54 protein-coding genes (1 of these 54 running past the window's edge) are annotated in these 56,450 nt (G+C 59.8%); 18 read left to right on the top strand and 36 right to left on the bottom strand.

Annotation, left to right across the window (positions count from 1 at the left end; translation table 11 throughout):
• Positions 1–270, bottom strand: partial view of a heavy metal translocating P-type ATPase gene (locus AC1RO5_RS28420; protein WP_493178980.1) — the 5' end (the start) only. 2,022 nt of this gene lie to the left of the window's left edge; 270 of the gene's 2,292 nt are visible here — the first part of the coding sequence; its start codon is at positions 268–270; the stop codon falls past the left edge of the window.
• An 84-nt stretch (positions 271–354) separates the two neighbouring features.
• Between AC1RO5_RS28420 and cadR the strand changes: the two genes are divergently transcribed.
• On the top strand, positions 355–804 hold the full coding sequence (cadR, locus tag AC1RO5_RS28415; protein ID WP_007897786.1) for a Cd(II)/Pb(II)-responsive transcriptional regulator: 450 nt from the start codon (positions 355–357) through the stop codon (positions 802–804).
• Between the two features lie 119 nt (positions 805–923).
• Here cadR and AC1RO5_RS28410 read toward each other — a convergent pair whose 3' ends face one another.
• The 3 genes from AC1RO5_RS28410 to AC1RO5_RS28400 form a co-directional block, all read right to left on the bottom strand.
• A complete protein-coding gene (locus AC1RO5_RS28410; protein WP_493178979.1) occupies positions 924–1,895 on the bottom strand; it encodes a thymidylate synthase in 972 nt (323 codons plus the stop codon).
• 64 nt (positions 1,896–1,959) lie between these two features.
• Entirely contained in the window at positions 1,960–2,772 is an 813-nt protein-coding gene (gene lgt, locus AC1RO5_RS28405) for a prolipoprotein diacylglyceryl transferase (protein WP_493178978.1), read from the bottom strand.
• Between the two features lie 83 nt (positions 2,773–2,855).
• Positions 2,856–3,638 (bottom strand): sulfite exporter TauE/SafE family protein, encoded by a 783-nt coding sequence (locus AC1RO5_RS28400; RefSeq protein WP_493178976.1) that lies wholly within the window; start codon positions 3,636–3,638, stop codon positions 2,856–2,858.
• A 134-nt stretch (positions 3,639–3,772) separates the two neighbouring features.
• Between AC1RO5_RS28400 and AC1RO5_RS28395 the strand changes: the two genes are divergently transcribed.
• Positions 3,773–4,519, top strand: a complete 747-nt coding sequence (locus tag AC1RO5_RS28395) for an NRDE family protein (RefSeq protein ID WP_493178974.1) — start codon at positions 3,773–3,775, stop codon at positions 4,517–4,519.
• 160 nt (positions 4,520–4,679) lie between these two features.
• Here the strand turns inward: AC1RO5_RS28395 and ptsP are convergent, their stop codons facing one another.
• Positions 4,680–6,959, bottom strand: coding sequence for a phosphoenolpyruvate--protein phosphotransferase (ptsP, locus tag AC1RO5_RS28390; RefSeq protein WP_018928656.1), 2,280 nt, complete (start codon positions 6,957–6,959; stop codon positions 4,680–4,682).
• A gap of 22 nt (positions 6,960–6,981) precedes the next feature.
• Positions 6,982–7,461, bottom strand: coding sequence for an RNA pyrophosphohydrolase (locus tag AC1RO5_RS28385; protein WP_007897732.1), 480 nt, complete (start codon positions 7,459–7,461; stop codon positions 6,982–6,984).
• Between the two features lie 143 nt (positions 7,462–7,604).
• Here AC1RO5_RS28385 and AC1RO5_RS28380 point away from each other — a divergent pair, with 143 nt between their 5' ends.
• The gene (locus tag AC1RO5_RS28380) at positions 7,605–8,261 is read left to right on the top strand and encodes a histidinol-phosphatase (RefSeq protein WP_493178972.1); all 657 of its coding nucleotides are present in this window, start codon (positions 7,605–7,607) and stop codon (positions 8,259–8,261) included.
• A gap of 118 nt (positions 8,262–8,379) precedes the next feature.
• Here the strand turns inward: AC1RO5_RS28380 and AC1RO5_RS28375 are convergent, their stop codons facing one another.
• Positions 8,380–8,808: a DUF2269 domain-containing protein gene (locus AC1RO5_RS28375; protein WP_493178971.1), complete on the bottom strand. Its 429-nt coding sequence runs from the start codon at positions 8,806–8,808 to the stop codon at positions 8,380–8,382.
• Between the two features lie 39 nt (positions 8,809–8,847).
• Positions 8,848–10,362 (bottom strand): threonine ammonia-lyase, biosynthetic, encoded by a 1,515-nt coding sequence (gene ilvA / locus AC1RO5_RS28370; protein WP_018928653.1) that lies wholly within the window; start codon positions 10,360–10,362, stop codon positions 8,848–8,850.
• Between the two features lie 328 nt (positions 10,363–10,690).
• Between ilvA and rpiA the strand changes: the two genes are divergently transcribed.
• Positions 10,691–11,362, top strand: coding sequence for a ribose-5-phosphate isomerase RpiA (gene rpiA / locus AC1RO5_RS28365; protein ID WP_493178969.1), 672 nt, complete (start codon positions 10,691–10,693; stop codon positions 11,360–11,362).
• Between the two features lie 124 nt (positions 11,363–11,486).
• Here the strand turns inward: rpiA and AC1RO5_RS28360 are convergent, their stop codons facing one another.
• The 4 genes from AC1RO5_RS28360 to AC1RO5_RS28345 all read right to left on the bottom strand — a co-directional run bounded on the left by AC1RO5_RS28360 (position 11,487) and on the right by AC1RO5_RS28345 (position 15,686).
• The gene (locus AC1RO5_RS28360; protein ID WP_493178967.1) at positions 11,487–12,398 is read right to left on the bottom strand and encodes an SdiA-regulated domain-containing protein; all 912 of its coding nucleotides are present in this window, start codon (positions 12,396–12,398) and stop codon (positions 11,487–11,489) included.
• Between the two features lie 87 nt (positions 12,399–12,485).
• Entirely contained in the window at positions 12,486–13,421 is a 936-nt protein-coding gene (locus AC1RO5_RS28355; protein ID WP_493178966.1) for an SdiA-regulated domain-containing protein, read from the bottom strand.
• A 181-nt stretch (positions 13,422–13,602) separates the two neighbouring features.
• On the bottom strand, positions 13,603–14,268 hold the full coding sequence (locus tag AC1RO5_RS28350) for a fumarylacetoacetate hydrolase family protein (RefSeq protein WP_019580569.1): 666 nt from the start codon (positions 14,266–14,268) through the stop codon (positions 13,603–13,605).
• A gap of 23 nt (positions 14,269–14,291) precedes the next feature.
• Positions 14,292–15,686: an FAD-binding oxidoreductase gene (locus AC1RO5_RS28345; protein WP_493178981.1), complete on the bottom strand. Its 1,395-nt coding sequence runs from the start codon at positions 15,684–15,686 to the stop codon at positions 14,292–14,294.
• Positions 15,687–15,890: 204 nt separating this feature from the next.
• On the opposite strand from AC1RO5_RS28345, the gene serA reads away from it, so the two are divergent.
• Positions 15,891–17,120, top strand: coding sequence for a phosphoglycerate dehydrogenase (gene serA, locus AC1RO5_RS28340; protein ID WP_007939276.1), 1,230 nt, complete (start codon positions 15,891–15,893; stop codon positions 17,118–17,120).
• Between the two features lie 78 nt (positions 17,121–17,198).
• On the opposite strand, the gene AC1RO5_RS28335 is transcribed toward serA, so the two are convergent.
• Positions 17,199–17,624: a DUF4399 domain-containing protein gene (locus AC1RO5_RS28335; protein ID WP_493178964.1), complete on the bottom strand. Its 426-nt coding sequence runs from the start codon at positions 17,622–17,624 to the stop codon at positions 17,199–17,201.
• Between the two features lie 135 nt (positions 17,625–17,759).
• Here AC1RO5_RS28335 and AC1RO5_RS28330 point away from each other — a divergent pair, with 135 nt between their 5' ends.
• On the top strand, positions 17,760–18,347 hold the full coding sequence (locus AC1RO5_RS28330; RefSeq protein ID WP_019650184.1) for a transporter substrate-binding domain-containing protein: 588 nt from the start codon (positions 17,760–17,762) through the stop codon (positions 18,345–18,347).
• Between the two features lie 30 nt (positions 18,348–18,377).
• Here AC1RO5_RS28330 and AC1RO5_RS28325 read toward each other — a convergent pair whose 3' ends face one another.
• Together AC1RO5_RS28325 and AC1RO5_RS28320 are read right to left on the bottom strand one after the other, a co-directional pair.
• Positions 18,378–18,863 carry a 2-thiouracil desulfurase family protein gene (locus AC1RO5_RS28325; protein WP_019650183.1) on the bottom strand — a complete coding sequence of 162 codons (486 nt, stop codon included), beginning with the start codon at positions 18,861–18,863 and terminating at the stop codon, positions 18,378–18,380.
• 2 nt (positions 18,864–18,865) lie between these two features.
• On the bottom strand, positions 18,866–19,498 hold the full coding sequence (locus AC1RO5_RS28320) for a 2OG-Fe(II) oxygenase (RefSeq protein ID WP_413695886.1): 633 nt from the start codon (positions 19,496–19,498) through the stop codon (positions 18,866–18,868).
• Between the two features lie 133 nt (positions 19,499–19,631).
• Here AC1RO5_RS28320 and AC1RO5_RS28315 point away from each other — a divergent pair, with 133 nt between their 5' ends.
• Positions 19,632–20,384, top strand: a complete 753-nt coding sequence (locus AC1RO5_RS28315; RefSeq protein ID WP_493178963.1) for a DUF2059 domain-containing protein — start codon at positions 19,632–19,634, stop codon at positions 20,382–20,384.
• A gap of 31 nt (positions 20,385–20,415) precedes the next feature.
• Here the strand turns inward: AC1RO5_RS28315 and bipL are convergent, their stop codons facing one another.
• A complete protein-coding gene (gene bipL / locus AC1RO5_RS28310) occupies positions 20,416–21,363 on the bottom strand; it encodes a phospholipase BipL (protein ID WP_493178961.1) in 948 nt (315 codons plus the stop codon).
• 97 nt (positions 21,364–21,460) lie between these two features.
• Here bipL and AC1RO5_RS28305 point away from each other — a divergent pair, with 97 nt between their 5' ends.
• Positions 21,461–22,039 carry a DUF6436 domain-containing protein gene (locus tag AC1RO5_RS28305; RefSeq protein ID WP_493178959.1) on the top strand — a complete coding sequence of 193 codons (579 nt, stop codon included), beginning with the start codon at positions 21,461–21,463 and terminating at the stop codon, positions 22,037–22,039.
• Positions 22,040–22,143: 104 nt separating this feature from the next.
• A complete protein-coding gene (locus AC1RO5_RS28300) occupies positions 22,144–24,546 on the top strand; it encodes a penicillin acylase family protein (RefSeq protein ID WP_493178958.1) in 2,403 nt (800 codons plus the stop codon).
• Positions 24,547–24,687: 141 nt separating this feature from the next.
• Here AC1RO5_RS28300 and AC1RO5_RS28295 read toward each other — a convergent pair whose 3' ends face one another.
• From AC1RO5_RS28295 to AC1RO5_RS28260, 8 genes are all read right to left on the bottom strand, one after another.
• Positions 24,688–25,578, bottom strand: coding sequence for an ABC transporter permease subunit (locus AC1RO5_RS28295; RefSeq protein WP_018928638.1), 891 nt, complete (start codon positions 25,576–25,578; stop codon positions 24,688–24,690).
• A complete protein-coding gene (locus AC1RO5_RS28290) occupies positions 25,575–26,495 on the bottom strand; it encodes an ABC transporter permease subunit (RefSeq protein WP_493178956.1) in 921 nt (306 codons plus the stop codon). The genes AC1RO5_RS28295 and AC1RO5_RS28290 overlap by 4 nt, the downstream gene beginning before the upstream one ends.
• A complete protein-coding gene (locus AC1RO5_RS28285) occupies positions 26,492–27,634 on the bottom strand; it encodes an ABC transporter ATP-binding protein (protein WP_018928636.1) in 1,143 nt (380 codons plus the stop codon). Before AC1RO5_RS28285 ends, AC1RO5_RS28290 begins: the two co-directional genes overlap by 4 nt.
• Positions 27,635–27,695: 61 nt before the next feature.
• A complete protein-coding gene (locus AC1RO5_RS28280) occupies positions 27,696–28,793 on the bottom strand; it encodes a polyamine ABC transporter substrate-binding protein (RefSeq protein WP_493178954.1) in 1,098 nt (365 codons plus the stop codon).
• Between the two features lie 238 nt (positions 28,794–29,031).
• Positions 29,032–30,126, bottom strand: a complete 1,095-nt coding sequence (locus tag AC1RO5_RS28275; protein WP_019580560.1) for a polyamine ABC transporter substrate-binding protein — start codon at positions 30,124–30,126, stop codon at positions 29,032–29,034.
• 182 nt (positions 30,127–30,308) lie between these two features.
• Complete coding sequence (locus AC1RO5_RS28270) at positions 30,309–31,673, bottom strand: aspartate aminotransferase family protein (RefSeq protein ID WP_493178952.1); 1,365 nt, start codon at positions 31,671–31,673, stop codon at positions 30,309–30,311.
• A 73-nt stretch (positions 31,674–31,746) separates the two neighbouring features.
• Positions 31,747–33,105, bottom strand: a complete 1,359-nt coding sequence (locus AC1RO5_RS28265) for a glutamine synthetase family protein (protein WP_493178951.1) — start codon at positions 33,103–33,105, stop codon at positions 31,747–31,749.
• A 38-nt stretch (positions 33,106–33,143) separates the two neighbouring features.
• Positions 33,144–33,920, bottom strand: a complete 777-nt coding sequence (locus AC1RO5_RS28260) for a gamma-glutamyl-gamma-aminobutyrate hydrolase family protein (RefSeq protein ID WP_064621023.1) — start codon at positions 33,918–33,920, stop codon at positions 33,144–33,146.
• 278 nt (positions 33,921–34,198) lie between these two features.
• Between AC1RO5_RS28260 and AC1RO5_RS28255 the strand changes: the two genes are divergently transcribed.
• Positions 34,199–35,575: a glutamine synthetase family protein gene (locus AC1RO5_RS28255; protein WP_007939256.1), complete on the top strand. Its 1,377-nt coding sequence runs from the start codon at positions 34,199–34,201 to the stop codon at positions 35,573–35,575.
• Positions 35,576–35,838: 263 nt separating this feature from the next.
• Positions 35,839–36,480, top strand: coding sequence for a TetR/AcrR family transcriptional regulator (locus AC1RO5_RS28250; protein WP_493178949.1), 642 nt, complete (start codon positions 35,839–35,841; stop codon positions 36,478–36,480).
• Between the two features lie 147 nt (positions 36,481–36,627).
• Here the strand turns inward: AC1RO5_RS28250 and AC1RO5_RS28245 are convergent, their stop codons facing one another.
• From AC1RO5_RS28245 to AC1RO5_RS28205, 9 genes are all read right to left on the bottom strand, one after another.
• Entirely contained in the window at positions 36,628–36,843 is a 216-nt protein-coding gene (locus AC1RO5_RS28245; RefSeq protein WP_003229256.1) for a TOBE domain-containing protein, read from the bottom strand.
• Between the two features lie 33 nt (positions 36,844–36,876).
• Complete coding sequence (gene ssuB, locus AC1RO5_RS28240) at positions 36,877–37,683, bottom strand: aliphatic sulfonates ABC transporter ATP-binding protein (protein WP_493178948.1); 807 nt, start codon at positions 37,681–37,683, stop codon at positions 36,877–36,879.
• The gene (gene ssuC / locus AC1RO5_RS28235) at positions 37,680–38,462 is read right to left on the bottom strand and encodes an aliphatic sulfonate ABC transporter permease SsuC (protein WP_493178947.1); all 783 of its coding nucleotides are present in this window, start codon (positions 38,460–38,462) and stop codon (positions 37,680–37,682) included. The genes ssuB and ssuC overlap by 4 nt, the downstream gene beginning before the upstream one ends.
• Positions 38,463–38,471: 9 nt before the next feature.
• Positions 38,472–39,620 carry an FMNH2-dependent alkanesulfonate monooxygenase gene (ssuD, locus tag AC1RO5_RS28230; protein WP_493178945.1) on the bottom strand — a complete coding sequence of 383 codons (1,149 nt, stop codon included), beginning with the start codon at positions 39,618–39,620 and terminating at the stop codon, positions 38,472–38,474.
• Positions 39,621–39,645: 25 nt separating this feature from the next.
• Positions 39,646–40,611, bottom strand: coding sequence for a sulfonate ABC transporter substrate-binding protein (locus AC1RO5_RS28225; protein WP_493178943.1), 966 nt, complete (start codon positions 40,609–40,611; stop codon positions 39,646–39,648).
• 101 nt (positions 40,612–40,712) lie between these two features.
• Entirely contained in the window at positions 40,713–41,306 is a 594-nt protein-coding gene (gene ssuE / locus AC1RO5_RS28220) for an NADPH-dependent FMN reductase (protein ID WP_493178942.1), read from the bottom strand.
• Between the two features lie 312 nt (positions 41,307–41,618).
• Entirely contained in the window at positions 41,619–42,257 is a 639-nt protein-coding gene (locus tag AC1RO5_RS28215) for a peroxiredoxin (RefSeq protein ID WP_007940388.1), read from the bottom strand.
• 292 nt (positions 42,258–42,549) lie between these two features.
• Complete coding sequence (locus tag AC1RO5_RS28210; RefSeq protein WP_493178940.1) at positions 42,550–43,887, bottom strand: OprD family porin; 1,338 nt, start codon at positions 43,885–43,887, stop codon at positions 42,550–42,552.
• A 399-nt stretch (positions 43,888–44,286) separates the two neighbouring features.
• The gene (locus tag AC1RO5_RS28205) at positions 44,287–45,621 is read right to left on the bottom strand and encodes an OprD family porin (protein ID WP_493178938.1); all 1,335 of its coding nucleotides are present in this window, start codon (positions 45,619–45,621) and stop codon (positions 44,287–44,289) included.
• A gap of 367 nt (positions 45,622–45,988) precedes the next feature.
• Between AC1RO5_RS28205 and tauA the strand changes: the two genes are divergently transcribed.
• Positions 45,989–46,975, top strand: a complete 987-nt coding sequence (gene tauA / locus AC1RO5_RS28200; RefSeq protein ID WP_493178937.1) for a taurine ABC transporter substrate-binding protein — start codon at positions 45,989–45,991, stop codon at positions 46,973–46,975.
• 184 nt (positions 46,976–47,159) lie between these two features.
• On the opposite strand, the gene argA is transcribed toward tauA, so the two are convergent.
• Positions 47,160–48,458 (bottom strand): amino-acid N-acetyltransferase, encoded by a 1,299-nt coding sequence (argA, locus tag AC1RO5_RS28195; protein WP_105340730.1) that lies wholly within the window; start codon positions 48,456–48,458, stop codon positions 47,160–47,162.
• 135 nt (positions 48,459–48,593) lie between these two features.
• Entirely contained in the window at positions 48,594–49,751 is a 1,158-nt protein-coding gene (argE, locus tag AC1RO5_RS28190; protein WP_493178936.1) for an acetylornithine deacetylase, read from the bottom strand.
• A 157-nt stretch (positions 49,752–49,908) separates the two neighbouring features.
• On the opposite strand from argE, the gene AC1RO5_RS28185 reads away from it, so the two are divergent.
• Positions 49,909–51,276: a CYTH domain-containing protein gene (locus AC1RO5_RS28185; protein ID WP_493178934.1), complete on the top strand. Its 1,368-nt coding sequence runs from the start codon at positions 49,909–49,911 to the stop codon at positions 51,274–51,276.
• 159 nt (positions 51,277–51,435) lie between these two features.
• On the opposite strand, the gene AC1RO5_RS28180 is transcribed toward AC1RO5_RS28185, so the two are convergent.
• On the bottom strand, positions 51,436–51,906 hold the full coding sequence (locus tag AC1RO5_RS28180; RefSeq protein ID WP_493178933.1) for an Lrp/AsnC family transcriptional regulator: 471 nt from the start codon (positions 51,904–51,906) through the stop codon (positions 51,436–51,438).
• Between the two features lie 126 nt (positions 51,907–52,032).
• Here AC1RO5_RS28180 and AC1RO5_RS28175 point away from each other — a divergent pair, with 126 nt between their 5' ends.
• From AC1RO5_RS28175 to AC1RO5_RS28155, 5 genes are all read left to right on the top strand, one after another.
• A complete protein-coding gene (locus tag AC1RO5_RS28175) occupies positions 52,033–52,371 on the top strand; it encodes an ACT-like domain-containing protein (protein ID WP_493178931.1) in 339 nt (112 codons plus the stop codon).
• Between the two features lie 103 nt (positions 52,372–52,474).
• Positions 52,475–54,259: a type IV pilus assembly ATPase TfpB gene (gene tfpB / locus AC1RO5_RS28170; RefSeq protein WP_493178929.1), complete on the top strand. Its 1,785-nt coding sequence runs from the start codon at positions 52,475–52,477 to the stop codon at positions 54,257–54,259.
• Positions 54,260–54,552: 293 nt separating this feature from the next.
• The gene (locus AC1RO5_RS28165) at positions 54,553–55,467 is read left to right on the top strand and encodes an SPFH domain-containing protein (RefSeq protein ID WP_007940374.1); all 915 of its coding nucleotides are present in this window, start codon (positions 54,553–54,555) and stop codon (positions 55,465–55,467) included.
• Between the two features lie 11 nt (positions 55,468–55,478).
• Positions 55,479–55,916: an NfeD family protein gene (locus AC1RO5_RS28160; protein WP_493178927.1), complete on the top strand. Its 438-nt coding sequence runs from the start codon at positions 55,479–55,481 to the stop codon at positions 55,914–55,916.
• Positions 55,917–55,984: 68 nt separating this feature from the next.
• Complete coding sequence (locus AC1RO5_RS28155) at positions 55,985–56,305, top strand: DUF2388 domain-containing protein (protein WP_018927594.1); 321 nt, start codon at positions 55,985–55,987, stop codon at positions 56,303–56,305.
• Positions 56,306–56,450: the final 145 nt, after the last annotated feature.

Raw genomic sequence — 56,450 nt, 5'->3', positions numbered from 1 at the left:
CTTGCCGAGCTTGTTCTGGATCAGCGTCTGCTCGGTCGGGCAGTCCATGGCCTCGATGCGGAAGCTGCTCAGCCGCGCGCCGGCGGTCGGTGTCTCGCTCAACTTGATCAGCGATGGCGCCGCAGCTTTGGAGGAACAGCAGGAATCGCCGTGGCCGCCATGATCATGGCTACCATGGACATGCTGGGGCACAGGCTGCAGCTTGTGGCTGTGATCGTGATCGTGATCGTGATCAGCCTCGGGTTTGTGGGTGTGAAGAGAATCGCTCATTGGTCGCGTCCATGAAGGTGCCTGTTGCCAAGTAAAGACCCTGTAGCCACTATAGGGTCAAGCACCCTTTTGGAGATTGACGCGATGAAAATAGGAGAACTGGCGAAACTCACCGACTGCGCCGTGGAAACCATCCGCTACTACGAGCGCGAAAACCTGCTGCCGGAACCGGCCCGCAGCGACGGCAATTACCGCGTCTACACCCAGGCCCACGCCGAGCGCCTGACCTTCATCCGCAACTGCCGCACCCTCGACATGACCCTCGAGGAAATCCGCAGCCTGCTGGCCCTGCGCGACAGCCCGCAGGATCAATGCGAAAACGTCAACGCGTTGATCGACGAACATATCCACCATGTGAAGGCACGAATCGACGGTTTGCTGGCGTTGCAGACACAACTGCTCGACCTGCGCCAACGCTGCAGCGAAGGGCCGGATATCGATCAGTGCGGGATTTTGCAGCGATTGGAGGTGAGTGGCGGGGTTGTGGCGACGGAGGTGGAGCATTCCCATGTTGGCCGCAGTCACGGGCATTAGCAGCCCATGATCGTTCCCACGCTCTGCGTGGGAATGCAGCCATGGACGCTCCGCGTCCACTGTGACGCAGAGCGTCACGGGAGTCATTCCCACGCAGAGCGTGGGAACGATCAGGTGGGCTAGACCGCCATCGGCGCGGTCATCGGCGCGTGGTGCTCGTAACCTTCGAGCGAGAAATCACTCGGCTCGATCAGCTCCAGCCATTCCGGCTGGTACACGCCGGTCTTGGCGAATTCCGGCACACGGTCGGATATCTTCAGCTTCGGCATGGCGAACGGCTCGCGCTTGAGCTGTTCGTTGAGCATGTCCAAATGGTTTTCGTAGACGTGGGCGTCACCGATGAAATAGGTGAACCAGCGCGGCGTGTAACCGGTCAGGCGACCGATCAGGCTCAGCAGCGCGGCGCCTTCGGTGAGGTTGAACGGCGTGCCCAGGCCCAGGTCGTTGGAACGGATGTAGAGGGTCAGGGAGATTTCCTTGGTCTCGACATTCGGGTGGAACTGGTACAGCAAGTGGCACGGCGGCAGGGCCATTTCATCGAGCTGCGCAACGTTCCAGCCGTGGAACAGAATGCGACGGCTGCCCGGGTCCTTGATGATGGTGTCGACACACTGGCGGATCTGGTCGATCGCCTTGTACAGCACCACATAAGCCTGGCCGTCTTCTTCGCCTTCGGCGATCTGCCGATAACCCTGGCTCAGGGTCTGCTCGATGGCGGCCTGGTTGCTGACCGGAATCTGCTTGTACGCCGGCCATTTGCGCCATTGCACACCGTAGATCTCGCCGAGGTCGTCTTCGCCCTGACGGAACGGGTTGGCCAGCCACTGGGCGTTTTCGTTGGCGTTCTGGTCCCAGACTTTGCAACCCAGCGCACGGAATTCAGCGGCGTTGTTCACCCCGCGCAGAAAACCGCACATCTCGCCGACGGCCGACTTGAAGGCCATCTTGCGGGTGGTGATCGCCGGGAAACCTTCCTGCAAATCGAAGCGCAGCATCGCACCCGGAAAGCTGATGGTGTTCACGCCGGTACGGTTGGCCTGCTTGGTGCCGTTCTTGATGACGTGGGCGACCAGTTCGAGATATTGCTTCATGAATTACCTGTGTCCTTGAACCCGGAGCCGTCGCCCCGGGGTTCGAATTTTTAGCGCCTGCTTCTTATACAGCAGCTGCGGGGGCCGCTGGGGCGCGTCGATAGGCCAGCCAGATCAGCAACAGACCACCGGCGATCATCGGTACGCATAGCACCTGACCCATGGTCAGCCAGTTCCACGCCAGATAGCCCAGTTGCGCATCCGGAACGCGGACGAACTCGACGATGAAACGGAAAATGCCATAGAACAGTGCAAACATCCCGGACACCGCCATGGTCGGCCGTGGCTTGCGCGAGAACAGCCAGAGGATCAGGAACAGCGCCACACCTTCCAGCGCAAACTGGTACAGCTGCGACGGGTGACGCGGCAACTGCGCCGGGTCACTGAACGGCGGGAAGATCATCGCCCACGGCACGTCGGTCGGCTTGCCCCACAGCTCGGCGTTGATGAAGTTACCGATGCGCCCGGCGCCCAAGCCGATCGGCACCATCGGCGCGACGAAGTCCATCAACTGGAAGAACGACTTGTTGTTCTTTTTACCAAACCACAACGCTGCGAGCATCACACCGATGAAGCCACCGTGGAACGACATGCCGCCCTTCCACACTTCGAAGATCAGCGTCGGATTGGCCAGGTAGGCATGCAGATCGTAGAACAGCACATAACCCAAGCGACCGCCGACGATCACGCCCATCGACATCCAGAACACCATGTCGGAGAGTTTTTCCTTGGTCCAGGTCGGGTCGAAGCGGTTCAGCCGACGGGACGCCAGCAGCCACGCGCCGCCGATGCCGACCAGGTACATCAGGCCGTACCAGTGGATTTTCAGCGGACCGATGGCCAGGGCCACCGGGTCGATCTGCGGGTAAGGCAGCATTGCGACTCCTCGTTAGAGTTGAAACCTTTAAAATTCCCGGGCGACGCTGTCACGCCAGGATTAAGCCAGGATTGCGTTACGCCTCAGAGCAAGAAGCTCAAGCCGACGCAAAACAGCAAAGCGGCAAACAGTCTTTTCAGCAAGCGCGCCGACAGCTTGTGGGCCAATCGCGCACCGAGGCGGGCGAAGACCATGCTGGTCAGAGCGATCCCCAACAGTGCCGGCAAATACACAAAACCGAGACTATGGGCCGGCAGCAGTGGATCGTGCCAGCCCAGAATCATGAAACTTAATGCACTTGCCAAAGCGATGGGCAAGCCACAGGCCGACGAAGTGGCCACCGCTTGCTGCATCGGTACGCTGCGCCAGGTCAGGAACGGCACGGTCAACGAACCGCCACCAATCCCGAAAATCGCCGAAGCCCAGCCAATCACACTGCCGGCCACGGTCAGACCGACTTTACCGGGCACCGTTCGGCTGGCCTTGGGCTTGAGGTCCAAAGCGAGTTGAGCAGCGATGATCAGTGCGAAAACGCCAATGATCTTCTGCAAATTCGGCCCGGAGATCGCTTCGGCAGTCAGCGCGCCGAAACCGGCACCGATCAGAATGCCGAGGGTCATCCAGGCAAAAATCGGCCAACGCACGGCGCCGCGGCGATGATGCTCGCGAACTGCATTGACCGACGTAAAAATGATCGTCGCCAGGGAGGTGCCGACTGCAAGATGCGTCAGGATCGACGGATCGAACCCCTGCAATTTGAAACTGAACACCAGCACCGGGACGATGATAATCCCGCCGCCTACCCCAAACAGCCCGGCCAGCACGCCCGCACAGGCGCCCAGCGCCAGATAGAGCAGAAATTCCATGGCCACATCCCCAAGCATCCCGAAACAGGAGCGGCATGGTAACGGATGCATGGCCTCGGGCTCCACTGCGGATGGCGATGGATCGATGAGCGATGTCTGCGTAGAGTGAGCAAAAAACACACAAGGACCACCTTATGTGCCTGATTGTTTTTGCCTGGCGACCGGGCCATGCCCAGCCGCTGATCGTGGCGGCCAACCGCGACGAATTCTATGCCCGGCCCAGCCTGCCTTTGGCGCAATGGCCGCAAGCTGCGCACGTGTACGCCGGTCGTGACCTTGAGGCCGGCGGTACGTGGCTCGGTGTCGGCGCCAATGGGCGTTTCGCCGCGCTGACCAACATCCGCGATCCCCTTCAGCCACCGGCCGCCAGGTCACGAGGCGAACTGGTGGCGCAATTTCTCATCGGCGACATGCCGATTGAAGACTATTTAAACGACGTTGTCCGACGTTCGCCTGAATATGCCGGGTTTAACCTGCTGATCGGCAATACCAACGAGTTATGGCACTTCAATGCCCGGGAGACCGAGGCGGTCAGGCTCAAGCCTGGGGTTTATGGGTTATCGAACGCGGGGCTGGATACGCCGTGGCCAAAAGTGCTCAAGGCCAAGGCAGCGCTGAGCGAAGTGCTGGACGATCCACAGCCTCAGGCGTTATTGGCCTTGCTCAGCGATCCGCAGACGGCGCCGCTTGCCGAGCTGCCAGACACTGGCGTGGGGCAAGCCACCGAGACGTTGTTGTCGAGCGTGTTTATCAAGAGCCAGGCTTATGGGACACGGGCGAGTACGGCGTTGATTGTTCAGGCAGATGGGGTGCGGCATATGGTCGAACGGAGTTTCGGGCCGTATGGGGGGCATTTGGGGGAGGTAGAGATCAGGATTTGAAGTCGGGCGATTAATTGTGGCGAGGGAGCTTGCTCCCGCTGGAGCGCGAAGCGCTCCCGATCCGGCCAATGCGTTCTTTCAGAATGATCGCATCGGCCGGATTACGACTGCTTCGCAGCCGAGCGGGAGCAAGCTCCCTCGCCACAGGGCCGCCGCTGACTTAGAGGGTCTTGACCGAAGCCGGATTGATCATCCGCGCCAACCCAAGGTTCTTCAGCGCCAGTTGCAGCGAGCTGTGGATAACTTGCGGGTTGTCGATGGTCATCAGCTCCGCCAGCAGTTCCTTGGCCTTGCTCAGGTTGATCTGACGCAGCATCCACTTCACTTTCGGCAAGTTGGTGGCGTTCATCGACAGGCTGTCGAAGCCCATTGCCATCAACAGCACCGCCGCCGCCGGGTCGCCGGCCATTTCGCCGCAGATACTCACCGGTTTGCCTTCGGCATGGGCATCGCGCACCACGCTCTGCAGGGCTTGCAGCACCGCCGGGTGCAGGTAGTCGTAGAGGTCGGCCACCCGTGGGTTGTTTCGGTCCACGGCCAGCAGGTACTGGGTCAGGTCGTTGGAGCCGACCGACAGGAAGTCCACTTGCCGTGCCAGTTCCTTGGTCTGATACACCGCCGCCGGAATCTCGATCATCACGCCAACCGGCGGCATCGGCACGTCGGTGCCTTCGTCGCGGACTTCGCCCCAGGCCCGGTGGATCAGGTGCAAGGCCTCTTCCAGTTCATGGGTGCCGGAAATCATCGGCAACAGAATGCGCAGGTTGTTCAGGCCTTCGCTGGCCTTGAGCATGGCGCGGGTCTGCACCAGGAAGATTTCCGGGTGGTCGAGGGTCACGCGAATGCCGCGCCAGCCGAGGAACGGGTTGTCTTCCTTGATCGGGAAGTACGACAGCGCCTTGTCACCGCCAATGTCCAGGCTACGCATGGTCACTGGTTGCGGATGGAACGCGGCAAGTTGCTCGCGATAGATCGCCAACTGTTCCTTTTCGCTCGGGAAGCGCTGGTTGATCATGAACGGCACTTCGGTGCGGTACAGACCCACACCCTCGGCACCGCGCTTCTGCGCCCGTGCCACGTCCGCGAGCAGGCCGGTGTTGACCCACAGCGGCATGCGGTGGCCATCGACCGTTACGCACGGCAGGTCGCGCAGTGCATCCAGCCCGAGGGCCAGTTGTTTCTCTTCCTCGACCACGTCGGCGAACTGCTTGCGCAGCACGTCACTGGGGTTGGTGTAGACCTCGCCGTGGTATCCGTCGACGATCATCTGGATGCCGTCGACCTTGGAGTACGGCAGGTCGACCAGGCCCATCACCGTCGGAATACCCATGGCGCGCGCCAGGATCGCCACGTGGGAGTTGCCGGAACCGAGTACCGACACCAGACCGACCAGCTTGCCTTCCGGCACCTCGCCGAGCATCGCCGGCGTCAGTTCTTCGCTGACCAGAATGGTGTTGTCGGGGTAGACCAGCGTCTGCTGCCGCTCTTCCTGCAAGTAGGCGAGCAAACGGCGACCGAGGTCTTTGACGTCCGAGGCGCGCTCACGCAGGTAGGCGTCGTCCATCAATTCGAAACGGTTGACGTGATCGGTGACCACCTGACGCAACGCGCCCTGGGCCCACTGACCGGTCTTGATCACGGTGGTGACTTCGCTGCCGAGCGAGGCATCGTCGAGCATCATCAGGTAGACGTCGAACAGCGCCCGCTCTTCAGGCCGTAGCTGGGTTGCCAGCTTGGCGGACAAGGCACGCATGTCGGCGCGCACGCCTTCGATGGCTGTTTTGAACAGCCCAAGTTCTGCGTCGATGTCGGTGATGGTCTTGTCCGGCACCACATCCAGATCGGCGGGTGGCAGCATGACGACCGCGGTGCCGACCGCCGCGCCCGGCGAACCCGGTACGCCGACGAACTTTGCTTCCTGAATACCTTTGCCCTGACGGCCCAGGCCACGGATCGAACCGGTGGCCTCGGCGTGGGCGATAACGCCCGCGAGCTGCGCGCTCATGGTCACGAGGAAGGCTTCTTCACCCTCATCGAACTGCCGGCGTTCCTTTTGTTGAATGACCAACACGCCGACGACGCGGCGGTGGTGAATGATCGGCGCCCCGAGGAACGACGCGTAGCGCTCTTCACCGGTCTCGGCGAAGTAACGGTAGCGCGGGTGATCCGCGGCGTTTTCGAGGTTCAGGGGTTCTTCACGCGTGCCGACCAGGCCGACCAGACCTTCGTTGGGGGCCATGCTGACTTTGCCGATCGAGCGCTTGTTCAAGCCCTCGGTGGCCATCAGCACGAAGCGGTTGGTCTCTGGATCAAGCAGGTAGACCGAGCAGACCTGGCTGCCCATGGCCTCTTTGACGCGCAACACAATAATCCCCAACGCCGCCTTGAGATCCTTGGCGGAGTTAACTTCCTGGACGATCTTGCGCAGCGTATTGAGCATGGCTCGGGGTCGAACTCCGTCGTCAGTCGCGCGCTAAAAGGCGCGGGGCAAGCTCTTTGAGAGCGCGTCGATACACCTCGCGCTTGAATGTCACCACCTGGCCCAACGGATACCAATAGCTGACCCAGCGCCAGCCATCGAATTCCGGTTTACCGGTCAAATCCATCCGCACCCGCTGCTCGTTGGAGATCAGGCGCAGGAGAAACCATTTCTGTTTCTGGCCGATGCACAGCGGTTGGCTGTGCGTTCTGACCAGACGTTGCGGCAAACGATAACGCAACCAGCCCCGGGTGCAGGCGAGAATTTCAACATCTTCGCGCTCCAGGCCCACTTCTTCGTTCAACTCGCGGTACAAGGCGTCTTCCGGCGTCTCCTGGGGGTTGATCCCGCCCTGTGGAAACTGCCAGGCATCTTGATTGATACGGCGAGCCCATAGCACCTGGCCGGCATCATTCGTCAGAATGATCCCGACATTGGGGCGGAAACCATCGGGGTCGATCACGGCAACAACCTCGCAAACGCATGTCGCCGCATTGTTCCACAAAGGTTGTGAAAGCAGCAACGAGCCGACCTACCTTATGTGCACTCTTGTGAAAAGTCCGTATTCTGGAGACCTTTCTACAGACTTTTCAGCGAGTAACTGCAATGCGGCTGGCTTTATTCGACTTGGACAACACGCTTCTGGGCGGCGACAGTGACCACGCCTGGGGCGATTATCTGTGCGAACGGGGTTTCCTCGACGCCGTCGCCTACAAGGCACGCAACGACGAGTTCTATCAGGACTACCTGGCCGGCAAGCTGGATCAGGCCGCCTACCTGAACTTTTGCCTGGAAGTCCTCGGTCGTACCGAAATGGCGACGCTGGATCAATGGCACCTGGATTACATGCGCAACTGCATCGAACCGCTCGTGCTGCCCAAAGGCCTCGAACTGTTGGCCCAACACCGTGAGGCCGGCGACAAGCTGGTCATCATCACGGCCACCAACCGCTTTGTGACCGGGCCGATTGCCACGCGTTTAGGCGTTGAAACCCTGATCGCCACCGAATGCGAAATGATCGACGGCCGCTACAGCGGGCGCAGCACCGATATCCCGTGCTTCCGTGAAGGCAAGGTGACCCGGTTGAATCGTTGGCTGGAAGAAACCGGCCACAATCTGCAAGACAGCTATTTCTACAGCGACTCGATGAATGATTTGGCGTTGCTGGAGCAAGTGACGAATCCGATCGCGGTCGATCCAGATCCGAATCTGCGAGCCGAGGCCGAGAAACGCGGCTGGCCGGTGATCAGTCTGCGCGATTGATTAAGCCTGTAGCAGCTGCCGAGGTACGAGGCTGCGTTGCGGTCCGCAGGACCGCCCTTTGGGGCCGCTTCGCAGCCCATCGCAGCCTCGTACCTCGGCAGCTGCTACAGATTCCGCGCTATACCGGCTTGGCGCCCATCAACCCCGCAATGGCGATAAAGCAGACAAAACTGAACAGCGCCAAAGCAAACGTAAACTTCCCATTCCCCGCCGCCGGCGCCTTGCGCAGCCGATTGAGCCGCACCAGCAGCCAGAACCAGCCCAGCGCCGCCACGGTGTACAGCACACTGGACGCCAGCAACCAGGTCTGCCCCAACGGCCAGCCCACCAGATGCACCATCCACCAGCCGGTGAACGGCATGCTCAACAGCGCCAGGCCCATCAACAGCCAGATGAACACCTGCGGTCGCTGCAAGGTACGCGCAGGCGCCGTCGCATCACCGTTACGACGAGTGCGCCAGACCCAGATTGCCAGCCCCAGTGCGCTGATCAACAGCAGCACCGTCGCCACGCCATGCGCGACTTTGAGGGCGGTTAACGTTTCCATTGTTCGATTTCCTTATAGGCTGCCCATCAGCGTAGCCGCTCAGCCGAGAAACAGCTGATAGGCCGGGTTGTCGCTTTCGTCCCAGTACGGGTAGCCGATTTCTTCCAGCGCCGCCGGTACCAGATGACGCTCGTCGTGGGGCACTTGCAGGCCCGCGACCACACGGCCATCCGCCGCGCCGTGGTTGCGGTAGTGGAACATCGAAATATTCCAGCGCCCACCGAGCTTGTTGAGGAAGTTGAACAACGCACCCGGACGCTCCGGGAACTCGAAGCGCAGCACCACCTCATCGACCACCTGGGCGGCACGCCCGCCAACCATGTGGCGTATGTGCAACTTGGCCAGTTCGTTGTCGGTCAGGTCGAGTACCGGGAAACCCTGCTCGGTCAGGCTGGCGAGCAGCGCACTGCGCGGGTCGTTTTCCGGATGGGTCTGCACGCCGACAAAAATGTGCGCTTCGCTGCCGGTGTTGTAGCGGTAGTTGAATTCAGTGATCTGGCGCTTGCCGATGGCTTCGCAGAACGCCTTGAAGCTGCCCGGTTTCTCGGGGATGGTCACGGCGATGATGGCTTCGCGGCCCTCGCCCAGCTCGGCACGCTCGGCGACGTGTCGCAGGCGGTCGAAATTGACGTTGGCGCCGGAATCAATGGCCACGAAGGTGTGGCCGGTGACGCCGCGTTGCTCGACGTACTTCTTGATCCCGGCGACGCCCAAGGCGCCGGCAGGTTCAGTGATCGAGCGGGTATCGTCGTAGATATCCTTGATCGCTGCACAGATTTCATCGGTGCTGACGGTGATCACTTCATCAACGTAGTCTTTGCAGATATCGAAGGTGTGCTGGCCGATCTGCGCCACCGCGACGCCATCGGCAAACAGGCCCACGGTCGGCAACACCACGCGCTCACCGGCCGCCATGGCGGCTTGCAGGCAGTTGGAATCATCCGGTTCGACGCCGATGATCTTGATGTCCGGACGCAGGTATTTCACGTACGCCGCAATCCCGGCGATCAATCCGCCGCCGCCCACCGGAACGAAGATCGCATCCAGGCGCCCCGGGTGCTGGCGCAGAATCTCCATGGCCACCGTGCCCTGCCCGGCAATGGTGTGGGGATCATCGTAGGGGTGAATGTAGACGTAGCCTTTTTCGTCGACCAGTTTCAGCGAGTAGGCCAGGGCTTCCGGGAACGAATCCCCGTGCAGCACCACTTTGCCGCCGCGCGAACGCACGCCTTCGACCTTGATCTCCGGGGTGGTCTTGGGCATCACGATGGTCGCTTTCACGCCCAGCACTTTGGCTGCCAGGGCCAGGCCTTGTGCATGGTTGCCCGCCGAAGCGGTGACCACGCCACGCGCGCGCTCTTCATCGCTCAGTTGCGTCAGCTTGTTGTAGGCGCCGCGAATCTTGAACGAGAACACCGGCTGCAAGTCTTCACGCTTGAGCCAAATCTCGTTGCCCAGCCGCTCGGAGAGCTGGCGAGCAGTCTGCAGTGGGGTTTCTACGGCAACGTCATAAACGCGCGAGGTGAGGATCTTTTTGACGTACTGTTCGAGCATCGGAAAGCATCACTGAACGGGTTGGGCAGGGCCAAGGAGTCTAACCCGGCTTTTGGGCGGGCGACCACACTAAACAGGTGGTTTTAGCCATTGTGGCGAGGGAGCTTGCTCCCGCTGGAGTGCGAAGCGCTCCCCAAAACAAGCGACCCGTTTCTTCAAACACATTGCACTGGCAGGTTTTACGACTGCTGCGCAGCCGAGCGGGAGCAAGCTCCCTCGCCACAGACAAGCCCCCTCGTCTCCATTCGACACACTGGCAATGACCTTCCACATCGCGAGGCCTATAATGCCGGCCTTTCGTCCCCCTCTTCGGCACCTCGGAGCCCGCATGACCCAGGATCAACTCAAACAGGCAGTGGCTCAGGCCGCCGTCGACTTCATCCTCCCGAAACTCGATGACAAGAGCATCGTCGGGGTCGGCACCGGCTCCACCGCCAACTGCTTCATCGACGCGCTGGCCAAGCACAAAGGCGCGTTTGACGGCGCAGTGGCCAGTTCCGAAGCCACCGCCGCGCGCCTCAAGGGCCATGGCATTCCGGTGTATGAGCTCAATACCGTCAGCGATCTGGAGTTCTACGTCGACGGCGCCGATGAAAGCGACGAGCACCTGAACCTGATCAAGGGCGGCGGCGCGGCCCTGACCCGCGAGAAGATCGTGGCGGCCGTGGCCAAGACCTTCATCTGCATCGCCGACGCCAGCAAACTGGTGTCGGTGCTCGGTGCGTTCCCATTGCCGGTGGAAGTGATCCCGATGGCCCGCAGCCACGTGGCCCGTGAACTGGTGAAGCTCGGCGGCGACCCGGTTTACCGTGAAGGCGTGCTGACCGATAACGGCAACATCATCCTCGACGTATTCAACATGCAGATCACCAACCCGGTGGAGCTGGAAACACAGATCAACGCCATCGTCGGCGTGGTCACCAACGGTTTGTTCGCGGCCCGCCCGGCCGACTTGCTGCTGCTGGGCACGAGCGAAGGCGTAAAAACCCTCAAGGCCTGATGCCTTAGCCATCTGTAGGAGCGAAGCTTGCTCGCGAAGAGGCCATAACAGCCAACTGAGATGTTGAATGCTATGGCCTCTTCGCGAGCAAGCTTCGCTCCTACGATTGGTTTTGGGGTGTTGGTCAGGGCTGTGCCGGTTTTTTGAACACGTAGAACAGGTTCGGCTCACTGACCAAGTACAGGGTACCGTCGTCATCCATGGCAATGCCTTCTGCTTGCGGCACAGGCTTGAGCAACCCCTGACGACCCTTGCTCAGTGACAGCGTACTCAGCGGTCGCCCGTCCACATCCAGCTCGAGAATCAGTCGCGACTCATCGGACAGCGCCAGCAAATGCCCGCTGCGCTCGTCGTATTGCAGGCTCGACAGGTCCCACACGAACATTCCGGCATCGCGCTTGGGGTTGTTCACCACATGCACCGCGTAGAATTTCTCCGGGTTGTAGTGGGGAAAGCCCTGCACTTCGTAGATCAGCATCGGGTCGCGCTCCTTGGCGACGAACAAGCGCTTGCCCACCGAGTCATAGGCCAACCCTTCGAAACCCTTGTTGCCGCTCATGTGCACGCCGAGGGTCATCTGCTCGGCGTCCACGGCATCGAGGAACGTCGTGTCCTGCTGCAGATGAATCTTGATCAGCCGCTGCTCGCGTTCATCGGTGATCACGTAGGTGTCGGCGCTGATAAACTCCACGGCTTCCGGGTCGCCGAACCCGACCAGCGCCACACGCCGCAGGATTTTGCCTTCCAGGGACAACTCGATCAGCTCGGCGTTTTTGTGGGTGACCGTGAACAGGCTTTTGCGCACGGGATCGAAGGTCAGCGCTGAAACATCGTCGTCCAGACCGTCTATGACTCGCGCCTCGATCGCCACCTGATACTGGTCCAGGCCAATGGACTGGGCATTCATCGGCTGCCATAGCGCCTGCACATAGAACCAGCTGCGCTCGAACAGATGCAGGTACTGGCCGACAGTAATCATTACGATCAGCGCAATGACCGACAGGATCAGGGGTTTAGGGCGGACAAGTCGACGCATTCAGGCAAACTCGGAAACAGGACGGGCGGATGAAACACCACGGCTGTCTGAATTAAAACCCTAATGGCCCGCGACCTTCTACCGCAACTACCGAACCTGTTGCTTTTCGAAGCGGTAGAACAGGTTTGGCTCGCTCACCATGTACAGCGTGCCTGCTTCGTCCATGGTGACGCCTTCGGCACGGGGAATGGTTTTCTTCAGGCCATTGAACCCTCCGAGCAAGGTCATGAAACTGACCTGCTCGCCTTTCTCGTCCAACTCCAGCAACAAGTGAGAGTCGGCGGACAGCACCAAGGTGTGGCCAGTGCGCGGATCAATGGCCAGGGCCGACAGGTTACGGACATCCAGTGCGTTGCTGGAGAGTTTTTGCTTGTCACCCTTGAGGATCTGGCTGCCATCGCTTTTCCAGCTGAACAGCGCAGGCGGACGCTCTTCACCCAGCAGCAGTTGCTGGCGGCGGGCATCCCAGACGACGGCTTCGAAGCCTTTATTCTGGTTTTTCGAGGGACCAAGATCGTATTTCGGGAAATTGGCGATGTTCAACTCGCGAGTATCGGCATCAACCTTGACGATCGAGAGCAGGTGTTCGCGCTCATCGGTAATCGCCAGCAAACCATTGCCCATTACCGTCACCCCTTCCGGGTTGCTCCAACCCTCCAGCGGCATTTTGCGCAACACGTCGCCCTGCAACGTCAGCTCGACCAGGAACGGGTTCTTGCCCATCACTGCAAACAGGGTTTTGGTCTGCGGGTCGTAAGACACGTCCGACGCTTCGTCCTTCTCCATGCCCGGCAGCAGTTTGGCGTCGATCACCGCCCGATAGTCCGGCAGCCAGACACTCTCTTTTCGTTCGGCAGGGCTTTCGAAACGCTCCTTCACCCAGAGCACACCGCGATCATCCCAATGCATCGCAAACGCCAGGCCATACGCAGCGACCGCTGCCAGTAAAAGCCAGGAATACCAACGCATGACAAAACGCGAGCGGCGGGCAGTTTTCAGCTTGGGCAGCGATTCGATGGCCATTCAGGGATGCGTTCCAGAAATTCAGGCTATGGGTAATAGCACATTGGGACAGGCTCAGATGCCATAAGCCCCGGAATTATCCAGACAAAATGTGAAAAAAACGGGAAATGGCCGGATTGCCCTGTATGGGCAGCCAAGATCAAAAGATCGCAGCCTGCGGCAGACTGCGATCTTTTGCTTTTTAGAGAACGCTGCTGGTAAAGCGGCTGACACCCGGCAATTCGAGCACCAGTTCGTCACCGACATTCAGCGGGCCAACGCCCACCGGCGTGCCAGTGAGGATCACGTCACCGGCCTGTAGCGAGAAGCAGCCGGCCATGTACTGGATCATCGGTACGATCGGATTGAGCATGTCCTTGCTGTTGCCATCCTGGCGGACTTCGCCATTGATGGTCAGGCGGATGCCGATGTCGGTCAGGTCGGCAAACGTGCTGCCGGCCACAAATGGCGCAATCACCGCCGCGCCGTCGAAGCACTTGGCGATTTCCCACGGCAGGCCCTTGGCTTTCAGCTCGGCCTGCTTGTCGCGCAGGGTCAGGTCCAGGGCCGGGGCGAAGCCGGAGATGGCGTCCAGCACTTCTTCACGGCTCGGTTTGGTCGACAATGGCTTGCCGATCAGCACCGCGATTTCCGCTTCGTAATGCACCGAACCGCGCTCGGTCGGAATGCTGAAGCTGCCCTCCAGCGGCACCACGCAGCTGCCGGGCTTGATGAACAGCAGTGGTTCGGTGGGCACCGGGTTGTCCAGTTCCTTGGCGTGTTCGGCGTAGTTACGGCCGATGCACACCACTTTCCCCAGCGGGAAATGAATACGCGTTCCGTCGACATACTGGTGCTGATAGCTCATTGACCGACTCCTGCCTTGTTGATTCAAACAGCGAAAATCTTGCCCGGGTTCATGATGCCATTCGGGTCGAACACCGCTTTGACGGCTTTCATGTACTCGATCTCAACCGGTGAGCGGCTGTAGGTCAAGTAATCACGCTTGGTCATGCCCACGCCATGTTCGGCGGAAATCGAACCGTTGTACTTCTCGACGGTTTCGAACACCCACTTGTTGACGGTGGCGCATTTGGCGAAGAACTCGTCCTTGCTCAGGTTATCCGGCTTGAGGATGTTCAAGTGCAGGTTGCCGTCGCCGATGTGGCCGAACCAGACAATTTCGAAGTCTGGGTAGTGTTCGCCGACGATCGCGTCGATTTCCTTCAGGAACGCTGGGACTTTCGACACAGTGACCGAAATGTCGTTTTTGTACGGCGTCCAGTGGGAAATGGTTTCGGAGATGTACTCGCGCAGCTTCCAGAGGTTCTGCAACTGGGTATCGCTCTGGCTCATCACGCCGTCCAGCACCCAGCCCTGCTCGACGCAGTGCTCGAAGGTTTCCAGGGCGTGGTTGGCCACATCGACGGTGGTCGCTTCGAATTCCAGCAGCGCATAAAACGGGCAGTCGGATTCGAACGGCGCCGGCACATCGCCGCGCGCCATGACCTTGGCCAGGGCTTTGTCGGAGAAGAATTCGAACGCAGTCAGGTCAAGTTTGCCCTGGAACGCGTGCAATACCGGCATGATCGAATCGAAATCGGCAGTGCCGAGGACCATCGCGGTGAGGTTTTTCGGCGCACGGTCCAGACGCATGGTGGCTTCGACGACAAAGCCCAGCGTGCCTTCGGCGCCGATGAACAGCTGACGCAGGTCGTAGCCGGTGGCGTTCTTGATCAGGCCTTTGTTCAGCTCCAGCAGATCGCCCTTGCCGGTGACGACTTTCATGCCGGCCACCCAGTTGCGGGTCATGCCGTAGCGAATCACCTTGATCCCGCCGGCATTGGTGCCGATATTGCCGCCAATCTGGCTGGAACCTGCCGAAGCGAAGTCCACCGGGTAGTACAGACCGTGCTCTTCGGCCTTGTTCTGCAATTGCTCAGTGACCACGCCCGGCTGACAAACGGCCGTGCGATCGGTCAGGTTCACATCGAGGATCTGGTTCATGTAGTCGAAGGACACAACCACTTCACCATTGGCCGCCACCGCTGCAGCAGAAAGCCCGGTACGACCGCCGGACGGCACCAGCGCAACCTTGTGTTCATTGGCCCAGCGGACAATGGCCTGGACCTGCTCAATCGTCTTGGGAAACACAATGGCCGTCGGGGCCGGGGCGAAATGCTTGGTCCAATCCTTGCCGTAAGCGTTCAGGGAGTCGGCGTCGGTCAGGACCTTGCCAGGCTCAACCAGGGTCTTCAGCTCATCAATCAGCGCAGGATTGGTCATCGACAGAACTCTCGAACAATTCATGGTCATCCTGAGTACGCTTCACGTCGCAGAATGAGTGTTAGCAGGTCGCATATGCTAGCATACCGACCCCGCAGGATAGTGCCCAAAGGCTGTTCTGCGGCGACGGCTTTCCTGCCGTCCGGGTCAGCTCTGGCTGCTCCCTTCCCTGCCATTTTTTCTCCGGGACACAGGTTTACGCAGATGAGCAAGACTTCTCTCGATAAGAGCAAGATCAAGTTCCTTCTTCTCGAAGGCGTCCACCAATCGGCTGTCGACGTCCTCAAGGCGGCGGGCTACACCAGTATCGAGTACCTCACAGGTTCTCTGCCGGAAGCCCAGCTGAAGGAAAAGATCGCTGATGCTCACTTCATCGGCATTCGCTCCCGCACTCAATTGACCGAAGAGATCTTCGATCACGCGAAGAAACTGGTGGCTGTCGGCTGTTTCTGCATCGGCACCAACCAGGTCGACCTCAACGCGGCTCGCGAACGCGGTATCGCAGTATTCAACGCGCCGTACTCCAACACTCGCTCCGTTGCCGAGCTGGTACTGGCCGAGGCGATCCTGTTGCTGCGCGGCATCCCTGAGAAGAACGCTTCCTGCCACCGTGGCGGCTGGATCAAAAGCGCAGCCAACTCCTTCGAAATCCGCGGCAAAAAGCTGGGTATCGTCGGTTACGGCTCGATCGGTACTCAACTGTCGGTCCTGGCTGAAGGTCTGGGCATGCAGGTTTACTTCTACGACACCGTGACCAAGCTGCCACTGGGCAACGCCACCCAGGTCGGCAACCTGCACGAGCTGTTGGGCATGTCCGACATCGTCACCCTGCACGTTCCGGAAACCGCTGCCACCCAGTGGATGATCGGCGAGAAGGAAATCCGCGCCATCAAGAAGGGCGGCATCCTGATCAACGCCGCACGCGGCACCGTGGTCGAACTGGACGCCCTGGCGGACGCGATCAAGGACAAGCACCTGATCGGCGCGGCCATCGACGTATTCCCGGTGGAGCCGCGCTCCAACGAAGAAGAGTTCGAAAGCCCGCTGCGTGGCCTGGACAACGTGATCCTGACCCCGCACATCGGTGGTTCCACCGCTGAAGCACAGGCCAACATCGGTCTGGAAGTGGCGGAAAAACTGGTCAAGTACAGCGACAACGGTACGTCGGTATCGTCCGTGAACTTCCCGGAAGTGGCCCTGCCGGCTCACCCTGGCAAGCACCGCCTGCTGCACATCCACGAGAACATTCCGGGTGTGATGAGCGAGATCAACAAGGTGTTCGCCGAAAACGGCATCAACATTTCCGGTCAGTTCCTGCAGACCAACGAGAAAGTCGGCTACGTCGTGATCGACGTCGATGCCGATTACTCGGAAATGGCGCAAGAGAAGCTGCAGCACATCAACGGCACCATTCGTTGCCGCGTGCTGTTCTGATTCAGACTTGAGCGACAAAAAAAGGGAGACCCTCGGGTCTCCCTTTTTCATGGCCGCTTTTTCATCGCTGTGGAAAAGTTACTTCACTGTCACAGTGATTTTCTTCGAAACAATCGGCGGATCGAACGGCATGTGACCGCTGTCACCCAGTTCGAGCTGCAAGGTGTGCTTGCCTGGTGCAAGCTTGATATCAGCGTGAGTCTGCGCTTTGCCGAAGTGCATATGATTGGCATCGTTTGGAATCGGAGCACCGGCGGCTGGTAGTTTGTCGACATCGATCAGCAAATGGTGATGGCCAGTATTTTTGGTGACATCGCCTGCTGGTGCCAGCGCGATTTCCTTGACGCCGAAATTCACGGTAAAGGTTTGCGCGACCGTGGCTCCGTCCTCAGGAGATACGATGAACACTTCTGCCCCCTTCGGAGCCGGGGTGGCGGCACTGGCCAGTACCGAAACACCCATCAGTACACCAGCCAATGCTGCTCGTGACATAAAGCTTTTCATTCTCTTCTCCAGTTTTTCCGTAAAATTCGCTCAGCCGTGAACAACTTAACGGCCATTCGTTGTCGAAGGCACTCATAACCATAGCAAAGCGAGCCTGAACAGCGCGTCGCGATAAATGAATTCAAAGGAGTGACCATGCGCTTTTTGCCTGGCCTGATCTGCCTGCTACCCCTTTTGAGCCCTTTGGCTCATGCCGAACTGATTGACGATGTAAACGACCGCGGCGAATTGCGCATTGCCCTTGAGGCTAATACACCGCCCTTCAATTTCAAGGACGACGGCAAATTGACCGGGTTCGAGGTCGAGCTGGGTCAATTGCTGGCCAATGAGCTGGATGTACGGGCCGACTTCGTCGTCACCGATTCCGACGACCTGTTGACCGGCGTCGAAAGCGGCAAATACGACGTTGCCATCAATCACATAGCACTGACCCCGGACCTGAAGGATCGTTTCGACTTCAGCGAACCTTACATTCACACCAACGCGCAATTGATCGCGCAGAAAGAAGAGCAACCGCGATCAATCCTGTTGGTGCAGTCGCTGACCGAGGAAAAGCCGAAAGCCGCCCCGGCGGTGAGCCTGGCGATTCCGTTTCAGAAGGGTAACCCGGCGTTCCATGCCAGCCTGGAAAACGCCTTGCAGCGAATCAAGGCCGATGGCCGGCTGGAGGCGCTGGAGCAGAAGTGGTTTGGGGCGGATGCGGGTGTGGCGCCGAAACCTTGATTTCGAGCGAATGAGTCACCCTGTGGGCCGTTACTTCAGGGTTGCCAGGGCCTGCGCCGCTTGCGGCAACTCCAGCTCGCTGAAGACTTGCACACCATGGCGCTTGAGCAGCGCGGCGGTCACGCCCTCACCGCTGACCTTCACGCCACTGAATGTCCCGTCATAGGTCAGCAGATTCCCGCAAGACGGGCTGTTGGCCTTGAGCACGGCAACCCGGATGCCGTGCTGTTGCACCAGTTCCAGCGCCTGCCAAGCCCCCGAAAGAAACTCGGCACTGACGTCCTCGCCCTCGGTGGTGATGACCGATGCAAGGCCATCAAGCACCTCACCGCCCTGCCCACCGGGAATTTCCGCTGCAGCCCTGGGTGTCGGCAACCCGCCGGCGACTTCCGGGCACAACGGCACCACTCGGCCTTCGGCAATCCACTGCTCCAGCAGATCGAACGGCCCGCTGGCCCCGCCGTCGTAACGGACGCGGTGACCGAGCAAGCAGCGGCTTACCAGAATTTTTTGCATGATCAGAACGGCTCGTTACCACGACGGCGGAACCAGCCTGTCAACGACAGACGTTCCCGGGTCGCGGGCAGGACTTCGTGGGGAACGTCGCCCGACAGAAACACCACCAGACATCCGCCGGTGGGCACCACATCGTGTTCGACGCCTTTGTCCAGATACATGCGCAACTGACCACCATGCTCGGGCAGCCAGGCGTCATTAAGGTAGATCACCGCCGAGACCATGCGCCGGTCGTCGTCTCGGAAACGGTCGACATGCTTGAGGTAGAAAGCACCGGGCGGGTACAGGGCGAAATGGCTTTCGAAATCTTCCAGGCCCAGGAACAAACCGCGATTCATTGCTTCACGCAGGCTGTCCATCAACCCCAGGTAGCTGTCGCAGGCCTCGGCCTGGCCGGGTTCGAGCCACTGGATATGGTCGCCGCGAATGCCCTCGCGAATCTCCGAAAACGCCCCGCGCCCCACGGCGGCCGGGGCGAGCTCACCCTCGGCGGCACGTTGGCGACACTCGGCCGCCAGCGCCCGGGTCAGGTCCAGGGGCAGGAAAATATTCTGCTGCGACCAGCCGTGTTCGGCCAGGTCGTCGACGATACGTAACAGCAGTGGGTGATCAGAGGGTATGTGCATGGCGCGCATAGTATTCCTGTGCCCGCAAATCCGACAGAGCCATGCAGCGGAGGATTGGTCGGATAAGGTACTCAACCTGATACGAATTCTCGACAAGTACGAATGCCGCACGGAGAATAGTCGCCTGCTGACAGGAGTCCCTATGCGTCGCTTGCTTTTCTCACTGTTGATGTTCTGCGTTTTGCCCGCCTGGGCGGACGGCCACGACCAGTTGTACAAGGTCGCCGGTTGGCCAGAACAACGCGCGCATTTCAACGATGCCCTCTCGGCCGCTCAGCAGCGTTATCAGAACAGCTTGCCGCCGGCGGTGTTCCAGGCCCTGGTCAACAACAGCAATCAGCGGTTCGCCCCCAAGGCCGTGGACCAGCGCGCCGAAGCGCAACTGCGCAAGAAACTCGCCGATCCGAAACCTGCGCTGACTTTCTTTCAATCTCCCTTGGGCAAGAAAATCGTCGCCGCCGAACTGATGGCGACCCGTCGCGATCAATTGGCGAAAAACGCCAAGGGCTTGCCGAAAATGCAGGCCAGCGATACCCGTCAGTTGATCATCGGCCACCTGGCCCAGGCCCTGCCCGCCCGCGAGGCCGGCGCAGAAGTCAGCCTGGCGATCGCAGGCGTGGCGGCCGACAGCCTGAGTTCGATGATCCCCGGCCTGCTCGGCGGCGGCCAGGCTCAGGGCATGTTGAACGGTCAACGCCAGCGCCTGATGGAGCAGATCGGCGCCGACCTGAACAACACGCTGCTGTATGTCTATCGCGACCTGTCGGATGACGAGCTGGAAGAATTTTCGACCTTTGCCGAGTCCGCTGAAGGCAAGGCTTACTACCAAGCGGCATTGGCGGCGATTCGGGCGGGGTTGGCGGTGGGGCAAAGCACGTCGAGTCTGCAGCCTTGAAATAAGTATCGCGCCGGAAAAGATCGCAGCCTTATCGATTCTGACGACTCATGCGCTTGGTCAAAAACCCGAAATACTCCTGCCGCAACCCCGGCGACTCATTCGCCAGATGATGCCGCGCCTCAGGCAGCATCAATACCTGGGGCCGATCGAACTTGCCCCGCAACACTTCAAGGTTGTGCTCCCAATCCACGGTCATGTCCGCCTGCCCTTGCACGATCAGCGGCCTGCGCGGGCTGCTCGGTGCCGCTTCGATTCGCTTGATCCACCGTCCCAGTGCACCGACCCAGGCCGTAGGCAGACGCAGCGGTTGCAGCGGATCGGCTTTCAGGAACGCGAGGAAGTCAGGGTCGTTGGAATTCTCGCTGAAGCGCCGGGCGATGCCTTTGACAAACGGCTTGAGCAGGTAATAACTGAGCCGCGACCAGCCCCAGGCACGCGGCCGCACCAGGGGCGACAGCAGAATCACTTGCCCCTGGGCCGGGCTGCTCGCGCCCTGATTGAGCACATGGTCGATCACAATCGCCCCGCCAGTGCTTTGCCCGCACAAGTGCCAGGGCTGCGGAAGGCCCAACGACTGCGCCTCGGCCAGCAGGCCTTGCAGGGCGCTCTGGTACTCGGCGAAGTCCTTGATGCTCGCCCGCTCGCCACTGGACAGGCCATGCCCCGGCAGGTCGCAGGCGATTACCGCAAACCCTTGGTCCAGCGCCCACTCGATCACATGCCGGTACAGCCCGGTGTGATCGTAGAAGCCGTGAAACAAAAACAGCGTCGCCTTCGCCCGCTCGGGCCACCAAAGCTGACTGACCACTTCATAGCCCTCAACCTCGAAACGCCCCAGTCCACGGCGCAGGGTCCGCTGTGGAAAATCCAGCCCGTAAAAACGCTGATAGGCCATGGCCTCCGTCGACAGCGGCTGCCACTCGGCCAATGGCCGCAGGCTGGCACGCAAATGATCGGGGTCGAAAGTGGCAGGCATGAACTATTCCAGAGCGCGAAACAGACTTTATGGGCCTGCGATATTCATCTGTCGCGGCAAGCATGGCAAGCTAGCCGGCCTTCGAGGATTGAAACCCATGCGTCCGGCCTACCGCACCACACTGCTTGCCAGCCTGCTCGCCCTTGTGTGTGCCGGTGCGCTGTGGGCCGCTTACGACTGGTTTCAGGGACGCTACCTGCGGGCATTCAGTTCGCACACCGCTGTGTTCTCCGGCGACCCGTTGCGCCTGCCGGACGAACTCGCCGGCCCCGGCGCCATCCGCCTGGTGCACTTCTGGGACCCGGCTTGCCCGTGCAATGTCGGCAACCAACAACACCTGAGCGAACTGGTTGAGCAATATGTACCGCAGGGCGTCGAGTTCTATACGGTACAAAAGCCCGGCAGCCACGGCCAGTTGCCCGGCACCTTGAGCCGCCTGAAAACCCTCGCTGTCCTGCCTGGCTCCGAACAGATCCCTGCCAGTCCGGCAGTGGCTATATGGGACCGCGACGGCAAGCTGGCATATTTCGGTCCGTACAGCGAAGGCCTGACCTGCAATTCGAGCAACAGTTTTATCGAGCCCATTCTGCAAGCACTGAACGCAGGCCGGGCGGTGAACGCCACCCACACGCTGGCGGTGGGTTGCTACTGCCCGTGGCCCGCAGAGGCGAAGTAAGGCATTCCTGACTTTTCCAGGACCGCGATGCCCGGCACAGGAGGTCTGTGCTACACGTTTGCAGCCCGCACGGGTGGCAACCCCCGAAAGAACAAGGAGTCACCATGAAACGCGTCCTGACCGTACTTGCCTTGCTGATCGTCGTACTCGTCGCCGGGGGCGGCTGGTATGTGTACAGCAAACAACCGACGCGCCAGGGCCAGGTGGCGTTGCAACACCTGCAAGGTTCGGTGACCGTGCGCTACGACGAGCGCGGCGTGCCGCATATCCGTGCTGAAAACGAAACCGACCTCTACCGCGCCCTCGGCTACGTGCACGCCCAGGACCGGCTGTTCCAGATGGAAGCCATGCGGCGCCTGGCCCGTGGCGAGCTGGCCGAAGTCCTCGGCCCGAAACTGCTCGACACCGACAAACTGTTTCGCGGCCTGCGCATTCGCGAACGAGCCGAAAGCTACGTGGCCGCGCTGGATCGTCAGTCACCGGCATGGAAGGCCCTGCAAGCCTATCTGGACGGTATCAATCAATATCAGGACAGCCACGCTGCGCCGGTAGAGTTCGATGTACTGGGGATCCCCAAGCGCCCTTTCACCGCCGAAGACAGCATCAGCATCGCCGGCTACATGGCCTACAGCTTTGCCGCAGCGTTTCGCACCGAACCCTTGCTGACTTACGTGCGCGACCAACTGGGCAGTGAGTACCTGAACATCTTCGATCTCGACTGGCAGCCCAAGGGCGTGCTGGTCAAAGGTCACGCCAACCCTGCGCCGACGCTCGCCGCCAGTGACTGGAAGGATCTGAACGCCCTCGCCCGCCTGAGCGAACAGGCGCTGGCCGACCACGGCCTGCCGCAATTCGAAGGCAGCAACGCCTGGGTGATTTCCGGCAACCGCAGCAAAAGCGGCAAGCCGCTGCTGGCCGGTGACCCGCACATTCGCTTCTCGGTGCCGTCGGTGTGGTACGAGGCGCATCTGTCGGCGCCGGGATTCGAGCTTTATGGCTACCATCAGGCGCTGGTGCCGTTTGCATTTCTCGGCCACAACCTGGACTTCGGCTGGAGCCTGACGATGTTCCAGAACGACGATCTGGACCTGATCGCCGAGAAGGTCAACCCGGACAACCCGAACCAGGTCTGGTATCGCGGCAAGTGGGTGGACATGGTCAATACCGAACAACAGATCGCGGTGAAAGGTCAGTCACCGGTCACATTGACGCTGCGCCAGTCGCCCCATGGCCCGATCGTCAACGATGCGCTCGGCACTGCCGCCGGCAAGACGCCGGTTGCCATGTGGTGGGCGTTCCTCGAAACCCCGAATCCGATCCTTGACGGCTTCTATCAGCTCAACCGGGCTGACACCCTGGCCAAGGCCCGCGCCGCAGCAGCCAAGGTTCAGGCTCCAGGGTTGAACATCGTCTACGCCAACGCCAAGGGCGACATCGGCTGGTGGGCCTCGGCGCTGCTGCCCAAGCGTCCGGCCGGGGTGAAGCCCGGTTTCATCCTCGATGGCAGCACCCCTCAGGCGGACAAGGAAGGTTTTTACCCGTTCAGTGCCAACCCGCAGGAAGAAAACCCGGCGCGGGGCTACATCGTCTCGGCCAACTTCCAACCGGTGTCGCCGACCGGTATGGAGATTCCCGGCTACTACAACCTGGCCGATCGCGGGCAGCAGCTCAATCGCCAGCTCAGCGACAAGAACGTGAAGTGGGACAACGCGGCCAACCAGAAGCTGCAACTGGGCACCACCACCGCCTACGGCCCACGCTTGCTGGCGCCGTTGCTGCCGGTACTGCGTGAAGTGGTGAGCGATCCGGCCGAGCTCAAACTGGTGGAGCAACTGGCGCAGTGGTGCGGCGATTACCCGCTGGACTCTATCAGCGCCACCCTGTTCAACCAGTTCCTGTTCAACCTCGCCGACGCGGCGCTGCGCGATGAACTGGGCAATGATTTCTTCGAAACGCTGCTCCCGACCCGGGTGATCGATGCCGCGCTACCGCGTCTGGCGGCCTCCGCCGATTCGCCGTGGTGGGACAACCGCAACACTCCCGGCAAGGAAACCCGCGCCGATACGGTCAAGTTGGCCTGGCAAGCGAGCATGGCTCATCTCAAAACCACCCTTGGTGCCGACTCCTCGCAATGGCAGTGGGGCAAGGCGCACACCCTGACCCACGGCCATCCGCTGGGGATGCAAAAGCCGCTGGACCGGATCTTCAACGTTGGCCCATTCGCGGCACCCGGCACCCACGAAGTGCCGAACAACCTCTCGGCCAAGATCGGACCGGCGCCGTGGCCCGTGACCTACGGCCCGTCGACCCGGCGACTGATCGACTTCGCCGACCCGGCCCACAGCCTGACCATCAACCCGGTCGGCCAGAGCGGCGTGCCGTTCGACAGCCACTATGCCGACCAGGCCGAGGCGTATATCGAAGGGGTTTATTACCAGGCGAATTTCAATGATGAAGAAGTGACGGCCAATACCCGCAGCACCTTGAAGCTGTTGCCGGCGCGGTAGATTTTGCCGGCCAGGCTGACGCCTTCGCTGCAAAATTCTGAGCCATAACGTCAAAAGATCGCAGCCTGCGGCAGCTCCTGCGGGATTCACATTCCACTGTAGGAGCTGCCGCAGGCTGCGATCTTTTGGTCAGCAGCCGTTTTAAGCCGCTTCCGGCGCCTGCGCCCGGCGTACGTCCGGCTGTTTCCAGGAGTCGGCTGCAGCTTCCTCGATGGCCTGCTGGATCGCACGCTTGCGGCTTTCTTCGGCGCGACGGCTGAAGAACCAGACCAGGAAGGTCACCAGCGACACCGCCAGCAGAATCAGGCTGGCCACGGCATTGATCTCTGGCTTCACGCCCAGACGCACCGCCGAGAACACTTCCATCGGCAGGGTCGTGGAACCCGGGCCCGACACAAAGCTCGCCAGCACCAGATCATCCAGCGACAAGGCGAACGACATCATGCCGCCGGCCGCCAGCGACGGCGCGATCATCGGGATGGTGATCAGGAAGAACACCTTCCACGGCCGCGCACCGAGGTCCATGGCCGCTTCTTCGATCGACAGGTCCAGCTCACGCAAGCGCGCCGACACCACTACCGCCACATACGCGGCACAGAACGTGGTGTGGGCGATCCAGATGGTGACGATGCCGCGCTCCTGCGGCCAGCCGATCATCTGCGCCATGGCCACGAACAGCAGCAACAGCGACAGACCGGTGATCACTTCCGGCATCACCAGCGGTGCCGTCACCAGACCGCCGAACAGCGTGCGGCCCTTGAAGCGGGTGATGCGGGTCAGCACGAACGCCGCCAGCGTGCCCAACGCCACCGCGGCAATCGCGGTGTAGCAAGCGATTTCCAGCGAGCGCACCACTGAGCCCATCAGTTGCGTGTTGTCGAGCAGGCCGACGTACCACTTCACCGACCAGCCGCCCCACACCGTCACCAGTTTCGAGGCGTTGAACGAGTAGATCACCAGAATCAGCATCGGCGCGTAGATGAACAGCAGACCCAGCACCAGCATCAGGTTCGAGAAACGGAAGCGCTTCATTCTTTACCCTCCATTTCCTTGGCCTGACTGCGGTTGAACAGGATGATCGGCACAATCAGGATCGCCAGCATCACCACCGCCAGGGCGGACGCCACCGGCCAGTCACGGTTGTTGAAGAACTCTTGCCAGAGCACTTTACCGATCATCAGGGTTTCCGGACCGCCAAGCAGTTCCGGGATCACGAACTCACCGACCACCGGAATGAACACCAGCATGCAGCCGGCGATAATGCCGTTTTTCGACAGCGGCACGGTGATCTTCCAGAAGCTGTTGAAGTTGCTCGAACCGAGATCCGATGCGGCTTCCAGCAGGCTGATGTCGTGTTTGACCAGGTTGGCGTACAGCGGCAGGATCATGAATGGCAGATAGGAGTAAACAACACCGATATAGACCGCCAGGTTGGTATTGAGGATCTGCAACGGCTCGTCGATCCAGCCCATGCTCATCAGAAAACCATTGAGCAGTCCGTTGTTGCTGAGGATGCCCATCCACGCATACACGCGGATCAGGATCGCGGTCCAGGTCGGCATCATGATCAGCAGCACCAGCACCGTTTGCAGCTCTTTGCGGGCGGAGGCAATGCCATAGGCCATCGGGTAGCCGATCAGCAGGCAGAGGATGGTGCTGAACAACGCCATCTTCAGCGAGCCGAGGTAGGCGGCGATGTACAACTCGTCGTCGCCCAGCATCGCGTAGTTGCTCAGGTTAAGCAGCAACTGCAGCTTCTGTTCGGCGTAGCTGTAGATTTCGGTGTACGGCGGAATGGCCACGTCGGCTTCAGCGAAGCTGATCTTCAGGACGATGAAGAACGGCAGCATGAAGAACATGAACAGCCAGATGAACGGAACCCCGATGACCAGCTGACGGCCACCGGGAAGTATTCGATTGAGCCGGCGTTTGAGTTTGCGCATGTTCATGAGCGAAGTACCACGCCGCTGTCGTCTTCCCACCACACGTAAACCTGGTCACCCCAGGTCGGGCGCTGGCCACGGCGCTCGGCGTTGGCGACGAAGGACTGCACCAGCTTGCCGCTCGGCAGTTCGACGTAGAACACCGAATGGCCGCCGAGGTAGGCGATGTCGTGCACCTTGCCGCTGGACCAGTTGTGTTCGCAGGTCGGCATTTCGGCCGTCACCAGCAGTTTTTCCGGACGAATCGCATAGGTAACGGACTTGTCCTGCACCGAGGTGCTGATGCCGTGACCCACGTAAATGTTGCGGTCCAGATCCTTGCAGGTGATCAGTGCATGGCCCTCGGCGTCGTCCACCACTTCGCCTTCGAAGATGTTGACGTTGCCGATGAATTCGCAGACCAGGCGGCTGGTCGGGGTTTCGTAGATGTCGATCGGGCTGCCGATCTGGGCGATCCAGCCCAGGTGCATGATCGCGATGCGCTCGGCCATGGTCATGGCCTCTTCCTGATCGTGGGTCACCATGACGCAGGTTACGCCGACGCGCTCGATGATCTCGACCAGTTCCAGCTGCATTTGCGAACGCAGCTTCTTGTCCAGCGCACCCATCGGTTCGTCGAGCAGCAACAGCTTCGGTCGCTTGGCCAACGAACGCGCCAGAGCCACACGCTGACGCTGACCACCGGACAACTGATGCGGTTTACGCTTGGCGTACTCGCTCATCTGCACCAGCTTGAGCATCTCGGCCACGCGGGCATCGACCTCGGCCGTCGGGATCTTGTCCTGCTTGAGGCCGAAGGCGATGTTCTGCGCCACCGTCATGTGCGGGAACAAGGCGTAGGACTGGAACATCATGTTGATCGGCCGCTCGTACGGCGGCATGTCAGTGATGTCTACGCCATCGAGGAAAATGCGCCCCTCCGTGGGCCGTTCGAAACCTGCCAGCATGCGCAGCAAGGTGGATTTGCCCGAACCCGAGCCGCCAAGCAAGGCGAAGATTTCGCCTTTCTTGATTTCCAGGGACACGTCGTCCACGGCAATCGTCTCGTCGAACTTTTTGGTGACCCGGTCGATTTTGACCAACACCTGTTTAGGTGATTGGTCGCCCTCGAGGGCTTTCTTATAGGCGCCGGAGGCAACTGCCATTTACGAAACTCCCAACAGAATTTGCAGTTCGCTCAATGTGGCGAACCTGGATAGTTTGACGCTATTTGCCCGACTTGACCTTGGTCCAGCTGCGCGTCATCAAACGTTGAATGTTCGGCGGTAACTCGATGGACACGTACATCTTGTCGAGGACCGCTTGCGGCGGATAAACCGACGCGTCAGTGCGTATGGATTGTTCCATCAGTTTGTCCGACCCAGGGTTTGGGTTGGCGTAGCCCACGGCATCGCTGACCTTGGCGATCACCTCAGGCTTGAGCAAATAGTTGATGAAGGCGTGGGCTTCCTTGACGTTGGCCGCATCCTTGGGGATCGCCAGCATGTCGAACCAGAGCGCGCCGCCCTCTTTTGGAATCGAGTAGGCGATGTTCATGCCTTTGCCGGCTTCAGCCGCGCGGGCTTTGGCCTGGAACATGTCGCCGGAAAAACCGATCGCGATGCAGATATCGCCGTTGGCCAGGTCCGCGATGTATTTGGATGAGTGGAAGTACGTCACATAAGGCCGCACCGCCAGCAACTTGGCCTCGGCCTTTTTGTAGTCTTCGGGGTTGGTGCTGTTGGCGTTCAGGCCCATGTAGTTAAGGACCGTGGGCATCATTTCATCGGCGGAGTCGAGGAACGCGACGCCGCAGCTGTGCAGCTTCTTGATGTTTTGCGGCTCGAACACCACATCCCAGGAATCGATCTTGTCGAGGCCCAGCACAGCCTTGATCTTGTCGACGTTGTAACCGATGCCGTTGGTGCCCCACAGATACGGCACGGCATATTGGTTACCCGGATCGTTCTGCTCCAGGCGCTTGAGCAAGACCGGGTCGAGGTTCGAATAGTTGCTTAGCTTAGACTTGTCGAGCTTCTGGAAAGCGCCGGCCTTGATCTGCTTGCCAAGGAAATGGTTGGACGGCACGACCACGTCGTAACCGGTACGCCCGGCCAGCAATTTGCCTTCCAGGGTTTCGTTGGAATCGAATACGTCGTAAATCGGCTTGATGCCGGCTTCTTTCTGGAAGTCGGCCAAGGTGGTCTCACCGATGTAGTCCGACCAGTTATAAATATGCACCGTGCCGGTGGCCTGGGCACTGACGGCAAGCGTCAGCCCGGCGCCGACCAGCAGGGCATTGCGCAAAAAAGAAAAAACAGGCAAGTGGAGGTCCTCTAAAATTAGTTGGGCCCAAGTTGCCCCGCGTTACATGACAGCCATGGCTGCCTGACAACAAAACCGGCGCGCAACTTACCCTCGAAAAACCGTTCCAGCAAACTTTATGAAGATCCTGTAGCAGCTGCCGCAGGCTGCGTTCAACTGCGAAGCAGTTGTGCTGTCGAAAAGCGGAGGTCCTTCGGACCTCAACGCAGCCTTCGGCAGCTGCTACAAGGTTTATTACTTATTTACCGGATTTGATCTTGGTCCAGCTGCGGGTCAGCTCACGCTGGGTTGCGGCTGGCAAATCAGCGATTGCATACAGCTTGGCCTGTACTTCAGGAGTCGGATAAATGCCCGGATCCGAAGTGATGTCTTTGCTCACATACTGGGTGGCTTCAGCATTACCGTTAGGGAAACGCACGGCGTTGGTGATGTCAGCCATTACTTTCGGTTGCAGCAGGTAGTTCATGAACTTGTAGGCGCCCTCGACGTTTTCCGCATCCTTGGGGATGGCGACCATGTCGTAGAAGCTGCCAGCGCCTTCTTTTGGAATGGCGTAGCTGACTTTCACCTTGTCACCGGCTTCGGCAGCGCGGGACTTGGCTTGCTGGACGTCACCCGAATAGCCGACGGCTACGCAGATGTTGCCGTTGGCCAGGTCCGAGATGTACTTCGAGGAGTGGAAGTAGGTGATCGAAGGACGAATCTTGAGGAACAGTTCCTCGGCTTTCTTGATGTCTTCTTTCTTCTGGCTGTCGGTTGGCAGACCCAGGTAATGCAGGGCGACCGGCAGCATTTCGGTAGGCGAATCCAGGAAGCTCACACCGCAGCCCTTGAGCTTGGCAATGTTTTCAGGCTTGAGCAGGGTGTCCCAGGAATCGATCGTGTCGACGCCCAGCGCGGCCTTGACCTTCGCCGGGTTGTAACCGATACCGATCGAGCCCCACATGTAAGGGAAGGCGTGTTTGTTGTCCGGGTCGCTGACGGAAACCGCTTTAAGCAGCGATTTGTTCAGGTTGCCGTAGTTGGACAGCTTGGACTTGTCCAGCTCCCGGTAAACCCCGGCCTTGATTTGCTTGGCGAGGAAGTTGTTCGACGGTACGACGACGTCGTAACCGGACTTGCCTGCCAGCAACTTGGCTTCCAGGGTTTCGTTGCTGTCGAAAACGTCGTACACCACCTTGATCCCGGACTCTTTCTCGAAGTTCGCGATGGTGTCCGGTGCGATGTAATCGGACCAGTTGTACACGTGCAGCACTTTGTCGTCGGCCTGAACGGCGCCCGCCATCACGCCCATCAGGGACATGGCGAGGAGGGTCTTGCCAGTTATCTTCATACCTAATGCCTTCATGGGTAATGCTCCAGTTTTTCTTTTTAACCACGTGCTCAGCAGCCTGTTACAGGGCATCCGAACAACCGTTAGTCTGGCAAGATCCAAGGCAGGCTTTCAAGGAAAGACCCATCCTTTGTTTGCACTGAGCGAAGTGCAAACTTCGCACCTCGCTCAGAGCCTAGCACTTAGCCCTGCAACGCACTCAGGGTCAGGTCCAGGCACTTGCGCGCCTTGGCCACCAACTCGTCGATTTCAGCCGGTGTAATCACCAGTGGCGGAGCAATGATCATGGTGTCGCCGACCGCGCGCATGATCAGGCCGTTGTCGAAGCAGAACTGCCGGCAGATCATGCCGACGCCCTTGCCTTCGTAACGTTTGCGAGTGGCCTTGTCCTGAACCAGCTCGATGGCCCCCAACAGACCGACTCCACGCACTTCCCCCACCAACGGGTGATCGTTCAGTTCCCGTAGACGCTTTTGCAAATAAGGTGCCGTTTCTGCCCGCACGTGCTCGACAATTTTTTCATCGCGCAGGATGCGGATGTTTTCCAGCGCCACCGCAGCGGCCACCGGGTGCCCGGAATAGGTGAAACCGTGGTTGAAATCACCGCCTTCGTTGAGCACCTCGACCACGTCGTCATGCACGATCAGGCCACCCATCGGGATGTAACCGGACGTCAGGCCTTTGGCGATGGTCATCATGTGGGGCTTGAGGCCGTAGAAATCGGTACCGAACCACTCACCGGTACGACCGAAACCGCAGATCACCTCGTCGGCCACAAAAAGAATGTCGTACTTGGCGAGGATTTCCTTGATACGCGGCCAGTAGCTGTCTGGCGGAATGATCACGCCGCCGGCGCCCTGGATCGGCTCGGCAATAAAGGCACCGACGTTGTCGACGCCAACTTCCAGAATTTTCTCTTCCAGCTGATTGGCCGCCCAGATACCGAACTCTTGCGGCGTCATGTCACCGCCTTCGCCGAACCAGTACGGCTGGGCGATGTGGACGATGCCCGGGATCGGCAAGTCGCCCTGTTCGTGCATATAGGTCATGCCGCCCAAGCTCGCGCCGGCCACGGTGGAACCGTGATAGCCGTTCTTGCGACTGATGATGACTTTCTTCTTCGGCTGGCCCTTGATCGCCCAGTAGTGGCGAACCATCCGCAGCATGGTGTCGTTGCCTTCGGAACCGGAACCGGTGAAGAACACATGATTCATGCCTTCAGGCGCGATTTCAGCGATGACCTTGGCCAGCTCCAGCACCGGCGGGTGAGCGGTCTGGAAGAACAGGTTGTAATAAGGCAGTTCACGCATCTGTTTGCTGGCGGCATCGGCCAGTTCATCGCGGCCGTAGCCGATTGCGACGCACCACAGGCCGGCCATGCCGTCGAGGATCTTGTTGCCTTCGCTGTCCCAGAGGTAAACGCCCTTGGCATTGGTGATGATCCGCGGGCCTTTCTCTTTCAGCTGCTTGAAGTCGCTGAACGGGGCCAGGTGGTGATCGTTGCTCAGGGTTTGCCATGCACGGGTTTGCGGGTTGTTGCTGGTCATGCGAATTCTCCTTGGATTGCAGTGACGGCGCGACGTCAGAGGGCAATCACGCCCCCTTGTCGCGCCCGGCGCATCAGACGGCGAAGAGCAGGAACTCCCTCTCCCACGAACTGATCACGCGCTTGAAGTTTTCATGCTCGGCCCGCTTGACCGCGACGTAGCCTGTGATGAATTTCTTGCCCAGGTACTTTTCGATGGTCTTGCTGTTTTCCATGCGATCCAGCGCGTCTTCGATGGTTAACGGCAGGCGCAGGTTGCGTCGCTCGTAACCACGACCCACCACCGGGGCACTCGGGTTAAGCCCTTCGAGCATGCCGATCAGGCCGCACAACAGGCTGGCGGCGATGGCCAGGTAAGGGTTGGCGTCGGCACCCGGCAGACGGTTTTCCACCCGACGGTTCTGCGGCCCGGCATCTGGCACGCGCAGGCCCACGGTGCGGTTCTCTTCGCCCCACTCCACGTTCACCGGTGCCGAGGTATCCGGCAGGAAGCGGCGGAACGAATTGACGTTGGGCGCGAACAGCGGCAGCAACTCAGGGATGAATTTCTGCAAACCGCCGATGTGATGGAGGAACAGCTGGCTCATGGTCCCGTCTTCATTGGAGAAGACGTTTTTGCCGGTCTCGATGTCGATGATGCTCTGGTGCAAATGCATGGCACTGCCCGGCTCGCCGGTCATGGGCTTGGCCATGAAGGTCGCCGCCACGTTGTGCTTGAGTGCGGCTTCTCGCATGGTGCGTTTGAACACCAGAATCTGGTCGGCCAGGGACAGGGCATCGCCGTGACGGAAGTTGATTTCCATCTGCGCAGTGCCGTCCTCGTGGATCAACGTGTCGAGATCCAGCTCCTGCAATTCGCACCAGTCGTAGACGTCTTCGAACAATGGGTCGAATTCGTTCGCCGCTTCAATGGAGAACGACTGGCGACCGGTTTCCGGACGACCGGAACGGCCAATCGGTGGTTGCAACGGGTAGTCCGGGTCGTCACTGCGCTTGGTGAGGTAGAACTCCATCTCCGGCGCCACGATCGGCTGCCAGCCGTGGTCGGCGTAGAGTTTCAGTACCTTCTTGAGCACGTTGCGCGGCGACAGCTCGATCGGGTTGCCCTGCTTGTCGTAGGTGTCGTGGATCACGATGGCAGTGGGCTCGATGGCCCAGGGCACCAGGAACACGGCGTTCTGGTCGGGGCGGCAGATCATGTCGATGTCGGCCGGGTCGAGCAGTTCGTAATAGATGTCGTCTTCGACATAGTCGCCGGTCACGGTCTGTAACAGAACGCTTTCGGGCAGGCGCATGCCTTTTTCGGCGATGAACTTATTGGTCGGCGAGATCTTGCCCCGGGTGATGCCGGTCAGGTCGCCAATCATGCATTCGACTTCTGTGATCTTGTGGTCTTTCAACCAATCGGTGAGCTGGTCGAGGTTGTTACTCATAAATGCCTCTTAGGCTTGAGTTTCCTGACTTTTATAAGTCAGGCGTTGTTTGACGCATCGGCGTCGCGTTGTAATGCGCGCTTGCGGCAGGCATCGCCAAATGCCTGGAAAATCGCAAGGTAGTCAGGATTCAAGCTTACCTGCCATTCGGGATGCCATTGCACGCCTAAAGCAAAAGCCTTGCCTTCGATCACAGAGACCGCTTCGATCAGCCCATCGGGCGCCACAGCTTCCACACGAAGGCCCGGCGCCAGCCGCTCGACGCCCTGACCATGAATCGAGTTGACTTGAATGTCGCTCGCCAGGCCCAGCCCCGCAAGTACACCACCCGGCTGGACGTGCACCGGGTGACTGGGGGCGTACTGCCCTTCGAGCGGCAGGCTGTCGTCTTCACGGTGGTCCATGAAGGGACCGGCCTCGTGGACCTTCTGATGCAGACTGCCACCGAACGCCACATTCATTTCCTGGAAACCGCGGCAGATACCGAGCACGGGAACGCCGGCCTCGACAGCGGCGCGGATCAGCGGGAGAGTGGTGGCATCGCGTGCAGAATCATGAGCAGTACCTGGCGCGCTGGCCGGGCCGTTGTAGTGAAACGGTTCTATATTAGAAGGAGAGCCTGTAAAAAGAATGCCGTCCAGAGCGTCCAGAATATCGGACGGCGCCAGTCGATCTGCCAGGGATGGAAGAATCAACGGCAGGCCTTTGGCAGCTGATGCCACGGCGCGTACGTATTTGTCGCCACTGATGTGATAAGCATGCAGACCGATCTGCTTTGAGCAGGCGGTGACGCCGATTAACGGCAGGCGAGACATGAAGCACCCCGGTATTATTGCTGTTATGGGTTTAAATCGAGCTTAGCCTTGTTCATTTTTTTACACAACACCCCCGTAAAAAATACAACACGGCCCGCTCAAGCCCGCGGGCGCCAAGACGTCAGAAGACAAAAATACGCCCCAAAGTGCCTCAAAAAAGCCTTGCGAGCGCTTTTTTAGGGCAAAAAAGGCCTCGCTTGACTTCGGCATGCCGTTCGGGTTGACTGGAATCTGAAAAGATCAATGATTGATATTTTTAACAACAAAGGTGTTGCATCATGTCGGTACCCCCGCGTGCCGTTCAGCTTAACGAAGCGAACGCGTTCCTTAAGGAACATCCTGAGGTTCTGTACGTTGACCTTCTGATTGCGGATATGAATGGTGTGGTGCGCGGCAAGCGCATCGAACGCACCAGCCTCCACAAGGTTTACGAGAAAGGCATCAACCTGCCGGCCTCTCTATTTGCTCTGGATATCAATGGCTCGACGGTGGAAAGCACCGGCCTGGGCCTGGACATCGGCGATGCTGACCGAATCTGCTATCCAATCCCCGACACCCTGTGCAATGAGCCCTGGCAGAAGCGCCCGACCGCGCAACTGCTGATGACCATGCACGAACTCGAAGGTGACCCATTTTTCGCCGATCCGCGCGAAGTCCTGCGTCAGGTCGTTGCCAAGTTTGACGAGATGGGGCTGACCATCTGCGCCGCGTTCGAACTGGAGTTCTACCTGATCGACCAGGAAAACGTGAACGGTCGTCCGCAACCGCCGCGCTCGCCGATCTCCGGCAAACGCCCGCACTCGACCCAGGTCTACCTGATCGACGATCTCGACGAATACGTCGATTGCCTCCAGGACATTCTGGAAGGTGCGAAAGAGCAAGGCATCCCTGCCGACGCAATCGTCAAGGAAAGTGCCCCGGCGCAGTTCGAAGTGAACCTGCACCACGTGGCCGACCCGATCAAGGCCTGCGACTACGCGGTCCTGCTCAAGCGTCTGATCAAAAACATCGCCTACGACCATGAGATGGACACCACCTTCATGGCCAAGCCGTATCCAGGCCAGGCGGGTAATGGTCTGCACGTCCACATCTCGATTCTTGATAAAGATGGCAAAAACATTTTTGCCAGCGAGGATCCCGAGCAGAACGCCGCACTGCGTCACGCGATCGGCGGTGTGCTCGAGACCCTGCCGGCGCAGATGGCTTTCCTCTGCCCGAACGTCAACTCCTACCGTCGTTTCGGCGCACAGTTCTACGTGCCGAACTCGCCGTGCTGGGGCCTGGACAACCGCACCGTGGCGATCCGCGTACCGACCGGCTCCTCCGATGCCGTGCGCATTGAACACCGTGTGGCTGGCGCCGATGCCAACCCGTACCTGCTGATGGCTTCGGTCCTGGCCGGCGTGCACCACGGCCTGGTCAACAAGATCGAGCCGGGCGCGCCCGTGGAAGGCAACAGCTACGAGCAGAACGAGCAAAGCCTGCCGAACAACCTGCGCGATGCACTGCGCGAGCTGGACGACAGCGAAGTCATGGCCAAGTACATCGATCCGAAATACATCGATATCTTCGTCGCCTGTAAAGAGAGCGAGCTGGAGGAGTTCGAACACTCCATCTCCGACCTCGAGTACAACTGGTACCTGCATACCGTGTAAGCGGTTGCCGTAAAAACAACGCCGCCGGCCTTACAGCCTGCGGCGTTTTTTTATGGTCGACATCAAACCTGTGGCGAGGGAGCTTGCTCCCGCTGGAGACCGAAGGACTCCCTTTAACCGGCGACACGGTCCTGCCAGGTACACCGCATTGACCGGTTTGGGGCCCGCTTCGCGACCCAGCGGGAGCAAGCTCCCTCGCCACAGAAGATATGGAACATCTGCCCGCTCTGCGTACAATGCCCGCTGCCCTGCAGGAGACTTCAATGACCCGACTCGCCACCCCACGCAAACCCCGCGCACGCAGCCAGGCCCGGATCGATTCGATACTCGATGCCGCCCGCACGCTGCTGGCCGCCGAGGGTGTGGCCAGTCTGTCGATCTACAGCGTCGCTGAACGCGCAGAGATCCCGCCCTCCTCCGTCTACCACTTTTTCGCCAGCGTCCCGGCCCTGCTCGAAGCCCTGACCGCCGACGTCCACGCCGCGTTCCGTGCTTGCCTGCAAGCGCCCATCGACCACCACGCCCTCAGCGGCTGGCGCGATTTGTCGCGACTGGTGGAACAACGCATGCTCGACATCTACGACGAAGACGCCGCCGCCCGCCAGTTGATCCTCGCCCAGCACGGCCTGACCGAAGTCACCCAGGCTGACCGCCAGCACGACATCGAACTCGGCGATCTGATGCACAAACTGTTCGACCATCACTTCGAGCTGCCAAAGCTGCCGACAGATGTCGATGTGTTTGCCCTGGCCATGGAGCTGGGAGATCGAGTGTATGCACGCTCGGTGCAGCAACATGGGCAGATCACGCCGCGCATGGCTGAAGAAGGGATGCGGGTGTTTGATGCCTACCTCGGGCTGTATTTGCCGCCGTACCTGCCCAAGCGCTCCTTCCCCACGCAATGATCGTTCCCACGCTCCGCGTGGGGAATGCAGCCCGGGACGCTCTGCGTCCCAAAAACCGAACGCGGAGCGTCCGAAGCGGCATTCCCCACGCAGAGCGTGGGAACGATCAGGGCTCACACCCTCCGGGGTTGTTGTTGGCGCACGCACTTACAACTTGGCGATCGACACCTCGGTGGATTTCACAAACGCGATCACTTCGCTGCCGACCACCAGTTCCAGCTCTTTCACCGAACGAGTGGTAATCACCGAAGTGACGATGCCGGAAGCAGTCTGCACGTCGATTTCCGAGAGGACGTCGCCGAGCACGATTTCCTTGATCGAGCCTTTGAACTGGTTACGAACGTTGATGGCTTTGATAGTCATGATGTTGATTCCTGTCGTTGATGAATCTTTAAGTTATTGAGCCCAGCGCAATTGCGTGGGCAACGGTGAAACAGGTTCCGGTTCCGGCGGTTGGCCGGGTACCGACAGCACGCGGTTAAGCACTTCGGTTTCCAGCGCCGCCAGCCGGTGGGAGCCGCGGACCCGAGGGCGCGGCAATTCCACTGCCAGGTCGAGGCCGACTTCGCCCTCTTCAATCAGAATCACCCGATCGGCAATCGCCACCGCTTCGCTGACGTCGTGGGTCACCAGCAACACGGTGAAGCCATGTTGTTGCCAGAGCCGTTCGATCAGTTGCTGCATCTCGATTCGGGTCAAGGCATCCAGTGCACCCAGGGGCTCGTCGAGCAACAGCAGGCGCGGTTGATGGATCAGCGCACGCGCCAGGGCCACACGCTGTTTCTGTCCGCCGGACAAGGCTGCCGGCCATTCGTTGGCGCGATCCGCCAGGCCGACCGACTCCAATGCTTCCAGTGCTTGCGGCCGCCAGTTGCCCTTGAGCCCGAGACCGACGTTGTCGATGACCTTTTTCCACGGCAGCAGCCGCGCTTCCTGGAACATCAGCCGGGTGTCTTCCCGGGCGGCACTCAGCGGCGCGGAGCCAGCAAACAACTCGCCAGCCGTAGGTTTGTCGAGACCGGCAAGCAGGCGCAGCAAGGTGCTTTTACCGCAACCGCTGCGCCCGACCACCGCTACAAACTGCCCGGCCGGAATGTGCAGGTCGATTTCACGCAGCACTTGCCGCGAACCGAAGGTCTTTTGCAGCTTGCGCACTGCCAGCGGAATTCCGCGCAGCAGGCGTGGAGGTTGTTGAGCCGTCATGCGACACCTCCCTTGGCAACCTGATAGGCCGGATGCCAGCGCAGCCACACGCGTTCAAGTCCACGGGCCGCGAGATCAGCGAGTTTGCCGAGCACGGCGTACAAAAGAATCGCCAGCACCACCACGTCGGTCTGCAAGAACTCCCGGGCATTCATCGCCAGGTAGCCGATGCCGGCGCTGGCAGAGATGGTTTCGGCGACGATCAGGGTCAGCCACATGAAGCCCAGGGCAAAACGCACACCGACCAGAATCGAAGGCAGCGCACCGGGCAGGATCACCTGACGGAACAGGCTGAAACCGGACAGGCCATAACTGCGGGACATTTCCACCAGCGCCGGATCGACGTTGCGGATGCCGTGGTAAGTGTTGAGGTAGATCGGGAACAACGTGCCCAACGCCACCAGGAAAATCTTCGCCGACTCGTCGATGCCAAACCACAGGATCACCAGCGGGATCAGCGCCAGATGCGGTATGTTGCGGATCATCTGCACCGAACTGTCGAGCAGGCGTTCGCCCCATTTCGACAGGCCGGTGATGAAGCCCAGCGCCAGGCCAATGCCGCCGCCGATGGCGAAACCGAGCGCCGCGCGCCAGCCGCTGATAGCCAGGTGAGTCCAGATTTCACCGCTGCGGAACAGGCTCACACCGGCTTCGATCACCGCAATCGGCGCCGGCAGAATCCGTGTCGACAACCAGCCCGCCGACACCGACAACTGCCATACCACCAGCAACAAGACCGGCAACGCCCAGGGCGCGAGGGTGTGGATAATTTTCTTCATGGCGGCGCCTCAGCTCTGGGACGCAGCTTTGGGAAGAATGTCGTTGGCCACCATCTCGCCGAACGGGCTGACGTAACCGGCGCTTTTCGGTAGTTCCGGGCGCTCGAGATCCAGGTGCGGGAACAGCAACTCGGCCACCCGGTAGGATTCTTCAAGGTGTGGATAACCGGAGAAGATGAACGTGTCGATGCCCAGATCGGCGTATTCCTTCACCCGAGCGGCCACGGTCGGACCATCGCCGACCAGCGCCGTACCGGCCCCGCCACGTACCAGACCGACACCGGCCCAGAGGTTGGGGCTGACTTGCAGATTGTCGCGGCTGCCGCCATGCAAAGCGGCCATGCGCTGTTGGCCGACCGAATCGAAACGCGCCAGAGAAGCCTGGGCACGGGCGATGGTGTCATCGTCCAGATGAGAGATCAGTCGATCCGCCGCTTGCCATGCCTCGGCGTTGGTTTCGCGGACGATCACATGCAGGCGAATACCGAATCGCACGGTACGACCAAGCTTCGCGGCTTTGGCGCGCACCTGCTCGATCTTCTCGGCAACGGCGGCCGGTGGCTCGCCCCAGGTCAGGACCATTTCGACCTGCTCTGCCGCAAGGTCTTGCGCCGCTTCCGAAGAGCCGCCGAAATACAGCGGCGGACGCGGTTGCTGGATCGGCGGATAGAGCAACTTGGCACCCTTCACGCTGATGTGCTGACCGTCGTAATCGACGGTTTCGCCTTCCAGTACCCGGCGCCAGATCCGGGTGAATTCCACCGAGGCCTGATAGCGCTCCTCGTGACTGAGGAACAAACCATCGCCGGCCAGTTCTTCCGGATCGCCACCGGTGACCAGGTTGAACAGCGCACGACCGCCGGACAGACGATCCAGGGTCGCGGCCTGACGCGCCGCCACCGTCGGGGAAATGATCCCGGGGCGCAGGGCGACGAGGAATTTCAAACGCTGGGTCACCGGAATCAGCGATGCGGCCACCAGCCACGAGTCTTCGCAGGAGCGACCGGTGGGAATCAGCACTCCGCCGAAGCCCAGACGATCCGCCGCTTGCGCGACTTGTTGCAGGTAACCGTGATCGACGGCGCGAGCGCCTTCGGCGGTGCCAAGGTAATGGCCGTCGCCATGGGTAGGCAGGAACCAGAAGATATTGAGGCTCATGGAGTGGTCTCCTTGGGGAATCGAATTACGGCGCTTTGGCCACGGCCGCCGGTGGCGTCCAGATCACGTCTTTAATGCTCAAGGGCTTGGGAATCAGCTTGAGCTGGTAGAAGCTGTCGGCGATTTTCTGTTGGGCGGCGACCACCTCAGGGGTCAGGAACAGCGCGCCGTAGCCTTGGCGTTTCACCGAGGTCAGAGTGATGTCCGCCGGCAGGCCGAGCAGTGGCGAAACCTGTTGGGTTACGTCCTCGGGATTGGCCTTGGACCATTCACCGACCGCGCGCACTTCTTCCACCAGGGTTTTGATCACTTCAGGATTTTTCTGCGCGTAAGGCTTGGTCGCCAGATAGAACTGATGGTTGTCGACGATGCCTTTGCCATCGCGCAAGGTGCGCGCTTGCAGTTGCTGTTCGGCGGCAGCCTGGTACGGGTCCCAGATCACCCAGGCATCGACACTGCCACGCTCGAACGCGGCACGAGCATCGGCGGGCGGCAGGAACACGGTCTGGATGTCGGTGTATTTGAGGCCGGCGTCTTCCAGCGCACGCACCAGCAGGTAGTGCACGTTGGAGCCTTTGTTGAGCACGACTTTCTTGCCCTTGAGTTCCTGCACCGATTTGATCGGCGAGCCCTTCGGCACCAGGATCGCTTCGCTGTGGGGCGCTGGCGGTTCATAAGCGACGTAGAGCAGGTCGGCGCCCGCGGCCTGAGCGAAAACCGGAGGCGTCTCGCCGGTGACGCCGAAGTCGATGGAGCCGACGTTCAGGCCTTCAAGCAGTTGCGGGCCGCCGGGGAATTCCGTCCATTGCACGTCCACGCCTTGGGCGGCGAGGCGCTTTTCCAGGGTGCCTTTGGCTTTGAGCAGCACCAGGGTGCCGTATTTCTGATAGCCGATTCGCAAAGTCTCGGCTTGGGCTTGAGTAATAACGCCGAAGGACACAGCCGCAGCAAACAGAGCGACCAGACCACGACGCAAAATGACAGTGCGCATAGCGCTCTCCTTTTTGCAGTTGGGTTTTGGCTGCACCTGCTTGGCCGTTGGCGGCGGAGTAAGGTGAGTACTTCAAATTCAGGTGTGGCTTAAGTGCTGGCTTAAATGCTCCAGCGAGCACTCAACAAACGTTCGTTCAACAGGTTCGGATCGAGCGGCTTGGGCCGGCGAGCCATGGCGCTGTAAAACAGCTCCAGCGATTCGTTCAACCGTTGCGCAAGCTCGGGGACCAACTGCGCCTGGGCACTGCCTTCGCCGTAAGCAATCTGACTGTCTACGGCGAAAATCCCGTGGAGCATTTCCTGGGCCTTCAGCGCCGACAACACCGGCTTGAGCGCATAATCCACCGCCAGCATGTGGGCGATGCTGCCACCGGTCGCCATTGGCAGAACCACTTTGTGGGCCAAGGCGCGTTCGGGCAGCAAATCAAGTACGGTTTTCAGCGCACCGGAGAACGACGCTTTGTAAACCGGTGTGGCGATGAGCAGGCCGTCGGCGTTATCAATCTGTTGCAACAGATCGATCACCTTCGGGCTGTCGAAGCGGGCATGCAGCAAGTCTTCGGCCGGGAAGTCCCGTACCTGGTAACTCACCACTTCCACACCTTGCTCCTGCAACCAGTGTTTAGAGCGCTCCAGCAACACCCCGGAACGGGAGCGTGGGCTGGGGCTGCCACCGAGTGAGACGACCAGCATTCAGACAATTCCTTGAACGGTGTTGGCGATTCGCAGCTCGCGATCTCGCGTCGATGGAGTGACCTTAACAGGTGATTTATATATCCATAAATCATATTTATTCATTTGGTTATACCTTAAATGAATATGCTGTTCGTCTTTTTCCGGACAAAAAAACAGGCCGTCGAAACGGCCTGAAATCCCCTGCTTTGTAGATCTACACAGCCCCTGTAGGAGCGAGGCTTGCCCGCGAACGGTACAACTCGGTATCTCTGGAGCCCCCAAATACGCCTTCGCGGGCAAGCCTCGCTCCTACAGGGGGACCGGGTTCAATTATCGATTCGGCTGCGGTGTCAGGCGCAGGTACGGTTTCACCGCGCGATAACCCTTGGGAAAACGTCGCTGGATTTCATCTTCGTCCTTGAGCGACGGCACGATCACCACCTCATCACCGTCCTGCCAGTTGGCCGGGGTAGCCACCTTGTAGTTGTCGGTGAGCTGCAGCGAATCGATCACCCGCAGAATCTCATTGAAGTTACGGCCGGTACTCGCCGGGTAAGTGATGGTCAGCCGAATCTTCTTGTTCGGATCGATCACGAACAACGAGCGCACGGTCAGGGTGTCGTTGGCATTCGGGTGGATCAGGTCGTAAAGGTCGGACACTTTACGGTCCGCATCGGCGAGGATCGGGAAGTTGACGATGGCGTTCTGGGTTTCGTTGATGTCCTCGATCCACTTGTGATGCGAGTCCACCGGGTCCACGGACAGGGCGATAGCTTTGACGCCACGCTGGGCGAAATCTTCCTTGAGCCTGGCGGTGAAGCCCAACTCGGTCGTGCACACCGGCGTGAAGTCCGCCGGGTGGGAAAACAGCACGCCCCAGCTATCACCCAGCCACTCGTGGAAACGGAGGGTGCCGGCGCTGGAATCCTGTTCGAAATCGGGGGCGATATCGCCAAGTCTGAGGCTCATGATGCTGCTCCTGGTGAGTGCTTGTTGAGCTCAACTGTGCCTGCGTTTTTATTGAATTAAAAAGAATAAATATTGATTTATTTAGACCCAAAACGAATATTAAAGATCTGTTCACTGGACCTGACCCGCCATCGGGACGAACATCGATCCCAAGGTTCGAGAAGGCCTTGAGTTGTTGCAAAAAAGGGAACTTCAAGGAGGGTTTACGGGGGTGAGCCCGCCTTGAAAACGCAAAAGCCCCGCCCGGCGTGATGCCGGGCGGGGCTTTTTTTCGTCGGTTACGCGAGCGCTATTACAACAGCGGGATCGAGTAGCTGACGATCAGACGGTTTTCGTCCTGGTTGCGCTGAGAGGCAACATCGGAGCGCAGGGCAGCATTTTTCCACGCCAGGCCTACACCTTTGAAAGTGCCTTCCGGAACAACATAGCCAACGGAGAAGTCGCGCTCCCATTCACCTTTGTCACTACCGGTGGCGGTGTTCACGTTGTCACCCTTGAGGTAGATCACGGAAGTCGTCAGGCCTGGCAAACCAACGGTGGCGAAGTCATAAGCGTACTGAGCCAACCAGGTGCGCTCACCGGCACGCTGGAACTTGCCGATCTGCACGTCAGTGATCAGGTAGGTGCTGGCACCGTCACCCTGGTTCAGGTATGGGAAGTCACTGGTTCCATTCACACGCTGATAACCAGCGCTGAGGGCGTGACCTTGCAGGCTATAGGTGAGTTTCGCACTCCAGGTGCGGTTATCGACTTCACCACCATTATGAACGCCGGTGGCGCGGTAACCAGCCAGACGACCTTCCTGGCTCGAGTTTTTGCCATCGGAGTCACTGTTGAAGTAACGCAGGTCGGACTTCAGGCTACCCACTGGCAACGCCAGGTTGTGGGTCAGACCCAGGAAGTGCTGCGTGTAGAAATCTTCCAGGTTGCCGTAGTAGTACTGAGCGACCAGATCCTTGGTGATCTTGTAGTCACCACCGGCATAGTAGAACTCGTTGCTGCGCTTGTTGGAGGTGGCGGTGGTCGTCGCTCCGTTGGAACCAGCAATTGTCAGTGAGTCGTTGTTGGTCGAGTTACGACCTTTGGCGTGTTCCAGCTTACCGCCAACCAGAGTCAGGTTGTCGATATCGTTGGAAGTGATCTGACCACCTTCGAAGGTCTGCGGCAGCAGACGACCGTCGTTGGTAGTTACCACTGGCAGTTTTGGCTGCAGGGTGCCCAGGCGCAGCTCGGTCTTGGAGATCTTGGCCTTGGCGGTCAGGCCCAGGCTGCTGAAATCGTCTACCGCACGACCGTCGCTGTCGCTTGGGAAAACGGTGCCGCCCTTGTTCGCGCTACCAGCGTTGTAGGCAGTACCTTTACCGGAATCCAGCTTAACGCCCAACAGACCGATCGCATCAACACCAAAACCAACGGTGCCTTGGGTATAACCAGAGGCAAAGTTGAAGATGAAGCCTTGGCCCCACTCTTCCTGCTTGGACGGGTTGGCAGTGCCATCACGGTTATCAGTGTTGATGTAGAAGTTGCGCAGCCCCAATGTAGCCTTGCTGTCTTCGATGAAACCGGCGGCGCCTGCCTGCTGCGCCAAAACCCCTACGGCCACAGCCAGGGCCAAAGTGGACTTGTTCATTGTTTCGCTCCTCTCATTTCTAATTCTGGGTTCCTGGTCCTGGGTCGAGTGCCCGGATCCAAAGATGCGCAATTAGCGCCGGGTGGTCAGGCCACCTTGATTTTGGCCGGCATGACAAACCAAAAAGATCTACATCTGAATTTTTAATGCGATTTAGATATATACATCCATGCCGGAACACAAGGTATCGGCTCATGAACCAATTCCTTAACCTTCAAAATCGGGGGTTGCTGAATCTGATACTCGTGTTGCTGCCAATGAGTACCTGATGAATTCATTTTATAGACTCGGGTAAAAAACAAAAAAGAATAAATAATCAATAGAAGCTATATTTTTGGAATATCAAAAAAAGCGCAAAAAAAAGCCTCGCCAGCAGGCGAGGCTCTTTTCTAATGGTTATTACAGGAAGCTGTAGGTGTAGTTGAAGATCAGACGAGTCTGGTCAACATCAGGGTTGTTGGAGACTTCACTGCCACGGTAGACGCCATTACGCAACGTCACGCCGAAACCTTTGAAGCTGCCCTGTTGGATTGTGTAGTCAATCCGCATGTCGCGTTCCCACTCGGATCCATCAGGACCACGGCCGTTCGTTGCTTTGATGTCATCGCCATGCAGGTAGGCAATCGAGGTTTTCAGGCCCGGCACACCCAGCGCAGCGAAGTCATAGGAGTACTGACCGAAGGTGGTGTTTTCACCGGCACGAACGAAGCCGTTGATCATGGAGTCAGTGAACAGGTAGAAGCTCGCGCCACCGTTCGCTTCCGGACGACCATTGCCATCAACCACGCTGCCCTGGTTCAGATAGACGAAACCGCCGTCATCGCTGACGCGCTGGTGACCGACCAGGAAGGCGTTGCCACCCAGGGTGTAGGTGAACATGGCGCTCCAGGTCTTGTTATCGACCTCGCCCGGCTTGCTGGCGTAACCGTTATTGTTGTTGAAACGATAACCGGCATCACCGTTCTTACCGTCGGAGCTGCTGTCGAAATAGCGCAGATCAGTCTTGAAGGACTGGTTGGCATCGATCGGAAAGACGTGGACCAGGCCGAGGAAGTCCTGCTTGTAGTAGTCCTTCAGATTCGAGTGGTAGTACTGCAGGGTGAGGTCCTTGGTGACCTTCCAGTCAGCACCGGCATAACGGAACTGGTTGCTGTCCTGAGTACCGCCAGCCACGGCCAGGCCGGTAGCGTTTGACGAGGCGCGACCCGCCGAGTGTTCCAACTGACCTGCGTTGAAGGTCACGTTGTCGATTTCCTTCGAGGTGATGGTGCCACCCTCAAAGGTCTGTGGCAGCAGTCGGCCGTCATTCGCTACCAGAATCGGCAAGTTAGGCTGCAGAGCGCCACCCAGGTGGGCCTCGGTCTTCGAGAAACGTGCCTTGACGTTAGCCGCCGCGCGGCTCCACTCGTTCACGGCCGAGCCATCGGTATCGCTTGGGAAGAACGTGTTGTTGTTGGCTGGGTGGTGACCCTTGCCGCCGTCCAGATGGATACCAACCAGGGCCTGGGCGTCGATACCGAAGCCGACAGTACCTTGGGTGAAACCGGACAGGTAATCGAACTTGAGGCCTTCAGCGGTCTCTCTCTGATCCGCGCCGCCTTCCCGGTTGTCGTTATTGAAATACATGGTCCGGGAACTGACGGAAGCCTTGCTGTCTTCGATGAAACCGGCGGCGCCTGCCTGCTGCGCCAAAACCCCTACGGCCACAGCCAGGGCCAAGGTGGACTTTTTCATTGTTTCGCTCCTCTCGTTTTCTAATTTTTGTGTTCTTTGGTCTTGGGTCGAGCGCCCTGGATCCACAGATGCGCGATTAGCGCCAGACCGTGACTACCAAGTCAATCGTAACCATGTATGTCTACGACCAAGGTCTGACTTCGAGTATTGGGTCCCTGCCGGGTCATGATTTTTTCATAAACCCAAAAAGAATTTTCAGTCTTTTTTAATACCCTTTAGGAATATTTTTCGTGCGAGTCATCTGAACCGAACAAAAGGCATCGGCTCATAAGCTAATTCCTAAATGGTATTTATTAGCCTTTTTTTAGATCGATTAGCGTTGGCGCATTCCCCACACGTCAATCACTTTCGAAAAGGCGACGCCATCATGGCTAAACGCGCACTATCTAGTCAATTTGTTACAGTTTATGTATCGCTTATATTTTCTTTTTCCGCCCAGGCGGCGAATCTCACGGTCGGCTATCAAACCGGTATCGACCCCAGCAAAGTTCCTCAGGTCGATGGCGTTTACGAGAAAACCATAGGCCAGAACATCGATTGGCGTCGTTTCAACAGTGGTCCGGAGTTGGTCACCGCCATTGCGTCCGGCGATGTGCAGATCGGCAATCTCGGTTCAAGCCCGCTGGCCGCTGCCGCGTCGCGCAACCTGCCGATAGTCGCGTTTATTGTTTCTGCGCAGATCAACGCCGCCGAAGCACTCGTGGTGCGCAACGGCAGCGGCATCGATAAACCGCAAGATCTGATCGGCAAGACCATCGCCACGCCCTTCGTTTCCACCTCTCACTACAGCCTGCTCGGCGCGCTGAAACACTGGGGCCTGGACGCCACGAAAGTCAAAGTGGTGAACCTGCAACCGGCAGAAATCGCCGCAGCCTGGAAGCGTGGCGACATCGATGGCGCGTTTGTCTGGTCGCCGGCGCTGGGGGAAATCCGCAAGACCGGCAAGACGTTGACCGATGCGGCGCAGGTCGGCCAATGGGGAGCACCGACCTTCGAGGTGTGGGTCGCGCGCAAGGATTACGCCGAGAAGCATCCTGAAGTCGTGGCCCGATTTGCCAAGGTCACCCTGGATTCGTTCGCCGACTATGCCGCCCATAAAGACAGCTGGACCGCCGATTCGGTACCGGTGCAAAAAATCGCCAAACTGACCGGTGCCAATGCCGCCGACGTGCCGGAACTGCTGGCCGGTTCCGCATTCCCGGATGCCAAGGCGCAGCAGACTGCCGCGCTGCTCGACGGTGGCACGGCCAAGGCGATTGGCGAGACGGCGAAGTTCTTGAAGGAGCAAGGGAAGGTAGAAACGGTGCTGCCGGATTATTCGCCCTATGTCAGCGCGAAATACGTCACCGAGTAGGACGCAAAACCTGTGGCGAGGGAGCTTGCTCCCGCTGGACCGGGCTGGCGCTCCAGGACGGAGGACTCCCAATCCCAACAACGCGGTGAATCAGTCATAACGCGTTCACTGGCTTTAGGGCCGCTTCGCAGCCCAGCGGGAGCAAGCTCCCTAGCCACAAAAGCCAATATAGACAGCCACTCAGTCAGAGGGCTTTTTCGAAGATCTTCGAATTACGCTGATAGTTGTACAGCGACGCCCGCGCCGACGGCAGGCGATCGACGCTGCTCGGCACGAAACCTCGCTCACGGAACCAGTGGGCAGTCCGGGTGGTGAGCACGAACAGGGTTTTCAGGCCCTGAGCCCGGGCGCGGGTTTCGATGCGCTCCAGCAATTCATCACCGCGACCGCCATGGCGGTACTCCGGGTTAACCGCCAGACACGCCAGCTCCCCCGCATCCGAATCGGCAATCTGATACAGCGCCGCGCAGGCGATGATCATGCCTTCACGCTCGACCACACTGAACTGCTCGATCTCGCGCTCCAGCACCTCGCGAGAGCGACGTACCAGAATCCCCTGCTCTTCCAGCGGGCTGATCAAGTCCAGTAAACCGCCGACGTCCTCGATGGCCGCCTCGCGCACCACCTCGAATTGCTCCTGGGCCACCAGCGTACCGCCACCGTCACGGGTGAACAGCTCGGTCAGCAGCGCGCCGTCTTCGGCGTAGCTGACGATATGACTGCGCGCCACACCGCCCCGGCATGCCTCAGCGGCCGCATCCAGCAGCTCGGCCTGATAGTTGCTGCCCAGGCGTTGCAGGTGCGCCGGCACTTGTTGCGGACGCAACTCGCGAACCAGGCGACCATTTTCATCCAGCAGTCCGAGATCGGCGCCAAACAGCAGCAACTTGTCTGCGCCCAGATCGATGGCCGCGCGGGTTGCGACGTCTTCGCACGCGAGGTTGAAGATCTCACCGGTCGGTGAGTAACCCAACGGTGACAGCAGCACGATGGAGCGCTCGTCCAACAGGCGATTGATGCCCTTGCGGTCGACCCGGCGCACTTCGCCGGTGTGGTGATAATCGACACCTTCGAGCACGCCGATCGGCCGCGCAGTGACCAGATTGCCGCTGGCCACCCGCAGGCGCGAGCCCTGCATCGGCGACGAGGCCATGTCCATGGACAACCGCGCTTCGATGGCGATGCGCAGTTGGCCGACCGCATCGATCACACACTCCAGCGTCGCTGCATCGGTGATGCGCATGCCGTGGTGGTAGTGCGGGGTCAGACCGCGCGCAGCGAGACGGGTTTCAATTTGCGGACGCGAACCGTGAACCAGCACCAGTCGCACGCCCAGGCTGTGCAGCAGCACCAGGTCGTGGACGATATTACCGAAGTTCGGGTGCTCTACGCCGTCGCCGGGCAGCATGACGACGAAGGTGCAATCGCGGTGGGCGTTGATATAAGGCGAAGCGTGACGAAGCCAATTGACGTATTCGGGCATGAACCTGGGCCTGTAATAAATAGCAGCCGAAAAAAGGGTAACGCAGTAAACGCACAGCGGGCTGATGGTTATCGTCGGAACAGGCTTGGCGACACGCGCGCTCTCCTCATAAGTACGGGTAGTGACACTGGCAATTTATACGAGCGGCGCCGGTGTCAGGCAGTAATGTTCGATCAGTTGACGTAATAGATGCACGGTAGGCTGCAAACGTGACATTTCGAGGTATTCCCCCGGCTGGTGGGCACAGGCGATGTCGCCGGGGCCCAAGACCAATGTTTCACAGCCAAGGCGCTGAAGATAAGGCGCTTCTGTGCCGAACGCCACTGCTTCGGCGCGATGGCCGGTGAGCTTTTCGGCGATCCTCACCAATTCCGAGTCCTCGGCCTGCTCGAATGGCGGCACTTCGGGGAACAATGGCGCGTAATCGATCTTCACCTTATGCCGCTCGGCAATGGGGTTGAGCTTCTGCAAGATCGCCGCACGCAGCGCGTTGGGATCCATGCCCGGCAGCGGACGCAGGTCAAACTCCAGTGAGCACTGGCCGCAGATACGGTTGGGGTTATCGCCACCATGAATGCAGCCGAAATTCATTGTCGGCTGCGGCACGCTGAACTGCGGATTACGAAATTCCCGCTGCCACGCCAGACGCAAGCCGCGCAGTTCGCCGATGGCATCGTGCATGGCTTCGAGGGCGCTATGGCCCAGGCTCGGATCCGAGGAATGGCCGCTCTGACCGAGGATGTCGATGCGCTCCATCATCACGCCTTTGTGCAGGCGGATCGGCTTCAACCCCGTCGGCTCGCCAATCACTGCTGCGCGACCTAGTGGCCGCCCGGCTTCGGCCAACGCGCGAGCGCCAGACATCGAGCTTTCTTCATCGCAGGTCGCAAGAATCAGCAAGGGTTGCTTGAACGGTTGGTCGAGCAAGGGTTTGACGGCTTCGATGGCCAGGGCGAAAAAGCCCTTCATGTCGCAACTGCCCAGGCCGACCCAGCGGCCGTCCACTTCCGTCAGTTTCAGCGGGTCGGTCTGCCACAGCGCCGCGTCGTACGGCACCGTATCGCTGTGACCGGCCAGCACCAGGCCGCCGGGGCCTGTGCCGAAACTGGCCAGCAGGTTGAATTTGCCGGGGCTGACCTGCTGGATATCGCAGGCAAAACCCAGCTCCCCGAGCCATGTCGCCAACAAGTCGATGACCGGCCGATTGGTTTGATCCAGGCTGGGTTGGGTACAGCTGACAGACGGCGCGGCGATCAGCGCAGCGAACTGATCTTTCATGGACGGCAAAGGCATCGCTGACTCCCAACTCCCGAATTGAAGTCCATCATAGAACCATCCGGCGACAGGAATAAACCGCTACGGCACGTAGGACGTATGAGTCCTGTACACTGCACGACCTTGGCAGCCACACATTCCCCCGGCTGCGCTCCCGATCCTGGATTTTCCGGCCATGCAGAAAGAAACCGAAATCAAACTCCGCGTCAGCCGCGAAACCCTCGCCGCCCTGCGCGAGCACCCGTTACTGAAAAAACGCAACAAAAGTGGCTGGGAACGCCGTGAGTTGATGAACCAGTACTTCGACACGCCCGAGCGCGACCTGGCCCGCGCCAAGGTTGCCCTGCGCCTGCGCCGCGATGGCGAAGAAGTGATTCAGACCCTCAAGACCCGTGGCCAGAGCGTCGCCGGTCTGTCCGAGCGTCACGAGTACGACTGGCACCTGCCCAAAGCCAAACTCGACGTGAAAAAGCTCGACGGCGAATGCTGGCCCGAGCAGTTGGCCGAACTGGACAAGAAAACCCTGAAAGCCATCTTCACCACCGATTTCGTGCGTGAACGCGCGGAAATCGCCTGGGGCCGTGGCAAGACCAAAGTGGTCATCGAAGCCGCGCTGGACCTGGGCCACGTGGTGGTCGGCAAGCAGAAAGAAGAAATCTGCGAGCTGGAACTGGAACTGCGCGAAGGCGAACCGGCCGCACTGCTGGAACTGGCCGCCGAACTGGCTGCGACCCTGCCGCTGATGCCATGCGACATCAGCAAGGCCGAACGCGGTTATCGCCTGTTCGACGCCAACAGCTACTCGCTGAGCTTGCCGGCGCCGCAGATCAGCGCCGAAATGCCGCTGGACGATGCGTTCGCCGCCCTGAGCTGGCATTTGCTCAGCAGCAGCCAGCGTCTGGCCGAGCAGTATCGCTTCAATGGCCACTGGCGCCTGTTGCAGGACTGGGTCGAAAACCTCGCTGAAATGCGCGCGCTGATCAGCAGCCTCGGCCAAGCCGCACCGCGTCAGTCGACTCACGATCTGCGGGTCGCGCTGGATGCCTTGCTGGAAGACTGGCGCCCGCTGGTACAAGCCGGCCTGGACGACGAAGACGTGCGCAAAGCCGCGCCGGAGCAGTTCCTCGAAGAGCTCGAAGACCCACGTTGGGGCCTGTTCTCGCTGAACACTTCGCGCTGGTTGCTGGCCCGTACCTGGGCTGCCGATCGCAACACTCGCGGTAATCGCCAGGGCGCCGCGCAACTGGGCAGCTGGCTGCCACGCCTGCTGGGCGAAGAAGCCAGTTCGCTGCAATTGCAGCGTTACCAGCAACAGCCGGAAGACCTGGCCGAGCAACTGCCGCGCATCGAGCGCATCCAGGCCTGGCTGCACCATGCCCGTAGCGTGCTGGACATCCCGGAAATGGATCGCCTGTACGGCGAGCTGAAACAGCTTGCCCTGCTAGCTAACGAGCCGATCACCGATGAGTCGCTGGATGCGCGCAAGCAGCAGGCGATCGCGGTGTATCAGAACCGTGCCTGGAAAATGCTATTGCGCATGTAACACCCAACACCTGTGGCGAGGGAGCTTGCTCCCGTTCGGCTGCGAAGCAGTCGTAATCCGGGCATCGCGGTTTGTCTGGCATACCGCAATGGCCGGATTAGGAGCGCTTCGCACTCCAGCGGGAGCAAGCTCCCTCGCCACAAAGGCTCTCGAACATCATCAACGCAACACCGGCAAACTCGTCGTGGATTTGATTTCCGACAAAGCCACGATCGAGTTGACCTCCTGTATCCCCGGCACCATCGACAGCTTCTCGAAGAAGAAGCGCTCATAAGCCTCGATGTCTGCCGTGACGATCCGCAGCAAGAAATCCACCGCCCCCATCAGCACATAACATTCCAGCACTTCGGGGAAACCGCGAATCGCCTCGGTGAACTCAGTGAAGTTCGAGCGCCCGTGGGCGTTGAGTTTGATCTCGGCGAAGATTTGCGTGTTGAGGCCGATTTTCTTGCGGTCAAGCAACGTCACCTGACCGCGAATGATCCCCTCCTCCTTCATCCGCTGAATCCGCCGCCAGCAGGGCGACTGCGAGAGCCCCACCTGTTCGGCGATCTGCGCGCTGGAGAGCGAAGCGTCCTCTTGCAGTAACGCGAGTATCTTGCGGTCGTAGTTATCCAACTCGCTGTGCATAGAAAAACCCGAAATTAATATGATCTTGAATTAATCGATTCGATAAATCGGCAATAGGCCCAATCATAGATAAGAAATGCCCGGCACCGAATGTAAAAATTCCTCCAGTGATTTTGGAGCCCGACCATGCCGCCCCTCGAAGCCGTGAACACCCCGCCCGCCCGCGCCGATGTCTGGAACGTCAGCAACGCCCACTGCCGCGTTCAATACCAACTGCTGGCCGAGGCCGAGCCGGATCTGCTGTGCCGCGCGCTCAATCTGTTCGCCTTGCAGTTTCTGACGCCGCAACAGGTCAACGTGCAACGCCTGGACGATCTGCTGTCGATCGACATCGTCATGGACGGCCTGAGCTGGCACCGTGCCCAGGTGATCGCGGAAAAACTGCGTAACCTGATCAGCGTCTGTTCGGTGAATCTGCAAGCGGCTGATTCGGCGTGGCAAGAGCCGACTCAGGCAGCTGGCTGACCCCCTCCCCTGAAAAAAGCCGACACGTGTTGGTCCGGTAGTGGCCCAACGGTCTGCGGGAGCGCAGCTATCCTTTGCGAACGGTTGTTCATAAGGAGCCCGCATGTCCGTTCAACTTGCCACTCAGGACCGCTGGCTGGACCTTAACGATTTGCTGCGTGAACTGGTCGCCCAGGGCTTTGTCAGCCAGGACTCGGCCGAACACGCACTCAACGCCCGCCGCCGTCACGCCACCAATGGTCAACAACATCCGCTGGAGTTCATCGCCAGCCAACACCTGGACGACCTCAGCCGTCCCGGTAAACACCTCGATCTGGAAAGCCTGACGCTGTGGCTGTCCCAGCAGGCCGGCCAGCCTTACTTGCGCATCGACCCACTGAAAATCAACGTCGCCGCCATTACGCCGCTGATGTCCTATGCCTTCGCCCAGCGCCACAAGATTCTGGCGGTGTCCATCGACCGCGATGCCGTCACCGTGGCCAGCGCCCAGCCCTTCGTCAGCGGCTGGGAAGCCGACCTGACCCACGTGTTGAAACTGCCGATCAAGCGCGTGGTGGCCAACCCGGTGGACATCCAGCGCTTCAGCGTGGAGTTTTTCCGCCTGGCCAAATCGGTCACCGGCGCCACCAACGCCGATCAGCAGACAAGCAACCTGGGCAACTTCGAACAGTTGCTCAACCTCGGCGCCAGCGACCAGGAGCCGGACGCCAACGATGCGCACATCGTCAACATCGTCGACTGGCTGTTCCAGTACGCGTTCCAGCAGCGGGCCAGCGATATCCACATCGAGCCCAGGCGCGAGCAAGGCACGGTGCGTTTTCGCATCGACGGCGTGCTGCACAACGTCTATCAATTCCCGCCGCAGGTGACCATGGCCATCGTCAGCCGCCTGAAAAGCCTGGGGCGGATGAACGTCGCGGAAAAGCGCAAACCCCAGGACGGCCGGGTCAAGACCAAAACCCCGGACGGCGGCGAAGTCGAGCTACGGTTGTCGACATTGCCCACGGCGTTCGGCGAGAAGATGGTCATGCGGATCTTCGACCCGGAAGTATTGCTCAAGGACTTCGATCAACTGGGCTTTTCCGCCGATGACCTGCGCCGCTGGCAGGACATGACCCGTCAGCCCAACGGCATCATTCTGGTGACCGGGCCGACCGGTTCGGGCAAGACCACCACGCTGTACACCACCCTCAAGAAACTGGCGACGCCGGAGGTCAACCTCTGCACCATCGAAGACCCGATCGAAATGGTCGAGCCGGCGTTCAATCAGATGCAGGTCCAGCACAACATCGACCTGACCTTTGCCGCCGGCGTACGCGCGCTGATGCGGCAAGACCCGGACATCATCATGATCGGCGAGATCCGCGACCTCGAAACCGCCGAGATGGCAATTCAGGCGGCACTCACCGGTCACCTGGTGCTGTCGACGTTGCACACCAACGATGCCCCGAGCGCGATCAGCCGCCTGCTGGAACTCGGCGTGCCGCATTACCTGATCAAGGCCACGGTGCTCGGGGTCATGGCCCAGCGTCTGGTCCGTACGTTATGCCCTCACTGCAAGGCGCCGCTGACGTTGGGCGAAGACGACTGGCAAACCCTGACCCGGCCTTGGCAGGCGCCATTGCCGACCAATGCCCAGCGCGCCATCGGTTGCCTGGAATGCCGCGAAACCGGCTATCGCGGTCGTGCCGGGGTTTACGAAATCATGCAACTGACGGACGGCATCAAAGCGCTGATCAACCCCGACACCGACTTGCTGGCGGTCCGCCGTCAGGCGTTCAAGGAAGGCATGCGCAGTTTGCGGTTATCGGGGGCGCAGAAAGTGGCGGCGGGTTTGACCACGATCGAAGAGGTGTTGCGGGTGACGCCGCAGAGTGAGCAGAAATAGGCATCCCCTAATACCTACGCAAAAAGCGCCGGAAGCAAAACCTGTGGCGAGGGGGCTTGCCCCCGCTGGGGCGCGCAGCGGCCCTAAATTCGGCAAACGCATTGTGTCAGGAAGAATGCATTTGCCGGTTTTACGACTGCTGCGCAGCCGAACGGGGCGATGCGGCGTTCCGACAAGCCCCCTCACCACACTGACGGTATCAGCCATAGTCCCTGCCCCCTCCAAGTCGCATAGCAAGCCTTTTGCCCTACACTCTGGTCATCGCAATTCAACCAGACTGGACAGGGACCGTTATGAGCATTGCACTGATTCTCTTCGTCGCGCTGGTCGTGGCCATTCTTTTCATGGGCTTCAAAGTGGTGCCCCAGGGGTTTGAATGGACGGTCGAACGCTTCGGCCGTTACACCAACACCCTCAAGCCAGGACTGAGCATCATCATCCCGGTGATGGACCGCATCGGCCGCAAGATCAACGTGATGGAAAGCGTGCTGGACATTCCGCCCCAGGAAGTCATCACCGCCGACAACGCCACCGTGCAGATCGACGCCGTATGCTTCTTCCAGGTGGTCAATACCGCCCAGGCCGCCTACGAGGTGAACAACCTCGAACATGCCGTGCGCAATCTGCTGCAAACCAATATCCGTACCGTACTCGGGTCCATGGAGCTGGACGCGATGCTCAGCCAGCGCGACAACATTAACGAAAAACTGCTGCGCACCGTCGATGAAGCCACGGCGCCGTGGGGCATCAAGATCACCCGGATCGAGATCAAGGACATCAGCCCTCCCGCAGACCTGATGGCCGCCATGTCCGGCCAGATGAAAGCCGAGCGGATCAAGCGCGCACAGATTCTGGAAGCCGAAGGTTTACGCGCCTCGGCGATCCTCACTGCCGAAGGCAAGAAGCAGGCGCAGATTCTCGAAGCCGAGGGTAGCCGTCAGGCGGCGTTCCTCGAAGCCGAAGCCCGGGAACGTCAGGCCCAGGCCGAAGCCCAGGCCACCAAAGTGGTGTCCGAAGCCATCGCCGGCGGTAACGTGCAGGCGGTCAACTACTTCGTCGCACAGAAGTACATTGATGCCTTGGGCAAGCTGGCCTCGGCCAACAACAGCAAAGTGATCCTCATGCCGCTCGAAGCCGGTTCGATGATCGGTGCAGTCGGTGGCATCGGCGAAATCGTCAAGGCCACCTTCGACGGCAAGAAAGGCTGAGGTCGCTGCCTATGGAACTGTTTTCGTTCTGGAGCTGGCTGGCCCTGGGCACGCTGTTGCTGATCCTCGAGGTGTTCGGTGCCGGCGGTTATCTGCTGTGGATCGGCATGGCAGCTGCCGCCGTCGGCGTGCTGACGTTCCTGATACCGGGTTTGCCCTGGGAATGGCAGGTGCTGTTGTTTGCCGTTTTTTCGATCCTCACCGCCCTGTACTGGTGGAGACGTCAGCGCAGTGTGGTGCGGGCCAGCGATCAGCCGAACCTGAACCTGCGAGGACAAGAGCTGATCGGCAAGGTGTTCGTGGTTAGCGAGGCGATTATCAATGGCCGCGGCAAAATCAAGGTCGCTGACGGTGTGTGGATGGCCCGCGGGCCTGATGCCGCGTCCGGCAGCCGTGTTCGGGTGATCGGGCAACAAGGGGCGATTTTACTGGTGGAGCGGGCCGACTAACGTCACGGAACTCGATTGGGTTATTGGCAATCAAAGGCCGCAGTTAAAACCCAGTGGAGTCACCTTTTATGCGTCTCAAACTTGCTGTCGCTACCGTCGCCGTGTTGTCCCTTCAAGTCGGTTCGGCGATGGCTGATGACAGCTTTTTGCGTAACGTCCTTACTTCCGGTGCCACCACCGGTACGTCCTACCTGACCTCCAGGGATCACAAGCTGATCGTCGCCGCCCAGGACGACGCCGGCAGCTTTGTCGCCAGTGACGGCGCCATTCGCGGCCCCTATCTGGAAGCCGCCATGCAGAAAGTCCGCGCTGAAAACCCTGGCCTGCAAGCCACGGACATGGAACTGGCGAACGCCATCCTGGCGAAGAATGCCATCGCCTCGAAGTAAGGTTCGTTGCTGAACAAAAAATGCCGCTCTAAATGAGCGGCATTTTTTCGCCCCGTATTTGTAGGAGCGGGGGGGGGGGGGGGGGGGGGGGGGGGGGGGGGGGGGGGGGGGGGGGGGGGGGGGGGGGGGGGGGAGGGGGGGGGGG

The organism is Pseudomonas sp. GW822-FHT02G04 (assembly GCF_058802085.1).
Note: the sequence above shows the minus strand (reverse complement) of the source record. Positions and strands in the feature narration are given on the sequence as shown.

Coding starts and splice junctions, on each gene's coding strand:
- AC1RO5_RS28350 (WP_019580569.1), bottom strand. CDS start 14,268: ATGAGCTATCAGCACCAGTATGTCGACGGAACGCGTATTCATTTCCCG.
- ssuC (WP_493178947.1), bottom strand. CDS start 38,462: ATGAAGAAAATTATCCACACCCTCGCGCCCTGGGCGTTGCCGGTCTTG.
- AC1RO5_RS28285 (WP_018928636.1), bottom strand. CDS start 27,634: ATGGCAGTTGCCTCCGGCGCCTATAAGAAAGCCCTCGAGGGCGACCAA.
- AC1RO5_RS28185 (WP_493178934.1), top strand. CDS start 49,909: ATGCAGAAAGAAACCGAAATCAAACTCCGCGTCAGCCGCGAAACCCTC.
- AC1RO5_RS28375 (WP_493178971.1), bottom strand. CDS start 8,808: ATGGAAACGTTAACCGCCCTCAAAGTCGCGCATGGCGTGGCGACGGTG.
- argE (WP_493178936.1), bottom strand. CDS start 49,751: ATGCCTTTGCCGTCCATGAAAGATCAGTTCGCTGCGCTGATCGCCGCG.
- AC1RO5_RS28275 (WP_019580560.1), bottom strand. CDS start 30,126: ATGAAGATAACTGGCAAGACCCTCCTCGCCATGTCCCTGATGGGCGTG.
- cadR (WP_007897786.1), top strand. CDS start 355: ATGAAAATAGGAGAACTGGCGAAACTCACCGACTGCGCCGTGGAAACC.
- ilvA (WP_018928653.1), bottom strand. CDS start 10,362: ATGCTCGAACAGTACGTCAAAAAGATCCTCACCTCGCGCGTTTATGAC.
- AC1RO5_RS28325 (WP_019650183.1), bottom strand. CDS start 18,863: ATGCAAAAAATTCTGGTAAGCCGCTGCTTGCTCGGTCACCGCGTCCGT.
- AC1RO5_RS28335 (WP_493178964.1), bottom strand. CDS start 17,624: ATGAAAAGCTTTATGTCACGAGCAGCATTGGCTGGTGTACTGATGGGT.
- AC1RO5_RS28205 (WP_493178938.1), bottom strand. CDS start 45,621: ATGAAAAAGTCCACCTTGGCCCTGGCTGTGGCCGTAGGGGTTTTGGCG.
- bipL (WP_493178961.1), bottom strand. CDS start 21,363: ATGCCTGCCACTTTCGACCCCGATCATTTGCGTGCCAGCCTGCGGCCA.
- AC1RO5_RS28165 (WP_007940374.1), top strand. CDS start 54,553: ATGAGCATTGCACTGATTCTCTTCGTCGCGCTGGTCGTGGCCATTCTT.
- ptsP (WP_018928656.1), bottom strand. CDS start 6,959: ATGCTCAATACGCTGCGCAAGATCGTCCAGGAAGTTAACTCCGCCAAG.
- AC1RO5_RS28175 (WP_493178931.1), top strand. CDS start 52,033: ATGCCGCCCCTCGAAGCCGTGAACACCCCGCCCGCCCGCGCCGATGTC.
- AC1RO5_RS28305 (WP_493178959.1), top strand. CDS start 21,461: ATGCGTCCGGCCTACCGCACCACACTGCTTGCCAGCCTGCTCGCCCTT.
- AC1RO5_RS28410 (WP_493178979.1), bottom strand. CDS start 1,895: ATGAAGCAATATCTCGAACTGGTCGCCCACGTCATCAAGAACGGCACC.
- tfpB (WP_493178929.1), top strand. CDS start 52,475: ATGTCCGTTCAACTTGCCACTCAGGACCGCTGGCTGGACCTTAACGAT.
- ssuB (WP_493178948.1), bottom strand. CDS start 37,683: ATGACGGCTCAACAACCTCCACGCCTGCTGCGCGGAATTCCGCTGGCA.
- AC1RO5_RS28245 (WP_003229256.1), bottom strand. CDS start 36,843: ATGACTATCAAAGCCATCAACGTTCGTAACCAGTTCAAAGGCTCGATC.
- AC1RO5_RS28320 (WP_413695886.1), bottom strand. CDS start 19,498: ATGCGCGCCATGCACATACCCTCTGATCACCCACTGCTGTTACGTATC.
- argA (WP_105340730.1), bottom strand. CDS start 48,458: ATGCCCGAATACGTCAATTGGCTTCGTCACGCTTCGCCTTATATCAAC.
- ssuD (WP_493178945.1), bottom strand. CDS start 39,620: ATGAGCCTCAATATCTTCTGGTTCCTGCCTACCCATGGCGACGGCCAT.
- AC1RO5_RS28300 (WP_493178958.1), top strand. CDS start 22,144: ATGAAACGCGTCCTGACCGTACTTGCCTTGCTGATCGTCGTACTCGTC.
- AC1RO5_RS28160 (WP_493178927.1), top strand. CDS start 55,479: ATGGAACTGTTTTCGTTCTGGAGCTGGCTGGCCCTGGGCACGCTGTTG.
- AC1RO5_RS28400 (WP_493178976.1), bottom strand. CDS start 3,638: ATGGAATTTCTGCTCTATCTGGCGCTGGGCGCCTGTGCGGGCGTGCTG.
- AC1RO5_RS28395 (WP_493178974.1), top strand. CDS start 3,773: ATGTGCCTGATTGTTTTTGCCTGGCGACCGGGCCATGCCCAGCCGCTG.
- AC1RO5_RS28155 (WP_018927594.1), top strand. CDS start 55,985: ATGCGTCTCAAACTTGCTGTCGCTACCGTCGCCGTGTTGTCCCTTCAA.
- AC1RO5_RS28315 (WP_493178963.1), top strand. CDS start 19,632: ATGCGTCGCTTGCTTTTCTCACTGTTGATGTTCTGCGTTTTGCCCGCC.
- AC1RO5_RS28295 (WP_018928638.1), bottom strand. CDS start 25,578: ATGAAGCGCTTCCGTTTCTCGAACCTGATGCTGGTGCTGGGTCTGCTG.
- rpiA (WP_493178969.1), top strand. CDS start 10,691: ATGACCCAGGATCAACTCAAACAGGCAGTGGCTCAGGCCGCCGTCGAC.
- AC1RO5_RS28360 (WP_493178967.1), bottom strand. CDS start 12,398: ATGCGTCGACTTGTCCGCCCTAAACCCCTGATCCTGTCGGTCATTGCG.
- tauA (WP_493178937.1), top strand. CDS start 45,989: ATGGCTAAACGCGCACTATCTAGTCAATTTGTTACAGTTTATGTATCG.
- AC1RO5_RS28180 (WP_493178933.1), bottom strand. CDS start 51,906: ATGCACAGCGAGTTGGATAACTACGACCGCAAGATACTCGCGTTACTG.
- AC1RO5_RS28255 (WP_007939256.1), top strand. CDS start 34,199: ATGTCGGTACCCCCGCGTGCCGTTCAGCTTAACGAAGCGAACGCGTTC.
- AC1RO5_RS28215 (WP_007940388.1), bottom strand. CDS start 42,257: ATGAGCCTCAGACTTGGCGATATCGCCCCCGATTTCGAACAGGATTCC.
- AC1RO5_RS28225 (WP_493178943.1), bottom strand. CDS start 40,611: ATGCGCACTGTCATTTTGCGTCGTGGTCTGGTCGCTCTGTTTGCTGCG.
- serA (WP_007939276.1), top strand. CDS start 15,891: ATGAGCAAGACTTCTCTCGATAAGAGCAAGATCAAGTTCCTTCTTCTC.
- AC1RO5_RS28250 (WP_493178949.1), top strand. CDS start 35,839: ATGACCCGACTCGCCACCCCACGCAAACCCCGCGCACGCAGCCAGGCC.
- AC1RO5_RS28265 (WP_493178951.1), bottom strand. CDS start 33,105: ATGAGTAACAACCTCGACCAGCTCACCGATTGGTTGAAAGACCACAAG.
- AC1RO5_RS28270 (WP_493178952.1), bottom strand. CDS start 31,673: ATGACCAGCAACAACCCGCAAACCCGTGCATGGCAAACCCTGAGCAAC.
- AC1RO5_RS28355 (WP_493178966.1), bottom strand. CDS start 13,421: ATGGCCATCGAATCGCTGCCCAAGCTGAAAACTGCCCGCCGCTCGCGT.
- AC1RO5_RS28210 (WP_493178940.1), bottom strand. CDS start 43,887: ATGAACAAGTCCACTTTGGCCCTGGCTGTGGCCGTAGGGGTTTTGGCG.
- AC1RO5_RS28260 (WP_064621023.1), bottom strand. CDS start 33,920: ATGTCTCGCCTGCCGTTAATCGGCGTCACCGCCTGCTCAAAGCAGATC.
- lgt (WP_493178978.1), bottom strand. CDS start 2,772: ATGCTGCCTTACCCGCAGATCGACCCGGTGGCCCTGGCCATCGGTCCG.
- AC1RO5_RS28380 (WP_493178972.1), top strand. CDS start 7,605: ATGCGGCTGGCTTTATTCGACTTGGACAACACGCTTCTGGGCGGCGAC.
- AC1RO5_RS28330 (WP_019650184.1), top strand. CDS start 17,760: ATGCGCTTTTTGCCTGGCCTGATCTGCCTGCTACCCCTTTTGAGCCCT.
- AC1RO5_RS28290 (WP_493178956.1), bottom strand. CDS start 26,495: ATGAACATGCGCAAACTCAAACGCCGGCTCAATCGAATACTTCCCGGT.
- ssuE (WP_493178942.1), bottom strand. CDS start 41,306: ATGCTGGTCGTCTCACTCGGTGGCAGCCCCAGCCCACGCTCCCGTTCC.
- AC1RO5_RS28345 (WP_493178981.1), bottom strand. CDS start 15,686: ATGACCAATCCTGCGCTGATTGATGAGCTGAAGACCCTGGTTGAGCCT.